Here is a 49,583-nt window from a genome sequence, read left to right on the forward strand (position 1 = left end):
GGTCCACAATCGAGGCGGGCCGAAACCGGAGTCCTAGCACCATCCTCGAAACGCATACCCAGAAATGCGGTGTGACTACCGACCGAATCGTTTCGGGTAGTGCGACCTCGTCGGCGTACCGATCGCTCGGCACACAACCCGCCCGAGCGAGCCGGTGGCGGCACCTCTGCCACTATTGGGCTATGGGTTCAGCTCACGGTGGTTCGACAGCACCGGAACGGGAACGTGGCACGGTGTTGCCCGAGCACGTCGAGGTGCTGGTGGTCGGCGCGGGACCGGCCGGGTCCGCGGCGGCGGCCTGGGCGGCGCGGGCGGGCCGCGAGGTGTTGCTCACCGATGCCGCGGTGTTTCCCCGGGACAAGACCTGCGGCGACGGATTGACTCCGCGCGCCACGGCGGAGCTGGAGGCGCTCGGGCTGGGCGAATGGCTGCGCGCGCATACCGTCAACCGGGGTCTGCGGATGGCCGGATTCGGCCGGGAGGCGTTGCTGCCCTGGCCGGGCGGGTCCTTCCCCACCTACGGAAGTGCCGTTCCCCGCACCGAACTCGACGACAAGCTGCGCGAGACGGCGGTCAAGTGGGGTGCGCGCATGGTCGACGGGGTGCGGGTGGTCGCGGTGGCGCGCGCGGACGATCGGGTCACCGGTGTCACCGTGCAGACCGAATCGGGTTCGCACGACATTCGCTGCGACATCCTCATCGTCGCCGACGGGGTGCGTTCGCCGGTCGGGAAGTTGCTGGGCCGCGTCTGGCATCGCCGCTTCGCCTACGGTGTGGCCGCCCGCGCCTACATCCGCTCCGCCCGCAGCGACGACGAATGGATCACGTCGCATCTGGAACTGCGCGATGCCGAGGGCGGTCTGGTCCCCGGCTACGGCTGGGTGTTCCCCCTGGGCAACGGCGAGGTCAACATCGGTGTGGGCTCCCTGGCCACCGAACGCCGCCCCTCGCATATCGCGCTGAAACCTCTTCTGCAGCATTATGTTTCGCTCCGCCGGCAGGAGTGGCAGTTCGAGGGCGAGGCGCGGGCCGTCGCCTCGGCGCTGCTGCCGATGGGCGGGGCGGTGTCGAATATCGCGGGCCGCAACTGGGTGCTGGTGGGCGATGCCGCCGGATGTGTGAATCCGCTCAACGGCGAGGGCATCGACTACGGGCTCGAGGGCGGTCACCTGCTGTCCGGACTGCTGGGGGAACCGGATCTGACCACGGTGTGGCCGGATCTGCTGCGGGCCCGCTACGGGCGCACCTTCTCGGTGGCCCGCCGGATCGCGGCACTGGCCACCCATCCGAAGATGGTCCCGACCGGCGGGCCGCCGGTGATGCGTTCGGCGCTGCTGCAGCGCACGGCCGTGCGAGTGATGGGCAATCTCGTCGACGAGGAGGATGCCGACCTCACCGCCCGGGCGTGGCGGACGGCGGGCCGGGCGTCGCTGCGTTTCGACGATCCGGCACCGTTCAGCTGAGCGATGCGCGGCGCCGAGGGCCGGACAGGAGGCAGCGTGGACAACCGCAGCGGGCCACGTCCGCGCCGCGATCGGACCCCCTCGGTGCCGGAGGATCTGCTTCCGCATCTGCGCCGGGCGCGGGATCTGGTCGATCGCGAATACGCCCGCCCGCTCGACGTGGACGAACTGGCCGCGACCGCGGGGGTCTCGAAATATCATTTCCTGCGCTGTTTCGCCGCCACCTACGGCCGCACCCCCGCGCTGTATCTGGCCGAGCGGCGCATCGAACGCGCGCAGGACCTGTTGCGCGCCACCAACATCACCGTGACCGAGGCGTGCATGCTGGTCGGATACACCAGCCTGGGCTCGTTCAGCCGCAAGTTCACCGAACTGGTCGGGATGACACCGTCGGCCTATCAGGCGAAATTCGCGGCGGACGGGGTTCCGCGCATTCCGGGGTGTTACGTGTTCATGCACGGCCTGTCCGACCGGAAACCGCTGGAGCCGGCGCCCGATCCCGGTGGCGCAATTTCGGAGAAGCCGGCGGACACCGAGGGCTCATAGCCTGAGCTCATGACGACGATCACCAACGTATCGCTGGTCACGGTGTATGTGACCGATCAGTCCGCCGCCAAGCAGTGGTACATCGACAAGCTGGGTTTCGTGGAAACCGCCGATATCTCGATGGGCGACAACGGTTTCCGCTGGGTCACCGTGGCCCAACCGGATCACCCCGAACTCGAGGTGACCCTGATGGTTCCGGGTCCGCCGCTCGACGAGACGATGGCCGAGGCGATCCGCCGCTCCCTCGGCAACGGCACCATGGGCGCGCTGGGCTTGCGCACGGAGGACTGCCAGAAGGCCTACGAGGAGCTCACCGCGAAGGGTGTCGAATTCGTGCAGCCGCCCGCGGAACGCCCGTACGGCGTGGAGGCGGTGATGCGCGACAACTCCGGCAATTGGCTCGTGCTGGTCGAACAACGCGAATTCGACGGTGGCGCTTTCGGTCCGGGGGCGCAGTAGGCCGAACGCGCGACGGGTGCGAGCCTGCGCTGCTCGCACCCACCGCTGTCGGCTATGCCCCGGATTCGGTGGCGAAGTACTTCTCGACGAACTTGCGTTCGCTGTTGACCACCCGGTGCTGCAACTGTTCGGCCAGCGGCTCGATGGCCCCGCCGACCAGCGGAACCTTCACCTTCACACTGCCGGTGACCTCGAGTTCGGAGCCCGTGCCCGCGGCCCGCAGCAGATACTTGCCGGTCATCTCGGAGGAGATGCCCGAGGAGGTGGCGGAGAACGTACCCGCGGCGGAATTCCCGTCCAGCGGGCCCCAGTCGTCGGTGCGTTCGAGTACCAGCTCGGCCTTGAGCACCTTGCGGACGATGGCCGGGATCTTGTCCTGGCGGGCCGTCTCGGTCATGCGCAGATGGATGGTGCCGGGCCCGTTCGGGTGGGCCAGTTCGATGGTGGCGGTCTCTGCGCCCTCGAAGCGGGCGTGCCAGAATTCGTCGCTCGTGAGCGCCCGGTGCAATTCCTCGACCGGGACGGTGTATGACACGGTGAAGCGGAAGTTTCGGGACATGAGCGCACACGCTATCGGAACCATGCAATAGCCTGGTGCGGTGTCGGAAACCACCGAGTCTGCTGCGCGCGAGCACCGAGCCGAGGCCGGTTCACCTCGCCTCCGCCGGACCCGGATCACCATCGCGGTGATCGCCACCGCGGTGAGCGTGCTGGCCGTGCTGCTGGTGCTGGCGGCCTGGCGCGACGATCTGCTGATCAGCTCCGACAAGGGCGTGACCAGCGCGGAAGTGTTGTCGGCGGGCCGGTTGCGGTCCGCGGTCACCTATGTGACGCCGGACGGTGTGACGCACAATCCGAAGGTGGGGGTGCTGTACCCCACCAAGCTCACCGCCGGCGAGCGGATCAATGTCGAATACAGCCGCAGCGATCCGGAATTGGTCCGGGTCGCCGGGCGCGACGCCCGGGTCGCGGTCATTCCGGCGCTCTCGGTGATCGTGGTGGTGTGGGTGGTGGCGCTGCCGGTGCTGTGGGTGGTGCGCCGCTTCGAGCGCCGTTCGGTGCGCACCTCCGGTTAGCTGTTCGCCCGAACTTCGCACATCCGTCACATGGGTGTGGTGTCCTGGCGTGCCGCGCATCGCACACTGCAGGTGTGCGTGTAGCGATCGTCTCCGAATCGTTTCTGCCGAATATGAACGGTGTCGTGAACTCCGTGCTGCAGGTCCTGGCCCACCTGGACCGCAACGGACACGATGCGCTCGTCATCGCCCCGGACACTCCTCGCGGGCAGGCCGCGGCGCCGCGCTCGTACGGCCGTTTTCCGGTGATCCGGGTGCCGGCGGTCATGGTGCCGCGGATCAGCTCGTTGCCGGTCGGCCTGCCGCAACCATTGCTGACCTCGGCGATCGAGGATTTCGACGCCGATGTGGTGCATCTGGCCTCACCGTTCCTGCTCGGCGCCGGCGGGGCGGCGGCGGCATTGCGCCTGGATCTGCCCGCCGTGGCGGTGTACCAGACCGACGTGGCCGGATTCGCGGCCAGTTACGGGCTGGGGGCCGCACAGCGTGCGGCGTGGGCCTGGACGCGGCGCATCCACAATCGCGCGGCGCGCACCCTGGCGCCGTCCTCGGCGGCGATGGCGGATCTCGAGCGCCACGGCATCACCCGGGTGCACCGCTGGGCGCGTGGCGTGGACGCGGTGCGGTTCACGCCCGGTGCGCGCGACGCCGGCCTCCACGCGCGGTGGGCGGACGGCGACCGGCTGGTGGTCGGATTCGTCGGCCGGCTGGCGCCGGAGAAACACGTCGAACGTCTCGCCGCGCTGGCCGGCGATCCCGATATCCGGCTGGTCGTGGTCGGTGACGGACCGGAACGGGCGCAGCTGCAGCGCCTGCTGCCGACGGCCGTCTTCACCGGCGAACTCGGCGGCGCCGAGCTGGCGCAGGCCTACGCGAGCCTGGATCTGATGGTCCACCCGGGCGAGCACGAGACCTTCTGCCAGGGCGTGCAGGAGGCGCTTGCCTGCGGTACTCCGGTGATCGGCCCCGACGCCGGCGGCCCCCGTGACCTGATCGCTCACTGCCGCAACGGCTATCTGCTGCCGGTCGACCGGTTCGCCGAACTCCTGCCGAGCGCGGTTGCGGCGCTGCGTGATCCGGATCTTCGAGCCCGATTCGCCGGCGCCGCACGCAAATCGGTGCTGCACCGCACCTGGCCCGCGATCTGCACCGAGTTGATGGGGCACTATCACGAGGTGATCGGCGGCCGGGAAGAACTGCACCGTAGCGCTTGAAAACCGCGGTATCGCAGATCCGAAGCGGCCCAGCGGTTTCGAGTGGCCCGGGACTTCAGGCGGCCTTCCCGACCAATCGGTCGATGACCCGCCGCGCCATGGCCACGCTGTCGTCGTCGCCGAGGCGCAGCGCCACGTTGACGGCATTCAAGACGGCCGCGACCTCGAAGCCGGCCGTCTCGGGATCCACGTCGGCGATCTCACCGGCATCGACCGCGCGGCGGAACTGTGTTGCCAGAACGGCCACCCAGTCGCGCTGCTGCTCGCGCAGTGCGTCACGAACCGGCCCCGGTCGGCTGTCGAAAATGGGCAGATTCGCGCCCAGGAAGCATCCGCCGGGAAATACCGGACGCTCGACGTAGTCGATCCACCGGTCGACGAGGGCGCGAAGCCGCGCGATGCCGGCCGGAGCATCTCGCGCCGGGCCGACGACGGTCTCCACGAACACGTCGCGCGCCGCGTCGACGGTCGCGAGTTGCAGCTTCTCCTTGGTCCGGAACAGGGTCTGGATGCCGGCCTTGCTGACCTCGAGATCCTCGGCCAACCGCCCGAAACTCAGCCCGTCGAGTCCGTCCACCGAGGCGATCTCGATGGCGCGGCGGGTCACCGCACGGCGCGATCGCGCACCGCGGCGTAGGCGCTGATCGGCGCTTTCCGCTGTCTCACGCTCCCCGGATACGACCATACGGTCGATCGTATGTCACCAATCACGGCGAATCGACTATTGCAGTAAGCATACGGTCGACCGTATTCTTTCGATCACATCGGCGCGCGACGGCACAGCCGGTGGCGACAAGAAGGGGTGCTCGATGGATGGCGTAACAGCCGAACAGTCCGTGACCGCGGACGAATCCACGCCGGTGCGGGACCGGTCGACGGCGATCGTATGGATCCTGTGCTCGGCCGCATTCGTGGCGATGCTCGACGTCTTCGTGGTGAACGTGGCCTTCACGAAGATCGGCGAGTCCTACCGGGGATCCTCGGCGGCCGATGTGAGCTGGGTGCTCAACGGCTACGCGATCGTCTACGCGGCCCTGTTGATTCCGGCGGGCCGATTCTCGGATCGGTTCGGCCGCAAGGCCGGATTCCTTTCCGGGCTCGGCCTTTTCACCGCGGCGAGCGTGGCCTGTGCCGCGGCTCCGACGCTGTGGGCGCTGGTGGCGTTCCGGCTGCTGCAGGCGGTGGGCGCCGCGGCCCTGACGCCGGCCGGCCTGGGGTTGCTGCTCACGGTGCTGCCGCAGGCGCGGGTGCCGGGCGCGGTGAAGATCTGGGCTACGACGAGTTCGTTCGCCGCGGCCTGCGGCCCGGTGGTCGGCGGCGCGCTGGTGGAGATCTCCTGGCGCTGGGTCTTCCTGATCAATCTGCCCGTGGGTGTGGTGACCGGACTCGCGGCCGTATGGCTGGTGCCGAATCTCGGGCAACGCACCTCCGCCCGCGTGCCCGATCTGCTCGGGGTGGTGGCGTTGATCGTGGCGCTCGGGGCGCTGTCGCTGGCGCTGGTCGAAAGCGATGCGTGGACCGGCGGCGCGACGTGGGCGGCATCGGCAGTGGCGGTGCTCGGCGCGGTCCTGTTCGTGGTGCGGATGCGCCGGCATCCGGATCCGGTGGTGCCGCCGGACCTGTTCCGGGTGCCGACGTTCGCCTGGGCCAACGCCACCGTGCTGGCCTTCTGCACGGCATTCGGCGCGTGGTTCCTGAGCATCACCCTGTGGCTCGAGAACGCGGCCCACTACGGCACGTTCGAAACCGGGCTCGCCATCGTCCCGGGCCCGATCATGGTGCCGATCTTCGCCGCCGTCAGCCAGCGACTGATCCGGCGAATACCGGCGGGTGTCGTTGTGGCCCTGGGCAATGCGCTGTTCGCGGCCGGTGTCCTGCTCGTGCTGTTCACGGCTACCACTCCGGTGCAGTACGCGAGCGCGGTTCTGCCGGGGTGGGCGATCTCCGGCATCGGCATCGGTCTCGCGCTGCCCACGATGATCGCCTCCGCCGCCGTCGATCTGCCGCCGGAGCGGTCGGCCACCGGCAGCGCCGTGGTGAACACCGCCCGCCAACTCGGCTACGTCCTGGGCGTCGCGGTGCTGATCGCGCTCCTCGGATCGCTGGACACGACCGACCGGATGGTGACCGCTTTCCGGCACGGCTGGCTGTTCATCGCGGTCGTAGCCGTCGTCGGCGCGGCAACGGCATTCGGTATCACGCCTCGTACCCGTCGATCGCGATGAGGCAGGTCATCATGTCGAATCCCTCGATCACCTCCGCGGCCACGCCCGAGGAGTCCGATCCGCTCTGCCTGTCCGAGACCACCGCGGCCGCATTGCTGTTCGACGCGCCGTGGCGACGATTCGCCGTGGCCGGCGACAGTTTGTCGGCCGGCGTCGGCGATCCCACGCCGGGCTACTCGAACGCGGGCTGGCCCGAGCGACTCGTGAAAACACTGCGGCGGGTACACCCGGACCTGCGCTATCTCTGCACCGCGAAGGTCGGGGCCACCACGGCGCAGACCTCGGCCCACCAACTCGACCGCATCCTGGACTTCCGTCCGGACCTGCTGCATCTGCCGTGCGGTCCGAACGACATCACGCGGCGCGATCCCGACTTCGACGAGATCGACACAGCGATGCGTCGAATGTACGACGCCGCGGCGGGCACCGGCGCCCTGCTGACGACCTTCACTCTCGCAAGCGCCTATGTCGTACCGGCGTTTCCGGACTGGCCCGAGCGAATTCGCGCCATGAACGACCTCACGCGCCGGATCGCCGCCGACTACGGAGCGGTCGTCGTCGACATGTGGGATCACCCGATCAACGCTCGCGACAACCTGCTCAGCGCGGATCGCATCCACTTCTCGACCTCCGGTCAGGCGGTGCTGGCGACCGAGATGGTCAAACATCTGGCCTACGCGTTGTCGAGCCGGCGGAGCGAATAGCGCAGGCGCCCAATCCAGCCCGTGATCGCGCACCGGCCCGCGTCCCCGCCCCGGGCGCCGGGCGCTAGGGTCACTTCCGTGGCGAAGACAGAGTCGTTTCGGGCCTCGTTGGACAAGCAACCGCATGAGGTCGCATCCATGTTCGACGGGGTCGCGAAGCGGTACGACCTGACCAACACGGTGCTTACCGGCGGACAGGACCGCTATTGGCGCTGGGCCACCCGCCGCGCGCTGGCCCTGCGGCCCGGGGAACGGTTGCTGGATCTGGCGGCCGGAACCGGCGTCTCCACCGCCGAATTCGCGAAGTCGGGCGCCTGGTGCCTGGCCCTGGACTTCTCCAAGGGCATGTTGGAGGCGGGGCGGTTCCGGAGGGTTCCGATGGTGAACGGTGACGCCACCGCCCTGCCGTTCGCCGACGACTCCTTCGACGCGGTCGCGATCTCCTACGGCCTGCGCAACGTCTCCGAACCGGACGCCGCCCTGCGCGAAATGCTGCGCGTCACCAAACCGGGCGGACGCCTGGTCGTGGCGGAGTTCTCCACCCCGGTCTTCGGGCCGTTCCGCACGATCTACATGGAATACCTGATGAAGGTGCTGCCGAAGGTCGCCGAGGCCGTCAGCAGCAATCCGGACGCCTACGTCTACCTGGCCGAATCGATCCGGGCCTGGCCCAACCAGCGACAGCTGGCGATGCGAATCTCCGACGCCGGCTGGTCGTCGGTGCAGTGGCGGAATCTGACCGGCGGCATCGTCGCCCTGCATCGCGGTTACAAACTGGGGTGAAGTAGCTCACCGCGCACGGCCGGACCGCCGGTGGAAACGGTGCCCGACCGGGCGCGAACCGGAAATCTCACCGCGGCCGCACCGCTCAGGTGAGAATTTTCGTCATCTGCCGATAACGTTCGGTAAATCCGTCGCAACGGCAGCTCGCCATCATCGGGGATGTGTCGAGCGCCGAGAACTCCACGAGCACCGTCCGGACCGCGTGCTCCTACTGCGGCGTGGGCTGCGGCATCACGGTGCGGACCGAGCGCGATGCGGCCGGCGCCCCGGTCATCGCGAAGGTGAGTGGGGACAAACTGCATCCGGTCAATGCCGGACGGCTGTGCACCAAGGGCGCCACCCACCTGGAATTGATGCGCGCCCCCGGACGTATGACCACGGCCCTGCACCGGCCCCGGCGCGGGCAGGAACCGGTCGAACTCGCGGTGGAGGAGGCTGTGAAGCAGGCGGCGCAGCGGTTGCGCGCGATCGTCGACGAATACGGGCCCGATGCCGTCGCGCTCTACGTCTCCGGGCAGATGACACTCGAAGCGCAGTATCTGGCGAACAAACTGGCCAAGGGCTATCTGCGCACGGTGAACATCGAGTCCAATTCGCGGCTGTGCATGGCCAGCGCCGGCACCGGATACAAACAATCGCTGGGCGCCGACGGCCCGCCGGGTTCCTACGACGACCTGGACCGCGCCGACCTGTTCTTCGTGATCGGGTCGAATATGGCCGACTGTCATCCGATTCTGTTCCTGCGCATGGCCGATCGGCTCAAGGCCGGCGCCAGACTGATCGTGGTGGATCCGCGGCGCACCGACACCGCCGCCCGGGCCGACCTCTTCCTGCAGATCAAGCCCGGCACGGATCTGGCATTGCTGAACGGATTGCTGCACCTGCTGGTCGACAACGGTGATATCGACGCCGAATTCATCGCCGCCCACACCGAGGGCTGGGAGGCGATGCCGCAATTCCTCGCCGACTATCCACCGGCCCGCGTCGCCGAGATCACCGGACTCGCCGAGGACGATATTCGCACCGCCGCCGCGTGGATCGGCGCGGCCGGTGAATGGATGACGCTGTGGACGATGGGACTCAATCAGTCCACGCACGGCACGTGGAACACCAATGCCGTCTGCAATCTGCATCTGGCCACCGGCGCCATCTGCCGGCCCGGCAGCGGCCCGTTCTCGCTGACCGGGCAGCCGAATGCCATGGGCGGGCGCGAAATGGGCTATATGGGCCCCGGTTTGCCCGGCCAGCGCAGCGCCCTCGTCGACGCCGACCGACGCTTCGTCGAAACCGCGTGGCAGTTGCCCGCCGGCACCATTCGCGCCGAAACCGGGCGCGGCACGATCGACATGTTCCGGGAATTGGCCGACGGCCGGATCAAGGCGTGCTGGATCATCTGCAGTAATCCGGTGGCGTCGGTGGCGAATCGCAAAACCGTCATCGCCGGTTTGGAGGCGGCGGAACTGGTGATCGCCCAGGACGCCTATCTCGATACCGCGACCAATGCCTATGCCGATCTGCTGCTGCCGGCGGCGCTGTGGGCCGAAGCCGACGGCGTGATGGTCAATTCCGAACGCAATGTCACATTGTTGCGGCATTCGGTGAAGCCGCTCGGCGCGGCGCTGCCGGATTGGGAGTGGATCGCGCGGATCGCGACGGCGATGGGATTCGAGGGATTCGAATACGCTTCCAGCGCCGAAATTTTCGACGAGATCCGCTGCTTCGCGAATCCTGCGACCGGATACGACCTGAGCGGAATGAGTTACGCCGCACTGCGTGAGGGCCCGATGCAGTGGCCCTGCGCCGATTCAGCGCAGCGGCGCAACCCGATTCGCTATCGCACCGGCGATACGGGCGCGCTGGTCTTCCCCACCGCGAGCGGCCGGGCCGTGTTCTGGTCCCGGCCGCATATGGCCGCCGCCGAAATGCCCGACGACGACTATCCCTTCGTCCTGAATACCGGTCGCGTTCAACATCAATGGCACACCATGACCAAAACCGGCCGGGTCGCGAAGCTGAACAGATTGAATCCGGCGCCGTTTCTCGACGTGCATCCCGACGATGCGCGCACGCTCGGTGTGCGCCCCGGCGATCAGATCGAAATCGCTTCTCGCCGTGGCCGAGCGGTGCTGCCCGTGCAGGTCACCGATCGGGTGCGACCGGGCGCGTGTTTCGCACCGTTCCACTGGAACGACGAACAGGGGGAATATCTGACCATCAATGCCGTGACCAACGACGCCGTCGATGCGGATTCGCTGCAACCGGAGTTCAAGGCGTGCGCGGTGACGCTGCGCCGCGTCGGGCCCGCTCAGGACACCCGCGACGACATCGATGAGGACAACCCCGGAGGCACCGAACCGAACCACCGTGTCGACGCCGCGGGCGGCAGCCGGTTCGTAGCCGGTGACGCACCCGTATCGCATCCGCTAGCCGCCATGCTGGGACTCGATTCGGCGCCCGCGCCCATGCTCAGCGAAGCGGAACGCATTTATCTGGGCGGGTATCTGGCCGCGCTGCAATCGCTTCCGGTCCAGGGGCAGCCCGTCCTCCCGGAATCGGCGCCGTTGTCCGACCGCAGCCGCTGGTGGATCGACGGGCTGCTGGCGGGGATGTACTCGCGGGCCGCGGACTCCCCGCCCGGCGCCACAACGGCAGCCCTCTCGTCGCCTCCGTCCGCCCCGCAACGACGGCCGGTGACCGTGCTGTGGGCTTCCCAGACCGGTACCGCCGAAGAATTGGCGGCGGAGGTGGCGGCGGCCCTCGCCGAGCACGGGCACGCGCCCCGGCTGGTCGAGATGAACGCGTGTGAACTGCCGGAACTGACCGGTGACGTCCTGCTCGTCACCAGCACCTTCGGTGACGGCGGTCCACCGGACAACGCCGCCGACTTCTGGGAACGGCTGCAGGACAGCGGTACTCGCTTCCACGGCCTGCGGTACGGGATCTTCGCCCTCGGCGACTCCTCCTACGACGATTTCTGTGGCTACGGCCGCAAGGTGGATCGGCTGCTGTCCGAACGGGGCGGTGTCCGGCTGCTGGATCGCGTCGACAGCGAACCGGACCACGAGGATTCGTCGCAGCAGTGGATCACCGCGGTCCTGGCTGCTCTGGGCGACGGTCCCGGGAATGCGCCCACCGACGACCACGGTGCGGGCACACCCAGCGGTAGTGGTGGGTCCGCCACGCCCCGCGGCGGCGAGGATGTGGGTACGTCCGCCGACGCCGGTCGTGCCGGCGCGCCCGCGGGGCTCGGCGTCCGGGTACTCGATCGCGTCGAGGCCCGCACCGCCGCACCCGCGGGCACCACGCGATCGGTCCCCGCGCCGTTCACGCGCAACGCCCCGGTGCTGGCTCCACTGATTCGCAACGAACTGCTGTCGCGCCCCGGCTCCGGTAAGGAGGTACGGCAGTTCGGATTCGACCTGAGCGGTCAGGAGGCCGGCTACGAGGTCGGCGACAGTCTCGGGGTGTGGCCCGCGAACCACACTGCCGCCGTGCGGAATTGGCTGGCGGCGACCGGACTCGACGGTGCCCGGCCGGTCGAGATCGACGGGCGCGACGTGCCGCTGGAATCGGCACTGCGCACACATTTCGACATCACCAAGATCAGTGGCGATCTGTTGTCCTTCGTCGCCACCCACAATCCCAGTCAGCAGTTGGCGAAGCTGCTGCGCCGCGACAACCGCAACGAACTGGACCGCTATCTGTGGGATCGCCACGCGGTCGACGTTCTGCGCGACTTTCCCGTACGGGCCGATCTGGTGGAATGGCTCGCGGTGCTGAAAAAGCTGCAGCCGCGGCAGTATTCGATTTCGTCGAGCCCGCTGGTGAGTCCGCGCGAGGTGCAGCTCACCGTCGGCGTCGTGCGCTACGGCGCCGCCGACGACCCGCGCGGCGGGGTGTGTTCCACCTTCCTCGCCGATCGTGACGAGACCGGCGGTGTACCCGTATTCCTGCAGCGCGCACCGCATTTCCGGCCGCCGCTGGACCCGAACGCGCCGATGATCATGGTCGGCCCGGGCACCGGCATCGCGCCGTTCCGCGGCTTCCTGCACGAACGCCGCGCGCTCGGATGCCGCGGGCGCAACTGGTTGTTCTTCGGCGATCAACACGCCCAGGACCACTTCTACTACCGCACCGAACTCGAGGACATGTTCCGCTCGGGCTTCCTCACCCGGCTCGACCTCGCCTTCTCGCGAGATCAGCGCGAGCGGATCTACGTGCAGCACCGCATGATCGAACACGGCGCCGAGCTGTGGGCGTGGCTGCGCGACGGCGCTCACCTGTACGTCTGCGGTGACGCCGCCCGCATGGCCCGCGACGTCGACGACGCCCTGCTGAAGATCGCCCGCATCCACGGCAATCTCGATGAGGATGCGGCGCTGGCGTTCAAGAAGCAGCTGACCGCGCAGAAACGGTATGTGCGCGACGTGTACTGAGGTGCGCTACGCGGGTGCGGCGGCAGAGGCGGGTCGGCCCGTTCCGCTCAGCACCGCCGCCCGCCGGGCACGCCTGTTCCCATCATTGGGAAGTCGGGTGCGGATCGCTTCGAGTCCGACCGCCACAATTTCACATCGGACAGTGAGTGAGGTCTGATGAGAGAGATACATCCCGATGTGCGCGTCGCCCTCGCCATGATGCGCGAGCTACGCCACCGCGTGGCAACCGTGCGTGAGCGCTCGGAGGCGATAGTGGCACGTCGCCCCTCACCCAGCGGCCTGGTCATCCCCGAGGTCGATGTAATGGGCCGCTTGACCGATCTGTACCTGGCGCCGGGAACGTGTGATCGGTTCGACAGCGACGAGCTGGTCACAGACATCATGGCCGCAATCACAGAAAGCACCGAGGATGCGAAGAGGCAGTACCGAATCGCCATGAATGATCGTGCGAACCTCCCCCGGCCACTCGAGGAGGCAGTACGCGAATGGCGGGCCTCGTCCGATCGGGAGGCGCTTCCCAACTTTGAGAAGCCAGGAGAATGAACACGAGATGTCTGGCGGGAGGAATGGCGGAGGATGCCCGACTATCTGGATATCGAGCCGGACCAACTCCGCAAAATGGCGGCCCAACACCAGCAGCGTGCCGACGAACTCCGTAGATGGGGGAAGATTCCGAAAGAATGGCTCGAGGAGTTTCCTTCGGGCTACGGAAGCATAGCCGACCAGCTACACGGTGCGCTCCACGACTACTACCAGCGCCGCCACGACAACGCCGAGCGCCACGCGAAGGCTCATGAAAACACTCGCGACCAATTGCTCGCGGCCGCAGCGGCGCTGGAGAATGGTGATGGGGCCGGGGGCAGGCAGATAACGCACGCCGGGGAGAATCCGGCGCCGGGCGGTACGGACCCTGCCGGACCTGTCGGTCCCGGAGAATCGAGGGCGCGAGGTCACACCCGTCCGGACATGCCGACCACTCACGAAACAGTCCCCGGTTCGGGAGCCCATCGTGCGCCGGTCACTCATCCTGCTTCGGCCGCGCCCAGCGGAGTCGGTTCGTCCGATCCAGGAGCGTCGTCCGCGGTAGCCCACGCGGCGCCGCACACTACCTATGCGATCCCTCCCGGCGCCGGGTCGGCGACGGTAGCGACATCCGAGGCGACACCGCTGTCTCGGGCTGATTCCGAAGCCCTCACCGGCGACCCGGCCGCCGCGCTTCCTGCGGCGTCCGGCGCATCGCCGGAAAGCGCACCCGGTGTGGAAGGTACCCCGCCGAGCGTCGGGGTACCGGAGTCCCCCGTCGCGGGCTCGGCGACGACGCCTATGGTGGGAGCCGGCATTTCCGCTGCGGTGCCCACGGCCTTACGGATCGGCCCGCTGACGGCCGCGCTCGGCAATGTCGACGTGGCGCGGGGACGCCCTCCACTGGTGGTCGGCGCGACAGTCGACGACGACTTGTCGCTCGCGCGCACCGTACTCGCCGGGGTTCTCGCGGCCGTTGGGCCGTCACAGCAGGGCCTCGGCTGGGCGGTGGGAATACTGCGAAGGCCCGACGGTCCGATGATTCTGCTGACCTCCAGCGAGGGACGAGGATGGTTGCCGCCAGGGTTGTTCATCCCGTCGGAGATAGTCGTTCCATGGCGGTGGGATTCGGTTCTCGGTACAGCGGGAATGGAAGCGATTTCGACCTACGAAGGTATCGCTGATCCTGCCCGGATCCTGGCAGAATTCGGTCTGCGAGCAGGTCGTCGGCGTCGATCTGTGATCACCGCATTGGCAGCATCCGGACGGATCTCGGACGAACTCCGTATCGCGTTGCGGGCAGAGGTGGCGTTCGAAGAAAACGTAACGGCCGCGGAGGCCGAGGTGGATTTCTCCAGGCCAAGAGAAGGGCTGGTCGATCGGCTCGGATCAGCCGGTTCCGATCGCGCCCAACATCAAGCCGAAGCCGTTGCGCAACAGGACATATGGACGGTTTGTCTTCAATTGGCGCGAGCAGCCGACGAATTGCTCGCCCGAAGCGGCGGCCGAGGCGGTGTCTTCGGTGATGGGCAACATGCGATGCGGCGGCAGATCATCGCAGCATTGCAGTCGAACAGCTCGATCCCGGAAGGTTGGTGGGATCAGCTGCGCGCCGAGTACGACAAAGCCGCGTATCCGCTGCGTTCGGTGTCGGTCGACACATCTACGATCACACTCGGTCGCGGGCGGCTCGATCTGCCCGGAGCAGAAGCCTTACGACGAACGGTCTTTCAACGTCGTGCCGACGAAATCCTTCTGTTGATCGGCTGCAATGCTGCGAACAAGCAGATGTTGCGGGATGTGTTGTATGCCCATGGTCAGATAGTCGATCATCCGCGGTTGTCCTCGGCTGTCGGGATCGATGCGGATGTCTCGGCGCCCGGCGGCAGGGCACTACCTCGTATCGAGGCTGACACCCGCCGTCCCGCCGGTTCTGTACTTGCGGATCCGTTGCGTGCGACCACCGAGGGGGTTCCGGTCCCCTCTACAGCGTGGGAAGTATCGACGGGCCGGCCGGTCGCGAATGAGCGGAGGTAACTCTGGTGGGCGATACTGTAGATGACGCTTACAACAAGATCAAAAAACATGACGAGCGTGGCTGGGTTTTCGATCCACACTTCACCGATAGCGAAGCGGAAGACTCTCTGAAGATTCTCGACCAGCTGAGCTCGTCTGATTTTACAAAAGTCTGGGACAAAATGCCCCAGTGGCTGAAGGATGACCTCCACGAGGATACGAGCTCTAGCCTTCAGACCAAGTACAAGGACCTATACATTGCACTTGGGAACGGTAAGACGGATACCGTCGTCGATGGGAAAAAGCAACGCGAAAAGGATGCCGACAAGCCGACATTCGGAACCCAAAAATGGGGCGCGCCACCCGAAGGCGATCACTTCATCCCGGTTGAACTACACCCCCCGCACGGTGCCTCCGCCCAGCTGATCCAGCTGGTTTCCGACATGCGATCGACCATGCAATGGGGTTTCGACACCCTCGGCAGTCGAAAACCGCAGGACTCGCCCGGCACAGCCAATGTCCTCGACACCGAGCTCGTGGGTGCCGACGGTTGGGGACACGTCAGAAATGACCACATCGATCTGAAGACCGAACTGGACAAGCGGCAGCAGGTCTTCGAAACCAAAGAAGGCGACGTCAAAGCGAGCACATTCGACGCGAAGGTGAAGAACTTGGACGTCTATAAAAACCTCGACACCGTTTATCAGACGCTGAAGAGCGCCCTCGCGGTCGATCTTACCCAGGGTGCAACGACGCGAGACGGGGACACAGTCACCGTTATGTATGGCCCCGGGGGGCCGTCGAAACAAGAGCCCATCAAGTTCGTCAAAGCCGCTGCGGACGTCAAAGACGACAAGACCGGCCAAGTCTACGAAAAAGCCGGAGATTTCTATCTGTCTCCCGAAGCGGAACAGAAATACTACGTCAAGGCGATTGACGATGCCGGGGCGGAGTGGGACAAGCACTACCAGGAAGCGGTGGATTACTTCCAGAAGAAGGCCAAGGATGTAGACGGCGACGACGGCGACGGCGGTAAACCCAAGCCGAAGCCGAAGCCTGCTCCCACGCCGACTCCCACACCCACCCCCACGCCAACTCCCACACCGACGCCGACGCCCGCAGCGGCTGATGCCAACCCCACCCCGCAAGACTTCAAGGACCTGTTCCCGCAGGATATTGGGGGCGCGGGGGATCCAACCGCGGGTACCGATTCGACGTCGACCGATCCCACCCAGACCGACCTCACCGGTGGCGACCAGCAATCGACCGACACCGGCGGAAAGACTGACCCCGCATCGGCTATTCAGCAGGCTATCGCCGATATCACCAATAGCGACGCAGCCAGTGGTGCCACCCCCGCGGCACAGTCGTCGAATCCGTTGACTCAGGCATTGAATCCGATGACGAATCCGCTGGGCAACGCCATGACGAATCCGATGCTGAACCCCATGACGAACCCGATGATGAATCCGGCATCGGCGAACCAGACCAATCCTTTCACACAGATGGACGGTCGGTCCGCTTCAGGTGACAGCGGTTCCGCGCGACAGGCGGCACCCGCGGTGGCGAGCTCCAACCCCATGCTCAATTTCCCTGGCACGGCCCAGCAGACGGCGGCTAATCCGGGTCATGTGTCGCCCATATCCGCGACACCGGCCGCCGGACCCGTGCCTACGCACTCGAATGTCGATATGAAGCTGCCGGACGGAAGCAACCAGGTGGTCCCGTCGGCGGTCGCGGACGTTGTGAACAAAGAACTGAACAACCCGAATGGCAGCAACGCCGACGCCGCCTATGGGACATTGCGCGGTCAAGAGACGCAAATCGATCCGTCTGCGGCGCACACCGGTGACATCGTCCGCTGGAATGGCGGCAGCGCGGTTATCGTCCGGGAGGGCCCGGACAATGCCTACATGATTGTCGACGGTCAGTTGAGGCCGCTGAACGTCAAGGACCCGAATCAGGACTTCACATTCTTCCATCCCGATGGGGCGGGATCGAACAACGGGCAACAGGCGCAAGGGAATTCGAATGCGCAGGCCGCGGCCTTCTCGGCACCCGCAGCGCCGCCGAGTGGCGCCACGTCGACTACCGAAACGTGACCGAGGCGACTGCTGCGGCCGCCGGGAATTATCTCGTCGACGTGGCTGAGCGCCTGAACCTCGGATGTGATCCGGCGACCATCCGCGCCGTCTTCGCGCGGGCGTGCGGAGGACGGCTGGCGACGCGGATGCCGGACGGCCGTCGGGCAAGCGGGCTGACTATCACCGGAACCCCGTTCGAGGTGAGCGTGGCAGGTGGTCGGGGACGGTACACGCCCGCGATTCGATACCTCACGGAAGCCGGGACGGACGAGGCGGTGTTCACCTCCCGGATCGACGTCCAACTGGCCGCGATCCGAGATCTTGTGGACTGGCTACCGAACGGCGGGCGGAAAGCCGCGGACGTGCTGTGCTCCTTCGTGACGACGTTGTACCCGGATCCAGCGCACGTCTCGCGGCGGCAACGTTCCGCCACCTGGACGGGTATCGTCCACCATTCGGCGGCGCCCAGTCAGCTCAATCGGCTCAAGGTGTACGGCACGCCCCCGATGGTGCCCAAGACTTTGGAAAGGCTCTACAGCGTCTTGCCGGGCTTCCACGAACTGGTATCGGTCCCCGCGAACGACGAGCATTTCCGTTACGGCATCGCTGCGATCGAAGTTGATGAGGGCGGAGGTATCAGCCACAAGTTCTACCTGTCGTCCCGCTCCCAAGACACCGCCGTGCCGATGAAGCTGGTCCGGTACTTCGGCGAGCCGGCCTGGGAGGTGTTGTCCGAACTGGTCCGGTGCGGCGTCGATCCGGCCGGTCTGCACAATCATGACTTTTTCGTCTGCTGTTCGCGGGACAGCAGTGGAACCGAGTCGCTCACTCTTTCCGTCACCGCCGGGCGAGATGACGATCTCGCCCCGCTCGTGTATGAATTGGCGTCCCGGCACCACGGCAGCACGTGTGCCGTCGATGCGCTTTCCCACGTCGCGAAATCCCAGGGAGCGAATTGGCGTTACACGGCTTTCGGTCTCGGCTTTTCGGCCGCTGACGGCATCGATAAGCTCAATGTGTACGGAACCCCGACCTGGGATGCCGACAATCCCGGCCGGTGAAGAGGCTTTCGGCGAGTGCCGATCTGTTACCTTCGCTCCGCGCTTCGTGAATCGGCGACTGCGTCTTGACGCTCCGCAGCCACCCGGGCAAGCGGAACGTGAGCGTTGACGTGGTGCAGCCGGTGAGACGAACGCAAGTGGCCCAACCGATCCACATCGTCCCCGTAGAGCCGCTCCGCCGTCGCTGCGTCGAGCTCGGTGACGCCGTAAAGGTAAGGCCGCCCGCCTGATTCGCAACAATGCTGGAAGCACTCCCGCAGCGCCGAACGCGTCGCGTCGATGGCGGCAGGCGTCCGTTCCACCGATGTGTACAGGCCCACGCCGATCGATACGGGCGCGGCGCCGACGGGACCGAACGCGAACGGGGGCGCATCGATCGGACGCCGGATGATCAGGACGTACATCATCGTCAGCGGGTCGTCGAGCAGCGATCGGTGGCCGATGCCCTCGACGGCCGCAAGCATCGAACTGAACTGGCCGGCAGGCACGACATAGTCGGCCCACAGTCGGACCCGGTCGGCCGGCGGCATTTTGGCGCTCACCGGATGGCCGGCGAAGGTGAGATCAGAGGTGATCTCGCAGTTGCCGGCGGCGCAATCGGTGCGCTCGCTATGCCATCCCACCGTGGCGGAAATCCTGCCTCGCCGCATCGCTGCCCAGTAGACGTCGACGTCATCGCGCTGCGCGACTCGCTCGGCGTGATCAGCAAGTTCCGCCAGGGAGGCGTGCTCGACGCGATGCAGGTGGGTACGACTGCGATGCCCGACCGTGCGCAGGACCACCCGCTCGATCAATCCCACGGTGCCCAGCCCGCCGAGGGCGAAACGAAACAGCTCCGGATTATCGGTTCGCGAGCACCAGCGACTGATGCCCATCCCATCGATCAGCTGAATCCGCTCGACATGATCGATCTGCATGCCGTGACGCACCGAGTCGACCCCGACCCCGCCCACCGACAGCGTGCCGCCCACCGACATGTGTAAGTAGTTGGGCAGGACCGGGATCGCCCTCCCCCGGCCATTGAGGTGCCGCTCCAGCCCGTACCAGCTCATTCCGGCCGGGACCTCGAACAATCCGTCCCCGAGATCGCGAAGTTGCCGCGCTGCGGTGTCGGGCTCGTAGGTGACCAGGAGTTCGGCCTCGGAGACGGTTTGCCCATCGCACGAGTGTCCGGAACCTCGCAGCGTCAGTGGGCGCTCCGAGCCGAGCAGGGCAGCGGGAAACGCGGCGGGCATTCGATGAACCGCGCGGGGCGCGGCGTGCCGCAAGCCGCCGAAGTCGGTGGTGAAATCGCCGATGAAAACCTCGCTGTGTGCGTCGTGCTGATCGTTGCATGCGCCGGAATTCAGTATGGGCGTTCCCACCGGCGGGAAGAATTCCGCCGATCGTCGAGGACCTACACCGCCGGCGGGTTGAGGCGGGTGAAATCCGGGAGTCGGTAGTACGGGTAGTACGGGTACGGCGGGGTGACAGCGCTGACCTTGTCCAGACGCGCCAGTTGTTCGGGTTCGAGGTGCCAGCCGACCGCGCCCAGGTTCTGGCGCAACTGTTCCTCGTTGCGGGCGCCGACGATGACCGTCGCGACGGTCGGGCGGGAGAGCAGCCAATTCAGGGCGATCTGCGGGACGGATTTCCCGGTTTCGGCGGCGAGTTCGTCGAGGACGTCCACGACGTCGTAGAGCAGTTCGTCGTTCACCGGCGGTCCGGCCTCGGCGGTGCGATGCAGCCGGCTGCCCGCCGGAAGTGGTTGTCCGCGCCGGATCTTGCCGGTCAGCCGGCCCCAACCCAGCGGGCTCCACACCATCGCGCCGACGCCTTGGTCGCGGCCGAGCGGCATCAGCTCCCATTCGTAGTCGCGGCCGACCAACGAGTAGTAGACCTGATGCGCGACATACCGCGGATGCCCGCCGCGGTCGGCCGCGGCGAGGGATTTCATGAGCTGCCAGCCCGCGAAGTTGGAGGCGCCCAGATAGCGAATCTTCCCGGCGCGCACCAGATCCGTGAGCGTGTCCAGCACCTCCTCGACCGGGGTCGCGGCGTCGAAGGCGTGCAGCTGGAACAGATCGATGTAGTCGGTGTCGAGCCGGCGCAGCGCGGCGTCGACGGCCGTGATCAGGCGGGAACGTCCCGATCCGGCCTCGGCGGCTCCGGGCCCGGTCGGCAGGCCCGCCTTGGTGGACAGCAGAACTCGATCCCGGCGGCCGCGGATCGCGCGGCCCAGAATCTCTTCCGAGGCGCCGTCGGAGTAGACGTCCGCGGTGTCGAACATCGTGACGCCGGCCTCGAGCGCCACATCGACCATTCGGCGCGCCTGCTGGGCGTCGGTATCGCCCCAGGCACCGAACAGTTCGCCCCGGCCACCGAAGGTGCCCGCTCCGAAGCTGAGAGCCGGGACGAGCAGGCCCGACGCACCCAGTCGACGATGGTCCATGATCAACTCCTAACGGAACTGAAGTTTCATTAACACGAGGGACGATACACTCGATTCGACGCTAATGAAACTGGAGGACCGTTATGAGCTCGGACACTGCCGCGCCCGGTTCGGTACGCCCGGGCGGTCGCACGGCCCGCGTCCGCGAATCCGTCCTGCGCGCGGCCGGGGATCTGCTGGCCGAACGCGGCTTCGCCGAACTCGACCTCGCCGAGGTGGCGGCCCGCGCGGAGGTCGGCAAGACGACCGTCTACCGCCGCTGGCGCACCCCGGCCGGCCTGGTGGCGGACATGCTCACCGATATGGCCGAAACCTCACTGCCGCATGCCGATACCGGATCGCTGCGCGGCGACCTCACCGCCAACGCCCGCCTCGTCGCCCGCACCCTGACCGACCCACGCCAGGGTCCGCTGTTCAAAGCCCTTGTCGCCGCGGCCATCTGCGATCCGGAGACCACCGCGGCCCTGCACCGGTTCTACGATGTGCGGCTCACCGAATGGGAGCCGTGCGTCACAGCCGCGATCGAACGTGGCGAAGTCGGACCCGAAACCGATGCACGCACGGTCGTTTCCGCTGTTTCCGCCCCGCTGTACTACCGCTTCCTGGCCTCCGGCGACCCGATCGACGATGCCGTGGCGGTGACCGCCGCCGTGGCCGCGGCGACAGCGGCCACCGCGGGCCTGTTCACCCGGTGAGACCGGCGCCGGGCGGACCTCGCCGCCACGGGTCCGGAGGTGCGGCCCGCTCGGCGGCGGATCAGGAGTCGATCGGAGAGCTCAGACCTGCCGGTACGGGTCGCGCCCGGTCAAGCCGAGCAGCCGCTCCCACGGCGAGGCATCGGCGGGTACCTCGATCACCGGCCCGAACAGCCCCGGAACACCTTCGCGCGGCGTCTCGCGGAACTGCCCGAGCAGCACCGCCACATCCTTGTCGGCAGGTTCGAAGCGGCGGCCGACGGCACACGCCAAATCCCAGCTGTGCATCACCACCTCGTTCAGGGCGAATCCGGCCATTGCGGGCGCGGGGGCGGTGACGCCGCCGACCTCGGTATCGCCCTCCCAGGCGGCCGGATCGCGCCACGCCTCGGTGAGAGCCTTCAACTGGGTGGTGATCAACTCACCCCACCCCTCGGGCAGATCCGCATCCGGCGCCTGCTGCGGCGGAGCGGAGCGGCCGACGCCTTCCTTGGTGGCACCTTGGCGGAATCCTTCGGTGAATCCGAGGGTGTGGAACAGCAGATCCCGCACGCTGACCCCCGGGCTCGGGGTCGCGGCGCTCAGATCGTCCGCGCCGATGCCGCTGACGATCTCGGCCATCGCATCGGTGGCGCTCTCCAGATCGAAGTGGGGTGTCGCCATGTGTCCTCCTCCGAATACGGCCTGTACCGGCACAGGCACTCACAGACAGGACGAGGCGGGCCGCCCGAATTCATCGGCCCCCGGGCACGAGTGGGTTGCCAGCCGCACGCGGTGAGGGCATCCTCGACAGTGCCGGATCGCGGTATCCGGCAAGTCGGACCCCTAGCGGAAGGGAGCAACCGATGACCGATCGCACCACCGACATCACCTCCGTCGATATGGTTCCGGAGGCCGACCAGCTGGATCAGCATCTCGAGGTGGCGCCGGACGAACCCGAAGTCGACGCACCGGCCGTCGACCGCGAAGCCGCCGAGGCCGACCTCATCGAGCAGTCGATTCCCGTGCCGCTCGACGACGAATACGACGGGCCCGGGGCCGAATACTGACCTACTCGATGCCGGCGCGCACCGCGGCATGCAACTCGCGCAGGCTGGATCGCTCGGTCGCGACCTCCAGCACGCGAATGCCGTGGGCGTGCCCGGTCAGTTCCACCGCCAGCTCGGCCGGGTCGACCTGCCGATGCGGAATCCGGTAGGCAGCGCACAGCGCGGCCAGATCCATCCCGTGCGGGGTGCCGAAGATGCGCTCGAAGACACCGGCGTACTGCGGATCGCCCTGTTCGAGCAGTTCGAAGATGCCGCCGCCGTCGTCGTTGGCGACCACGATGGTCAGATCCGCCGGGCGCGGCTCCCCCGGTCCGATCAGCAGGCCGGAGGCGTCGTGCAGGAAGGTCAAGTCGCCGATCAGCGCGAAGGTCCGGCCGGGATGGCTCAGGGCCGCGCCCACCGCGGTGGACACCGTGCCGTCGATACCGGCCACGCCGCGGTTGGACAGCACCTTCACGCCGGGACGCGGATGCGACACCAGCGCCGCGTCCCGCACCGGATTCGAAGCGCCGAGCAGTAGCTGGTCGCCCTCACGCAGGGCGTCCATCACCACCGAGGCCACATGCAGGCCGGTCGGCTTGGGATGACGGGCGAGTTCGGTGCGGATCGCGCGGCAGGCCATCGCGTCGAGTTCGCGGCACCGCTCGAGCCATTCCGGGCGCGGGGCGCCCGAGGTGACCGCGCGGGTGCCGGTGCCGACGACATTGCCGGACACATCGGGCCAGCGCGGCCCGGTGGTCAGCGCGAAGACGGTGACATCCGGATCGGCCAGCACCTTCGACACCTGCCGATGCAGCGTCGGCCGGCCGGTGATGATGGCTTGGCGCGGCTTCAACAGGGGCAGCGCCAGCGGATGCAGGGCGGGGCCGGGCATCGCGGCGGTGGGTTCGGCGACCGTGGGCAGCTGCGCCAGCTCGGCGCGATAGCCCGCGCCGTGCCCCGAGATGACGACGGTATCGAGCGTCAGGTCGATATCCAGCGGCACGTCCAGGGTCGCGTACTGGGTCTCGGTCCACGGCGCGTCACCGGCGCGCCCGGCCGGAATCGGCTCGCCGGCAACGGCATCGGGGACCAGCGGCTCGCGCAGCGGAATGTCGAAGTGCACGGGCCCGGCATTGCCGGACCGGGTGCCGCGCGCGGCGGCCAGGACCCGGCAGACCGCGGCCCGCCACACACTGTTCTGGCTGCGGTAATCCGGTTCCGCTTCGGCCAGGCCCAAACTGATCGCCGCCCGCACCTGACTGCCGAACAGGCCGAACTGCTCGACGGTCTGGTTGGCGCCGCTGCCCAGCATCTCGTAGGGCCGGTTGGCGCTGAGCACGATCAGCGGCTGCCGGGCGTAGTTGGCCTCCAACACCGCCGGTCCGAGGTTGGCCACAGCGGTTCCCGAGGTCATCACCACCGGCACCGGCGCCCCGGTGGACACCGCCATGCCGACCGCGAGGAATCCGGCGGTCCGCTCGTCGATGCGCATATGCAGTCGCAGCCGCCCCGCCGCATCGGCCGCCTGCAGCGCGAAGGCCAGCGGCGCGTTGCGCGAGCCCGGGCACAGCACGACATCGCGCACACCCCCGCGCACCAGCTCGTCCACCACGACCTGGGCCTGTGCTGTCGATGGATTCACATCCCCAGACTGTCAGACCTTCCGGCCGTAGGGGACGTCGACCCGCTCACATCCTGTTCATCGAGTTAGGTTTTGCTAACCTAATATCCATGGCCAAGCGGACCAAGTACGTCAAGCCGGAGGAGCGGCGGATCCTCACCGCCGAGGTGCTGGCGACCAAGCGGATCAGTCGAAGTTTCGTGCGGGTGACGCTCGGCGGCGCCGGTCTCGCCGAGTTCACCCCGATGGGATTCGACCAGTGGTTCCGGCTCTTCCTGCCGCGCGATGGTGAACTGCGGCTGCCCTCCGCCGCGAGCAATCTCTGGTACGCGCAGTGGCTGATGATGAGCAAGGAGCACCGCCCGGTGGTGCGCAACTACACCGTGCGCGAGTTCCGCCCGGCCGGCCAGGGAGAATTCGGCGAAACCGCCGAGCTGGACATCGATTTCGCCATGCACGGCGACCACACCCCCGCCTGCGGGTGGGCGGCGAACACCACTGCGGGCACCGCGGTGGGACTGCTCGACGAGGGCATCATGTACCAACCGCCGCAACACAGTTCATGGTCACTGCTGGTGGGCGACGAGAGCGCCCTGCCGGCGATCGCCGGAATTCTGCGGTCGGCGCCGCGGGATCTGCGCGGTGCGGCGTATCTGGAGATCACCCATCCCGACGATGCGCAGGATCTGAGCGAACCCGAAGGGGTCGTGGTGAATTGGCTGGTCCGCAGCGATCCGGCGGCCGAGATCGGCAGCCTCGCGCTGGCCGCCGCACGAGCCGGAGACATCGCGGCGAGCGGGGTCTACGCCTTCGTGGCGGGAGAGCAGAAACTGGCCTCCGGCCTGCGACGACATCTCGCGAACGAGCGCGGAATCGCCAAGGCGGACATCACTTTCACAGGCTACTGGCGGTTCGGGAAGTCGGCGCCGGGCTGATCGGCACCGCGCGGCCGCCCCGGGCCCCCCGCCGTTCGGCATCCGGGGATCACACTCCATCCGGATGCCGAACGACGAGGTCGCGGAACCGCAACTCAGCCGGCGTGCCGCTGGACCAGGTCGCCGACGCGCGGGAGCGCCTCGACCACATGCTTTTTCGCCGACGAACGCAGCGACGAGTACGCCTTCTTCAGCGCCGGCCGCGACGAAGCCTCGGCACGCGCGTCGGTCACCGCGAGCAGCGACTCGGCAACCTCGTCGGAGTTGGCGACCAGCAGATCGGCAAACGAGCCGCTACCCGCCGCCTGGTACTGAGCCCAGTACGGTTCCAGCCGCTCGACGAACTTGGGTGCGAACGACTCCAGCGCGTCCGAGACGATGGTCGGGCTGACCTTCTTCACCGCGGCGTAGCCGCCCTTCACGGCCAGGCCCGATGCACCCCCCTTATCCGACACCTCCGCATCCAGAACCTCCTGGGCGTCGGCCAGGAAGGCCGGGCGTTTGGCGTCATCGAGCAGGGATTCAGACAGTGCTGCAACCACTTTCAGGTTCCTCCGGATAGTTTTTCGATGAGCGAGCGCGGGTAACTATACGCATCGGACGCACCGGACACACCGTCCTCTCGCCGACTACGGCTGCCAGGGCAGCAACTGCACCATGAGCCCTTCACAATCGGCGAGCAACGTTTCGGATTCGTCGCGCAGTCGCGCGGAGACGAAAGTCTTGCGTCCGTCGACCCGATCGACGGTTCCCTCGACCGTCAGCGGCGTCTCCAGCGGTGTCACGTTGCGGTAGTTGACGTGCAGAAACGCGGTGCGGCTGATCGGCCGTCCGGCGTAGTGCACCAGCGAGCCGAACAGATCGTCGAACAGCAGCGGCAGCACGCCGCCGTGCACGGCGTTGTTGCCGCCGAGGTGATACCGGCGGAATTCGCCGCGCATCCGGACACCCGTGGGACCGGCCTCGGTCATCACCCACGGCGGCAGCAGCAGGCTGCCGCGCCCCGGCAGCGCCGGCACTCGTCCCGACGGGCCCTGCAGTTCCGGTGCGCGGTAGGGCTCGAGCAGTTCGGCCAACGCGTTCACCTGGGCGAGGGCCTGCCCGAACACCTCGTCGGGGCAATCGACGGAGACGGCGAGGTCCTGGAGCGTGCGCATCGCCTCCAGGAACGGCGCGTAGTTCGCGCCGAGTTCGGCCTCCTCCACCTTGGGAAATCCGCCGTGCTTCTCGTACTGATCGGCATCGACCGCACTGGTATCGATCGCCGGTTCCGCGCGCTCACTCATACCTGCACGGTAACGCCAGTTCTTACACCGTCCAACCCGACCCGTCGGTAGCTCGCCAGTTCTGGGACGTACCGGACGAACATCACATTTTCGGCGGCCTGCCCCGGCACGGGCGCACAGCCGGTGACAGGTGGGGTGCATGATGGCTCGGGTGACGTTCAATCCGAAACTCTGGGAGCCCGTCGCGGGTTTCGAGGACCTGACCGACATCACCTATCACCGGCACATCGAGCAGGGCACCGTCCGCGTGGCCTTCGATCGCCCTGAGGTGCGCAATGCCTTCCGGCCGCACACCGTCGACGAGCTGTATCGCGCGCTCGACCACGCGCGGATGACGCCGGATGTGGGTGCGGTCCTGCTCACCGGGAACGGCCCCAGCCCCAAGGACGGCGGATGGGCGTTCTGCTCCGGCGGCGATCAGCGCATCCGCGGGCGCAGCGGATATCAGTACGCCGACGGCGAGACCGCCGACACCGTCGACAAGGCCCGCGCCGGACGCCTGCACATCCTCGAGGTGCAGCGGCTGATCCGGTTCATGCCGAAGGTAGTCATCGCGCTGGTCAACGGCTGGGCGGCCGGGGGCGGGCACAGCCTGCACGTGGTCTGCGACCTGACCCTGGCCAGCCGCGAGCACGCCCGGTTCAAGCAGACCGACGCCGACGTGGGCAGCTTCGACGGCGGCTACGGCAGCGCCTACCTGGCGAAGATGGTCGGGCAGAAATTCGCCCGGGAGATCTTCTTCCTGGGCCGCCCCTACACCGCCGAGCAGATGCACCACATGGGTGCGGTGAACGCGGTCGTCGACCACGACCGGCTCGAGGACGAGGCGCTGGAGTGGACCGCCGACATCCTCGCGAAATCGCCGCAGGCCCAGCGCATGCTCAAATACGCGTTCAACCTGACCGACGACGGCCTGGTGGGCCAGCAGCTCTTCGCCGGGGAAGCGACCCGCCTCGCCTACATGACCGACGAGGCGGTCGAGGGCCGCGACGCGTTCCTGGAGAAGCGCGAGCCGGACTGGAGTCCCTACCCGTACCACTTCTGAGCAGGGCTTCCCGCCGGACCTCGCGAAGCGGCCACTCGGCCCGAGCCCGTCCCTCTAGGCTCGATTCGTGGACATCCTCAGCAGTCGAATCATCCTGCGGCCGAGCGATTACGAACGCACGCTGGCGTTCTACCGGGACGGGCTCGAGTTGGCGATCGCGCGGGAGTATCCCGGCGGCACGGTGTTCTTCGCCGGGCAATCGCTGATCGAGGTGGCCGCGCACGGCCGCGACGAGGCGGCCCCGGCCGGTTTCGCGGGCGCTGTGTGGTTACAGGTGCGCAACGCGAGTATCGCGGCCACGGAATTGGCGACCCGGGGTGTCCCGATCGATCGCCCGCCGGTGCGGGAACCGTGGGGTCTGATCGAGATGTGGCTGCGCGATCCGGACGGCGTCGCGATCGTGCTGGTGGAGGTGCCCGCCGACCATCCGATCCGGCGTGACACCCGCAAGCCCCCGGAATGACCCCGCCTTACCATCCCGGTTCGTCCGACATGTCGGGAACCTGGCCAACGCGTTAACGGATCGATAACGCACACTGGAGGCGTGACCGCCGAACTGTTCGTTCTGCTCATCGTCGTCGTCACGGCTCTCGTTTTCGACTTCACCAACGGCTTCCACGACACCGCCAACGCCATGGCGACCTCGATCGCCACCGGCGCCCTGCGCCCGCGCGCCGCGGTGCTGCTGTCGGGCGGGCTGAATCTGATCGGCGCCTTCCTCAGCGTCGAGGTCGCCGCCACCGTCGCCGAAGGCATCGTGCGCCTGGACGAGGTGGGCGGCGCCGATCTGCTCGCCATCGTCTTCGCCGGACTGGTCGGCGGGATTCTGTGGAATCTGCTCACCTGGCTGTTCGGGCTGCCGTCGAGTTCCTCCCACGCCCTGTTCGGCGGGCTCATCGGGGCCACCATCGCCGCGCTCGGCTGGAGCGGGGTGATCTGGTCGGCCGGGCAGAAGGGCGTGCTCACCAAGATCATCGTGCCCGCGGTGCTGGCGCCCGTGGTCGCGGCGCTGGTCGCCTCGATCGGCACCTGGCTGGTGTACCGGATCACCCGCAGCAGCGATCAGCGAGTGGTGAACCGGAGTTTCCGATGGGGCCAGATCGGTTCGGCCTCACTGGTGTCGCTGGCCCACGGCACCAACGACGCGCAGAAGACCATGGGCATCATCTTCCTGGCGCTCATCGCCTACGGATCCAAACAACCCAGCGACCCGTTGCCGCTGTGGGTGATCGTGGCCTGTGCGGTGGCCATCGCCGCGGGCACCTCGCTGGGCGGCTGGCGCATCATCCGGACCCTCGGTAAGGGTCTGGTCGACATCACCCCGCCGCAGGGGCTGGCGGCCGAATCCACCAGCGCCGCGATCATTCTCACCTCGGCGCATTTCGGCTTGCCGCTGTCGACCACGCAGACGGTGACGGGCGCCATCCTGGGCACGGGCATGGGCCGTCCGGGCGCCGAGGTGCGCTGGTCGGTGCTCGGGCGCATGGTGGTGGCCTGGGTCTTCACCCTTCCGCTGGCCGGGCTGGCCGGCGCGATCTGCTGGGCGCTGGCGCATCTGATCGGCGGACTGCCCGGGGTGCTGGTGGTCTTCGCCATCCTCGTCGCGATGGCCGGCCTGATCTATCTGCGCTCGCGCCGGACGCCCGTGCACGCCGCGAACGTCAACGAGCAGTGGACGAGCCTGCCGGGCACCGACGGCACCGGACCAGCCGAATCACCGTCGGCGGGTCCCGAATTCGGCCCGGCTACCGGGTCCGAGCCCGGCGCTTCGGCGCCCGCTGGATCCGGTCGCGCCGACTCTGCGCCCACCGACACCGGACGCACGAACGCCGGGCCCGCCGACACCCGGTCCGCGGGTGCCGAGGACAACACCGCGACGTCCGCGCCCGCTGGATCCGGTCGCGCCGACTCCCCCGCCGGCTCCGGGTCGAATACACCGGCCACCGCTCCGGGTGATCCCGCCCACCCGGGCCGCCGGCCGTCCGATACCCCGAAGCCCGCACGGACCGACGATTCACGCGCCTCCCATCGCGCCGCAAGGAATTTCTGATGCAGACCCTGATCGACGATCTGACCGAACTGTGGCGAGTCACCGCCGCCGCCTTGATCTTCGGGGCGGGCCTGCCGGCGATCTTCGCGCTCGGGGTGCGGCTGCATTCGATCGCCGGGGCTGCGCCCCAACCGGATTCCACCCGCCGGCGTGCGGCTGCGGCCTGCGCGGGGTTGTGCTATTCGGTGGTAACGCTGACCGTCATCGCCGGAGTGCTGTTCGTTGCCAGAGGTTTTCTGGCCGCGCGGCTCGGCATCCATCTGTTCGGTCAAGGCTGAGCGGCCGCACGGCGCCGCCCTGATCGTCGAAAGGACATTCGTGACCACCGAATCCGCATCGCCCCAGCAACCCGAACCGAACGAGACGACGCCGTCGGTCCTGCAGAAGGTGCTGGGCTGGCTGCGCGCCGGATATCCGCAGGGTGTGCCCCAATCCGACTATGTCGCGCTGCTGGCCGTCCTGCATCGCCGGCTCACCGACTACGAGGTGCATCTGGTGGTCGAGGAGCTGGTGCGCGAACGCGCCGGCGACGACGAGATCGCCCAGCACGAGATCGAGGCGGCGATCGCCCGAGTTGCCAAGGAGCTGCCGGGCGAGGACGATATCGCTCGAGTGGCATCGCATCTGGCAGCGGGTGGTTGGCCGCTGGCGACACCGACGTCGGACTGACCTCCTCCCCGATTCAGCGAAGGAAGTGCGGACCCGTTCACGGGTCATCGACCTCGACATGACACGATCGCGAACGTGAGCACCCTGCGGACCCTCCCCATGCCCACCGGAGCCGCGGTGGGTGACGTCTTGCCGCATCTGCGGGAAGCCTTGGAGGGCAACGGTCCGGCGTGGCTGCCGATCCCCACCGGCGATCGCCGGGAATCCCATCGACTCTCCAGCGCACTGCGCCCGGGTGAGGAGATCGAGGACGACGTGGCCCTGGTGGTCACCACCTCCGGCACCACCGGCGTGCCCAAGGGCGCGATGCTCACCTCGGCCGCCCTGCGCGCCAGCGGCGATGCCACCCACGAGCGGCTCGGCGGACCGGGCCAGTGGCTGCTGGCGCTGCCGACCCATCACATCGCCGGGGTTCAGGTGTTGTTGCGCAGTATTCAGGCGGGCACCGAACCGGTGGTGCTGGACGTCTCGGGTGGTTTCCTGCCCGGCGGGCTGGCGACGGCGGTGTCCGGTATGACCGGACCACGGCGCTACACCTCGCTGGTGCCGACGCAACTCATCAAGGCACTCGACGATCCGGTCGGCGCGCAGGCGCTCGCGGCACTGGACGCGGTCCTGGTCGGCGGCGCGGCGACACCGAAGCCGGTGCTCGATCGGGCCCGCGCGGCCGGCATCAACGTGGTCCGCACCTACGGCATGAGCGAGACCTGCGGCGGCTGCGTCTACGAGGGTGTGCCGCTGGCGGGTGCGAAGGTGCGCATCGAGGACGGGCGAGTGCTGCTGGGCGGGCCCATGCTGGCCAAGGGCTATCGCGGCATCCCCGATCATCCGGCGTTCGCCGAGCCCGGCTGGTTCCGCACCGAGGACGCCGGCACCTTCGACGACGGCGTACTGACCATCACCGGCCGCCTGGACGAGGCGATCATGACCGGCGGCCTGCTGGTGATCCCGCAGGTCGTCGAGGCCGTGCTCGCCACCCACCCGGCGATCAACGAGGCCGTGGTACTGGGCCTGCCCGATCCGCGGCTGGGCCAGCGGGTGGCGGTGGCGGTGGTCCCCAATCCGGGCGCGACCCCCACGCTGGACGAATTGCGCGCGCATGTGGTGGCCGAACTGGACCCGATCGCGGCCCCGCGGGAACTGGCGATCCTCGACGAGATCCCGATGCGCGGCCCGGGCAAGCCGAATCGCGTGAAGCTGCGCGAGCACCTGCTCGAGCAGGCGACGCCCTGATCGCGCCGGAGTGACGCGGCACACACCCGCACACTTCGCATAACCCCTTCGACCTGCGACGATGCCGCCGCTTGCGTCGCCCGAGCGGCGTGCAAGCGGCCCGCGGCCACGCTTGCGCGACCGTGCAACAGCGGCGCAAGCCGGGTGCAAGACGCCCCCCGCACAGTTGTGGCATGACTTCTTACGCACCTGCTGATGCACTCGCCATCGAGGCGGACGGGCTGGTCAAGGTCTTCGGGGAGCAGCGGGCCGTCGACGGCGTGAGCCTGGCGGTGCCGCAGGGCGCCGTCTACGGCGTGCTCGGCCCGAACGGGGCCGGCAAGACCACCACCATCCGCATGCTCGCCACCCTGCTGCGCCCCGACGGCGGCCGGGCCCGGATCTTCGGTCACGATGTCGTGGCCGAACCCACCGCGGTCCGCTCGCTGATCGGCGTCACCGGGCAGTACGCCTCGGTCGACGAAAAGCTCAGCGCCACCGAGAATCTGATCATCTTCTCCCGCCTGCTCGGGCTGAGCCGATCCGAGGCCAAGCGCCGCGCGGCCGACCTGCTCGAGGAATTCGGGCTCACCGAGGCGGCGACCAAGGCCCTGGAAAACTTCTCCGGCGGTATGCGCCGGCGCCTGGATCTGGCCGCCAGCCTGATCGCGACACCGCCGCTGCTGTTCCTCGACGAGCCGACCACCGGCCTGGATCCGCGCACTCGCGCGCAGATGTGGGAGACCATCCGCCGGCTCGTGCGCGAGGGCGCCACGGTGCTGCTCACCACGCAGTACCTGGACGAGGCCGATCAGCTCGCCGACCGCATCGCGGTGATCGACCACGGCAAGGTGATCGCCGACGGCACCTCCGACGAACTCAAGGGTTCGGTCGGGCAGTCGGCGCTGCAGATCACCGTCGCCGACCGCGACACCATCGAACAAGCTCGCACCCTGATCGGCGAATTCCTCTCCCGCGCCGACGGCAAGCTGGTCGAGGCGAGCATCTCCCCCGAGGCCGGTCGCGTCACCGCCCCGCTCGGCGATCCGAGCGTGACCGCGGATCTGCTGATCCGGTTGCGCGACAACGATATCCGCGTCGACGAAATCACCGTCAGCAAGCCGAGCCTGGACGAGGTGTTCTTCGCCCTCACCGGCCATGCCGCCGAATCCGAGGACGCCGGCACCGATTCCGAGGGCACCGCGGCATGAGACCGGCCCCCGCCACGTTCCCCACTCCCCCGAAGGACATATCGTGACCACCACTCTTCCCGCTCCCGCAACCGGCCGGCACGCCGCGCGCGCCGCGATTCCCGTTGCCAGCAATCGCATTTCACTGCGCCAGACCGTCGCGAACTCGCTCACCATGGCGTATCGCGGCATCCTCAAGATCAAGCACAATCCGGAACAGCTGTTCGACGTCACCGTGCAGCCGATCCTGTTCACCGCCCTGTTCGCCTACATCTTCGGCGGCGCGATCGGTGGCAGCGTGCAGGCCTATCTACCGGTGCTGATTCCGGGCATCCTGGTCCAGACGGTCGTGCTCACCTCGGTCGTCACCGGCACCCAGTTGCGTGAAGATATGGACAAGGGCGTCTTCGACCGCTTCAAATCCCTTCCCATCGCCCGGGTTTCAGCCCTGGCCGGCGCACTGATCGCCGATATGGTGCGCTACGGCATCGCAACGGTGCTCACCATCGTGGTCGGCCTGATCCTGGGCTACCGGCCCGAGGGCGGCGTGGTCGGCGTGGTCGTCGCCGGTCTGGTCGTGGTGTTCTGCTCGTTCGCGGTCAGCTGGATCTGGGCTCTGGTCGGTGTCACCGGTAAGAGCGCCGCCTCGGTGCAGGGCATCTCCATGATGATCATGTTCCCGCTGACCTTCATGTCCGGTGCGTTCGCTCTCGTCAGCACCATGCCCGGCTGGATGCAGGGCATCAACAAGGCCAATCCCGTGTACTACATGGTGAATTCGTGCCGCGAGCTGATGAACGGCAACATCTACAGCAGCAACCTGGCGTGGTGCCTGATCGGCTCGGCGATCGTGATCGCGATCTTCGCACCGCTGGCCATCCGGGCCTACATGCGCCGGGCGTGATGTCCCGCACCACCACCCTGTCCGCCGGTCGCGAGAGCGACCGGCGGACACCGCTTTTCGCGGATGTCGCCGCATCGCCCGGCATGCGGCCCGGCGACCGCTCGACTGCCGCCTCAGGCGCCGAGCAGGATCTCGAGTTCCGGCAGCATCGCGAGGACGCGCTGCGCGGCCGACCGACGGTTGACACTCGAGACCGCGTCCTGCCCGGCGGCGATCAGCTCCGCGCCGACGGTGGCCCGAGCCAGCGCCAGGTGACGATTCCAGCGCATCGAGGAATAGTCCTGGCGGCCCACCACTTTCATCGCCAGCGCCAGCAGCGTCGCGCCGGTTTCCGGATCGACTCGGGATCGCACGAGATGGGAACCCAGCGCGCAGGCGGCACCACCGATCTGCGGGAGATCGACGAACTGGGTGAGCCGTTCCCGCGCGACCCGGGCCACCTGACCGGGCAACTCCGGCACCTCGTGCACGGCGTCATGGAGAACATGGGCGTCGAGCACGGCGGCGGCGACGATCACATCGCCCGGTCCGGGCCCGGGACCGCCATTCGGCCAATCGAACAGCTGCAGACTGCGCCGGAACGTGCGCAGACCACGCTCGATATCACCCTCCGCCAGTTCGAGTTCCGCCATTCCGGCGACGACCGCACCCTTGCGATGGTTCGGCTGCGTCACCGGTTCGTCCAGTCCGACGCCGTCGTCGATGACACCCAGCGCGTACTCGAGTTCCCGGCGCGCATCGACCAACTGTCCGGCGCCGACCATGGAGACGGCGAGGAAGCTACGCACTTCCACACTCTCCTCGAAGCAGCGCAACTCCTGCATCAGCTCGGCCGCGCGACGGTAGTAGCCCACCGCCTCCTCGTATCGCGCCGCCTGCGAGGCCATCTGCCCGAGATGCTGGGAGCACATCGCGGTGGCCCAGACATCGCGGCCCTCGACCAATGCGAGAGCGGCCCGCGCATCGCGGATCGACCCGGCGGTATAGCTCGCGTTCTCACGCATATTGGCGCGCAGCAGCAGGGCGAGCGACCGGACGAGCTCGTCGTCGGAACGGGTGCCCGCCGCCATCAAACGCACGCCGTGGGCGACATTTATTCGCGCGCAGAGCATTTCGCCGAGATATCGGATCCCGGGCGTGAGGTCGGCCGTGGCGAGCACACGGCGGGCGCGGGCCCGGATCACCGCGAGGGGCCGCAGGCCGGGCTCGCCGAAGGCCAGATGCATGGCCAGGAAGACATAGCTCTGCAGTTCCAGATCCAACTCGATCCGGGTGCGCGGGCCCTCGGGCGGCGGCACCGGCACGACCCGGGGCGCCCAGCTCATCAGCTCCATATGCGCGCCACGCATGACCCACAGCATGGCGACGGGCGCGAAGACCGAGAACACCGTGCGGGAATCGGCGGTCTCCACGGCATGGCGCAGCACCGCCAGCAGGTTGTCGAGTTCGGCGGCGAGCGACAGCACCGTGCGGACCTGATCCGGTCCGGCATAGTTCAGTGCCGTATCGCGCGCGAATTCCCTTGCCCAGCCGCACATCCGATCCATCACCAGATCGGCTTCACCGGCCGCGATCAGCTGTTCCTCACCGAATTCGCGCACCGTCTCCAGCATGCGATAGCGGGTGGCGACCATCTCGTCGTCGGCCAGCACGGTCAGCAGCGACTGGCTCACCAATCCGTCCACCGCGGCCACCGCGTCGATCGAATCCGTCCCCGCCACCACGGATTCCGCTGCGTCCAAGGAGAATCCGGCGGGGAACCGGCACAGCCGCCGCAGGGCCACCCGCTGTTCGGGTTCGAGCAGATTCCAGCTCCACTCGATCACCGCGTGCAGGGTGCGGTGGCGTTCGGGTGAGCTGCGATCGCCCGAACGCAACAGCGCGAAGCGATGTTCGAGCCGGCTTTCGATCTCCTCCACGCTCATGGTCCGCACGCGGGCCGCGGCGAGTTCGATGGCCAGCGGCAGCCCGTCCAGGGTGCGGCACAGCCGGGCGACGACCGCCGGATCCAGCCGGGCCGAGGGCCGCACCGCCCGCGCCCGGCTGACGAACAACTCCGTGGCGGGGGAGCCCTGCGCGTCGATCGCCAAGGGCGGCAACGGATAGACCGTCTCCGCCGTAATGGCCAGCGGCGCCCGGCTGGTGGTCACCACCGTGAGATGTTCACAACTGCCGACCAGGTCGGCGACCACCTCGGCCGCCGCGTCGATGAGATGTTCGCAGTTGTCCAGGATCAGCAGGATGGGACGCAGCGACAACGCCTCCCGCAATCGGCGCCGGCCATCGACGGTCTGATTGCGGCGCAACACATTCGCTTCGCGGGAGTATTCGTTGACGCCGAGGACCGCCCCGATGGCCGCCTCGATCTCGGCGCACGTCGCGACCTGGCGCTCGTCGGCGTCACCGTCGGAAGCGGCACGCAGCGAAGCCAATTCGACCAGCGCCACCGCCTGTCTGCCCGCGATCCGGGCACCCAGCTCGTGGGCGATGCGGGTCTTGCCGGTACCGCCCGGACCGAGCACGGTCGTCACCCGGAATTCCTGGACGAGTTTGTCCAGCGCCACCAGATCGCCGTCGCGGCCGAGCAGCGGATTGGGCGCCGCGCGCAGGCCCAGGGCCGTATTGGGCGGCGTGACAGTGGTTTCCGGGGGGCCGTACGGCGGTTCCGAGGTCAGCGCGTGCTGGGCCGTGGACACTCGCTGTGTCGCGGAGGTGACCGGCACGGGGTGCGACTGCACCGGGACTATCGCGGAATGGTCGCCGCGCAGAATCGCGGTGTTCAACGCGACCAGCGCCGGGCCGGGGTCCGCCCCCAATTCCTCGCCCAGCCGCGTCCGCAGTCCGGCGAAGACCTCCAGGGCCTCGTTCGCCCGCCCGTCGCCGGCGAGTAAGCGCATCAGGGTGGCGTGCGCGGGCTCGTCGAGCGGCTCGGCCGCGGCCGCCCGCCGCGCCACTCGCAGCGCACCGCCGAGATCCCCGGCGGCCTCCCGCGCCGCCAGTTCCAGGGTGTCCAGGGCCGACCAGCGCGTGGCGGCGAATTCGTGGAGTTCGTCGGCGACGGGGCCGGGCGGCAGATCCGCACCGGGTTCGCCCCGCCACAGCGCGCGCGCCCGCTGCACCAGGCCGAGGCATCCGGCGGTGTCGCCGCGCTCGAACCGCAGCTGCGCCTCCCGTTCCAGGCCGCGGGCCAGGCTCAGATCGACCTGCTCCTCGGTCAGCAGCAGCCGATACCCCGCCGGGCCGATTTCCAGCGCACCCTCCGGCAAGGCCGACCGCAACCGGGAGACCTGCGTATGCAGGGCGTTCATCGGCGCGCGCGGCGGCTGCTCGCCCCAGATGTCGTCGATCAGCGCCTGGGCACTGCGGCTGCGCCCGGGGTGAACCGCGAGCGCGGCGACCAGCAACCGCGCCCGGGCGCCGGGCACCGCGACGAGATCCGCGTCGCGGCGCAGCGCGATCTCCCCCAGAAGCGCCACGCGAACATCCATCTCGGGCAGCCTTTCGTCCCGGCCGCTGTTGTCCGGCCGGGTATGCGTCGTCCCGGCGTTCGCACGGGCGGAGCGCGATGCCGGCCCGGAGCCGCTGTGATCAGGAAACATGCCGTCGCAATCGTATGTGACCGGTCGAATGAATATCGGGCGCTGCGCCGGGACCGACCGCTCCCCGGGCCACGCATCTCGTAGAGTTTACTCCGATATATCGTAGTAATGTTGTCGACAAGAGGCGCATGGTGAGCTGCGCTGCCGCCTCCGGTGACACTGCGCTGCCGCCTCCGGGCCACCACCATTAGGCAGTGTCGATTGTGCCTAATGGTGAAGCCCTCCGTGGTGACACTGAGCTGCCGCCTCCGGGCCACCCCCACTAGGCAGTGTCGGTTTGCCTAATGGTGAAGCCCTCCGCGGTGACGCTGCGCTGCCGCCTCCGGGCCACCACCATTAGGCTGCCGGATATGGCTAGTGCAGCACAATGGCTCGAAGGCGCCCGCCCGCGGACGCTGCCCAATGCGATCGCCCCGGTCCTCGTCGGCACCGGCGCGGCCGCGTCGCTGGATGCCGCGGTGTGGTGGAAGGCCCTGCTGAGCCTGCTGGTTTCGCTGGCTCTCATCATCGGTGTCAACTACGCCAACGACTATTCCGACGGCATTCGCGGCACCGACGACGAGCGTGTCGGCCCACTGCGACTGGTCGGTTCGGGTCTGGCGAGTCCGGCCGCGGTGCGCGGCGCGGCCATCGCCTGCCTGAGCGTGGGCGCGATCTTCGGATTGATCCTGGTGATCACCACCGCGTGGTGGTTGCTGCTGATCGGCGCGGCCTGCCTGGCCGGCGCCTGGTTCTACACCGGCGGTAGTAAACCCTACGGCTACAGCGGTTTCGGTGAGATCGCCGTCTTCATCTTCTTCGGCCTGGTCGCGGTGCTGGGCACCGAATTCGTGCAGGCCGAACGGCTGGACTGGGCCGGACTGGTCGGCGCGATCGCGGTCGGCGCGTTCTCCAGCGCGGTGCTGGTCACCAACAATCTGCGCGACATCCCCACCGATTCGGTGACCGGGAAGACCACCCTCGCCGTCAAACTGGGTGACACGCGCACCCGCACACTGCATCTGGTGCTGATGGTGGTGCCGTTCGTGGCCTCGCTGCTGCTGGTGATGCGCACGCCGTGGGCTCTGACGGGCCTGCTGGCGATACCGCTCGCCGTGCGATCCAACGCCCCCGTGCGCGGTGGGCAGCAGGGACCGGGATTGATTCCCTCGCTGCGCGATACCGGTTTGGCGATGCTGGGCTGGTCCCTGCTCACCGCGCTGGCGCTCGGCCTCGGCTGACGAACGGCGACGCGACAGCGTCAGTCCCGGCCGCCCTCCGGGACCAAGACGCCGAGCACCCAGTTGACGAGGGTCACGATGACGGCACCGAAGATTGCCGCCCAGAACCCGTCGACCCGCAGGCCGTAATCGGTGGTTTCGGTGATCTTCGCCGTCAGCCACAGCATGAGGGCATTGATCACCAGCAGGAACAGCCCCAGCGTGACGATCACCAGTGGGAGCGAGAGCAATTTCACGATCGGTTTGATCAGCGCGTTGACCAGCCCGAAGACGATCGCGACGCAGACCACCACGAGAATCTTGCCGCCGGTGCCCGCATCGGGCGGATCCTTCAATTCGATACCGCCGACCCAGGCCGCCGCGAGCCAGATCGCGAGGGCGTTGATCGCCAAACGGAGCAGAAGTGCCATGCGGCAATGCTAACGGCGGACGGGGCGGGATACCGGGCACGCACTGCTCCCCTTCCCCCGCCCCGTGGTGACGTTGCGCTCGCCCGTCACGCCGCGCGGTCGAGCAGTTCCTGGACCGCGCCGCGCACTCGTTCCATCCCTTCGTTCCCGCCCAGAAGTTCTCGCGTGGTGGCGTTGGGCGCCCGCAGGATGCCGAGCAGCACGTGACCGGCCTCGATGCGGTCGTCACCGCGGGAGATCGCTTCCCGCAGTGACAGTTCCAGGGTCTTCTTGGCCTCGCGGGTGAAGGGGATGTGGCCGAAGCTCATGCCACCGCCGAAGCGGAACCGCCCGCGGCCCTTGTCGGAAACCGGCACCGCCTCGTCGAAGGCCCCCTCGCCGAAGGTGGCCTGCACACTGTCTCGCACCGCGTCCAGATCGATGCCGATCGACTTCAGCGCGGCCGCGTCCTCCTCGCCCAGCGGTTCCTCGGTCCGCGGCCGGCCGGGTAGTGCCCGCCGAATCACCTCGGCGCTGATGCCGTTGTCCTCCAGCACCTTTCGCAGCGGCGGATCGGAACAGGTGGCGAGTCCCAGCAGCAGGTGCTCGACATCGATACTGGGCGAACGCAATTCACGCGCTTCCTCCTGCGCGTCCACGACCGCGGAGCGCGCCGCCTTGGCAAATCTCTCGAACATCAGTGGATTCCGCCTTTCCGGTTGTACTTCTGATGGACCGCCTGCCGACTGACCTCGAGCGCCTCGGCGATGGCTTGCCAGGACCAGCCCTGCTTACGGGCGTTAGCCACCTGGATCGCCTCGAGCCGCTCGAGCAATCGCCGCAGCGCGAGCACCGCCCGCAGCCCGACCTGGGGGTCGGGACTGCCGGCGGCGGCCGCCAGCGTTGTCGCTTCACTCATGTACGTCAATTTACGTTGACATCGCGGGCGCGTCAATCAAAATTGACACCAGGCGTGTTCACCTGCGGCGAACGGTGATAGAGAGATTCCGCGACTCAGGCGGTCCAGATACCGGTGGCGGTGAATTCGTCGAGAATCGCGTGCGACTCGGCCAGGTCCAGCCCCTGCCCCGCGACCCACGCGTCGTTGAAATACGTTCCGGCATAACGGTCCCCGCCGTCGCACAGCAGCGTCACCACACTACCCTCGCGGCCCGCGGCGATCATCTCGGCGATGAGGGCGAACGCGCCCCACAGATTGGTTCCGGTGGATCCGCCCACTCGCCGGCCGAGCACCGCACTGGCATGACGGCACGCGGCGATGGAGGCGGCATCGGGTACCTCGATCATCCGGTCGACGACATCGCCGATGAAGGAAGGCTCCACCCGCGGCCGGCCGATGCCCTCGATCCGCGACGGCATACCGGTCTGATATCCCGGATCCCCGACCTCGTACCCGCCGTAGAACGCCGAATTCTCCGGATCGACCACGGCCAACCGGGTGGCGTGGCGGCGATAGCGGATGTACCGGCCGATGGTCGCGCTCGTCCCGCCGGTGCCGGCGCCGACGACCACCCAGTCCGGAACCGGATGGGTCTCCAAAATCATTTGCTGATAGATGGATTCGGCGATGTTGTTGTTACCGCGCCAGTCGGTGGCCCGCTCGGCGTAGGTGAACTGGTCCATGTAGTGGCCGTCGCATTCGGCGGCCAGCCGCACGGCCTCGGTGTAGATATCGGGCGCGCGGTCGACGAAGTGGCATCGCCCGCCCTGCGCCTCGATCAGCGCGATCTTCTCGGGCGAGGTCTTCGTGGGCACCACCGAGACGAAGTCCAGGCCGAGCAGTTTCGCGAAATAGGCCTCGCTGATCGCGGTCGACCCCGAGGACGCCTCGACAATGGTCGTCCCCTCGCAGACCCAGCCGTTGCAGATCGCGTAGAGGAACAGCGAACGCGCCAGCCGATGTTTCAAGCTGCCGGTCGGATGCGTGGACTCGTCCTTGAGATACAGCCGCACACCCCATTCGGGCGGCAGCGGATATCGCAGCAGATGGGTGTCGGCGCTGCGTTGCGCATCGGCCTCGATCAGCCGCACCGCATTGTCGACCCACTCCCGCGAAGTACTGCGATCGCAGTACTTCACCGCAGCCGCCCGCGCACTGCGCTCACCGCGCCTCCCGTGCCATGCGGGACACCCGCACCCGGTCGGCGCAGCGAGCCGCTGCGCGATTGTCGCTCACTGCGCCTCCTCGCCGCGCAGGCGAGCGCGCAGGTTCGCTTTGTCGTTGCGGCGCTTCTCGTCGACGGCCGCGATGTCCTCGTTCACGCGCGCCCGCAGCCGCTTGAACAGGACCAGCGACAGCGGCATCGCCACGATCAGCGCAAACAGCAGCGCGACGATCAGCGGGATGTCGACGTTCACCACGTGCGCCACCACCAGGATGATCGCGGCGATCACGGCGACCAGAGCCAGCCGGGCCAGGGTGTACAGCGCCATGTTGCGCGCGAGCCGCCGACCCGCCGAGGCCGGGGCCCGATCGCTCGCGGCGTCGTCGGATCGGGATGCTTCACTCACACGACCAGGGTAAGCGACGCCGCCGGACCCGTTCCGACCTGCCCGGGTCCCGCCGAATTCGATCGCCGGATGTTCGCCGGCGCGACGTACTCAGCCGTACGTATATCCGTTTTGTCTATTACTTCCCCTTTACCAACGTTAGATCGTTCGAACACCTGGGGGTCCGGGTGCAACGATGTCGCTATCTGATGAGGGATCTGTCGATTACGGAAAGGTTTGCGAATGACTGCGATCACCGCGGCGAGCCGCACGTTGGGTTCCGTCAACGGCCAGGAGGCCCTCCTGACCCCGGGCCAGGTGGCGGCGCTGTTCCACGTCGATCCGAAAACGGTCACTCGGTGGGCACATGCCGGACGGCTGGGCTCGCTACGCACTCCGGGCGGACATCGCCGCTTCCGTGAGTCGGAGGTCATGCAGCTGCTGAAGTCGCTGACCACCGAGGCGACCCGCCCCTGAACTCGAGGGCTCATTCTTCCGGTCACAGTGCGACAGGTACGTACACGGGATTACCCTCGATGTCAGGAGGTGAGCGACGTGGCGTACCTGTTGGCACTCATCGCGGTCGTGGCTGTCGCGGTGCTGTGCTGGAAAGCGTTCGGACCGGAGCATGCGCCCCGGATCGGCATCGGACGGGGGCCCGAGAAGCGACGTCGAGTCGTGGGTCCCGATGACGACCCCGAGTTCCTGTGGCGGATCTCCCGCCAACATCGCGACGGTGACCCGGGCACGGATCACTGACGCGCATATCCTCACCCCGGGTGACCGGCTCAGCCGATAGGCCCTGCCGCGGGCTCAGCCGATAGGCCCTGCCGCGGCCAGTGCCGCCGAGACCGAATCGGCACACGCGGGCAGTAGCGGCAGGCGTACGTGCGCGCTCGGTATCCGGCCCTGCGCGGCGAGGACCCCTTTCACCACGGTCGGGTTGGCCTCGGCGAACAATGCCCGGGCCAGCTCGACCAACCGGTTGCCGATTTTGCGTGCCGACTCGACCCGTCCGTCCCGCCAGGCCGCGATCAACTCCGCATAGGCCGCGGGCGCCACATTCGAGCAGGTCAGAATGGCTCCCTGCGCGCCCATCGCCAGCAGCGGCGCCGCGTACAGGTCGTCGCCGCACAGCACCGTCGTCCGGTCGCCGACCGCCGCCAGCCACGCGACCGTGGTCTCGTCGACGACGCCCACGGCATGTTTGAATCCCGCGACATTCGGCAGTTCGGCCAGTTCGGCCAACGTTTCCGGATCGAGCGGCCGACCCGTGCGATGCGGAACGTTGTAGATCAGCAGCGGCACCGGGCTCCGCTGCGCGAGCCGCCGGAAATGCTCCACCACGCCGCGCTGCGAGGGTTTCGTGTAATACGGGACCACGGTGAGCGCCGCCGCGACTCGCTCGTCCAGCGCGGCCAGCGCGTGCTCGGAATCGGCCGTCGAATTGGAGCCGGTGCCCACGATCAGCGGCGCGTCACGCTCGGCGCACACCCGGGCGCAGATGTCGACGACCCGGCGCTTCTCGTCCGGCGTCAGGGTGGCCGGCTCGCCGGTGGTGCCCAGGGCGACGATGCCCGAGGCACCCGCGTCGAGGACGTCGTGCGCGAGCCGGCCCAGAGCGTCACAGGCCAGCTCGCCGTCCGCCGTGAACGGCGTGACGAGTGGAACGAAGAGACCGCTGAACGTCATGCCACCTACCCTCGTCTAGGGGTTGATTCAGGTCCAGTTCACAAATCTTCCGTCGAGATTAAGCTGAACTTATGCTCGATGTACGCCGCCTACGGTTGTTGCGGGAATTGGCCCATCGCCGAACGATTGCTGCGGTCGCCGAGGCCGTGTCCTACACCCCGTCGGCGGTATCCCAGCAGCTCACCGCGCTGGAACGCGAGGCAGGGGTCACGCTACTGGAACGCAGCGGCCGCCGCGTCACCCTCACCGCGGCGGCGCGCCGCCTGGTGGAGCACACCGAATCGGTCCTCGCGATCCTGGAGCAGGCGGAGGCCGAACTGGCCACCGCCGAACTCACCGGCGCTGTGCACATCGGCGCCTTCCCCACCGCCGTGCAGCGGATACTGCCACATGCGCTGGTCTCGCTCAGCCGTGCTCATCCGCGCTTGGAACTGCATGTGACGGAACTGGACCCGGCGGCCGTGCCCGCGGCACTACGCACCGGCACGCTGGATATCGCACTCATCCAGGAGTACGACTACGTGCCCGCAGAACCGGAGGCCGGCCTGGAAACCGAACCGTTCCTGGAGGAACCGGTGTACCTGGCCGCCCGCACCACCCAGCCGCTGGCCGCCTACCGCGAGGCGGCCTGGATCTCCGGAACACCCGGCACCCTCTGCCACACCATGACCGTAAGAGCTTGCGAGGCAGCGGGTTTCGTTCCTCGCATCCGCCACCGCTCCGACGATTTCGGCACCGTACTCGCTCTGGTCGCCGCCGGCCAGGGCGTCGCGTTCATTCCGCAGCTCGCGATTCCCCTCCATCCCGAAACCGACACCACCCCGGTCGAATTGACCCCGCTCCCCATCCGCCGCCGCACCCGGATCGCCTACCGCGCCGGCACCCGCACCCACCCCACGATCTCCGCCGCCCGCACCGCCCTGCACGCCACCACCGGAACCATCCCGCCGGTGGACGAACCGACCTGAACTGCGGGCATACCACCTTGCCCGGCCGAGCCGGTGTGCCGCTGCCGTCACGCCAGAGGTTCCTGCTGCTCAGCGGCTCGGGCCATTCGACGGCTGCGGCCGCTCGAAGGTTGCAGCCGCTCAAAACTGCGGCCGCTCGAAACTGCGGCCGCTCAAAGGCTGCGGCCGTTCAAAGATTGCGGCCGCTCCAACGTTGCGGCTGTTCAAAGGTTGCGGCCGTTCAAAGGCTGCGGCCGCTCCAACGTTGCGGCCGTTCAAAGGCTGCGGCCCCTCCAACGTTGCGGCCGTTCAAAGGCTGCGGCCCCTCCAATGCTGCGGCCCCTCCAATGCTGCGGCCCCTCCAATGCTGCGGCCGCTCCAACGCTGCAGCCACTCCAACGCTGCGGCCACTCCAACGCTGCGGCCGCTCAAAGGCTGCAGCCTCCAACGTTGCGGGCGTTCGAAGGCTGCGGCCGGTCAGGGCTCTGGCGGTCAGAGGCTCCGGCCGTCGACCACCGTTCGGAGTTCTTCGGGATCCCAGAAGTCTCGGACCCCCGGGAGGTCGGACAGGTAGTGCAGTATGCGGTCCGGAGGCCAGCCGTGGGATTCGCCGAGTCCGCCGGCCAGCATGCTGAGGTACCGTGCGGACGGTTTGGTCAGATCGACGGTCAGCGGGCTGTCCGGGGCGGTGAAGGTCAGGACCGGGATGCCGTCGACGTCGCCCACGTGCCAGAGTGTTTCGTAGTGGCCGTCGCCGAGTTGGAGCGAGCCGCGGCGAACCACCTCCTCGGGGTCGAAGACCGGCCCGTGTCCCGGTTGCCGGTGCATCTCCTGGGCCATCAGGTCACTGAACTGACCGACGGTCAGCAGGTAACCCCGCGCCGCCGCGCCGACCGGCCAGTCCGTCGGCGGACGGTGGGCATAGAACGCCACACCACCGCTCCACACCGGGCTCTGCCCGGCGAAATAGACGCATCCGGGAAGTGACAGCGGACAATTCCGCGCGGGCGGCGTGGGATCGCGGAAACCCCCGTAGAGACGCGGGGTGCCCGGCGGATTGCCGCCCGCCCGGTAGTAGGTGAACCGCTTCTCGAACAGGTTCGATCCGTAAGCGGCGTACCACACGCGCTCCGCGGTCATCGGAGCTCGGTTCCTTCCGGAATGGCCACATCCCGACCATACGGGAGGACACCGCGAGAACTTCGGCACCTGTGATCCGGCGGCCTCATTTCCGCAGGTCCTCGATGCGCCGGCGCAGGTGGTCGAGTAATTTCTCCGGATCGTCGAACTCCGCCGGATCGATGGGTGTGCCGAAATGGATGTGCACCTGCTGGCGGCGGTCGAATGCGGGGCCGTCGCCTCGATTGCGGCGCATCGGCAGCACTCGGTCGGTGCCCGTGGTGCCCACCGGAACGATCGGAACACCGGTCGCCAGAGCCAGTTTCGCCACGCCCGGCTTGTACGGCTCGGTGTCGCCAAATGCGACCAGCCGCCCTTCCGGATAGATGATCAGCACCCCGCCGTACCGCAGAATCTGTTCCGCCTGCGCCATCGCCGACTGCCCGGACCCACTGTCGCGCCGCACCACCGGAATATGTCCCAGTCGCCGCACCAGCCACCCGACCACCGGCCACGACCACAACTCGGCCATCGCGATGGCAATTGCCCTGCGCCGCAACGCACCCCAGAGGAACACCGCGTCCAGCATCGAGATGTGATTGCTCGCCACGATCACCGGCCCCGCCTTCGGCACCAGCTCCCGCCCCACCACGGTGACGTGCACGAAGTTCGACCACGCCAGCGTGCGCAGAATTCGTCGCACGAACTGCGTGGTGAGCCATGCCCGCTTACCCAACCCCTTGGGCCGACGCCCGGATCGTTCGCGCCGACGCCCCGATTGTTCGCTCATTTCGACCCCCCGATTCCAACCGAACGAACTCGATTCTCCCACGGGGCACCGACATGTCCGGGCCCCATTGCCGTGTGCTGACGGGGGCCGGGTACCGGTGGCGTGTGCAGGATCGCGCACCCTGAACTTTCCGTGCAAACCTCCACGAAAATGCGCGAAAATCGCAAAAGACGACGAGGTTTGCACGATTAATTCGGGGCTCACGCCCTCAGCACCGCGGCCGCCTCACTATCGTGAACGAGTGAGTACCAGCGCGAGCGATGATCCGCGCGGCGCGAGCGCGCGAGATCGGCGGCGGGCAGAGCTGCGCGAATATCTGCGCAGCCGCCGTGAACGGCTCACGCCCGCCGAGGTAGGACTGCCGGAGGCCGGGCGGCGGCGCACTCCCGGGTTGCGGCGTGAAGAGGTCGCCGTGCTGGCCGGGGTCGGTGTGTCCTGGTACACGTGGCTCGAGCAAGGGCGCGATATCAAGGTTTCGGGCGAGGTGCTCGATGCCGTGGCCCGCGCGCTGCTGCTCGACGAGGCCGAGCGCGCACATCTGTATCGCCTCTCCGGCCTCAATCCGCCGCAGCGCGAGGCCGCGCCGTCTGTCCCGGCGTCACCGCAGATGCAGGCCCTGCTGGACGCATGGGCTCCGCGCCCGGGATACATCAGGGACCGGCATTGGAATTTCACCGCCGTCAACGACGCCGCGCGGCGCGTGTTCGGTTACGGCGACACCGACCACAACTGCCTGGTGTCCTACTTCACCAATGCCCGCTATCGCGTCCTGCATCAGCAGTGGGCGGAGAATGCGCCGGGCGTGGCGGCCGGGTTCCGCGCCGACTCCGCCCGTTATCCCCACGATCCCGAATTCGACCGCATCGCAACCGATCTCGCGCAGGTCAGCCCGGAGTTCGCCGAGCTCTGGGCCAGGCACGACGCCGCCGACCACAGTGTTGCGGTGAAGGCGGTCGAACATCCCGACGTGGGCTTGCTGATCTTCGATGCCACGCTGTTCCCGGTGCCCGACCACCCCGGCCACCACCTGATCCTGCACAATCCGCGCCCCGGCACCGACACCGCCGAACGCCTGGAACGGCTGTTGCAGCCTGGTGGTCTCACACCCAGGATGAGCTGACACTGCCTTCTCGCTTTTCGCGCGCCGAGGATCGTCGTCATGAGCAATGCACAGATGCAGGCGATCACCATCCCCGAATTCGGTCCCGCGGAGGTGCTGCGGCCGGCCACCGTCGACATCCCGGAACCCGGCCCGGGCCAGGTCTCCATCGACGTCGCCTACGCGGGAGCCAACTTCGCCGAGGTGCTGTACCGGCAGGGCGTGGTCGGTGTGCCGTTGCCGTTCGTGCCGGGTATCGAGGTCTCGGGCCGGATCCGTGCCGTCGGACCGGACGTGACGGGCCTGACGGTCGGCCAGCCGGTCGCGGCGCTGACCATCGTCGACAGTGGCGGTTATGCCGAGGTCGTGGTCACCTCCGCCGCCTTGGTCGCACCGCTCGACGGCCTCGACCTGAGCCTCGATGTCGCGGCGGCGTTACCGTCCAACAGCACCACCGCCTTTCTCGTTCTCGATCGCGTGGCGCGGATCGAACCCGGCGAAAGTGTGCTGGTACATGCGGCGGCCGGCGGTGTCGGCAGCCAACTCGGCCAGGCCGCACGATTGCTCGGTGCGGGCCGGGTGGTCGGCACGGTCGGCAGCGCCGAGAAGATCGACGTGGCTCGATCTTTCGGCTACGACGAGGTGATTCTTCGCGAGAACATCTCCAGCGCAGGTGAGTTCGACATCGTGGTCGATATGGTCGGCGGCCCGGCCCGTCGTGCGAGCCTGGACCGGCTCCGTCCGCTGGGCCGAATGATCGTTATGGGCAACGCTTCCGGCGCCGAGGACGTCGGAGTTTCCGCGAACGAGCTCTGGTTCACCAACAAAACGGTCTCGGGATTCAATCTCGCCGCCTTCGCCGCCGCCTACCCCGCCGAAGCGGGAGCAGCGCTACGCCGGGCCGTCGACGCCGCCGCGCGCGGGGTGCTTCGAGTCCAGGCCGAGTCCCTACCGTTCGACCAGGTTGTCGAGGCCCACCGTCGCATCGAATCGGGTTCCAGCACAGGCAAATTGGTGTTGGCGACGGCGCGTGAATGACAACCCGGACAGCGTGTGGACCTCACGCCGGTCCCGTCGGTGCGCGGCTCGCTAGTCGCGGTGGCTGGTGTGTGGGTCTCGGGTCGCCGGTGGCAGATCACCCGCCGCCAATCACCGGTGGCGGACCACCGCCGCCGGTGGCGGATCACCGGTCACCAGTCGCCAGTCACCAGCCGACAGTCACCGGTCACCGGTCGCCAGTCACCGGTCACCGTCACCGGTCGCCAGCCGCGAGCCGCCAGTCATCGGTCGCCAGCCGCCAGTCAGCGGTTGCCAGCCGCCGGTCGCGCGGCCCCGGTCACCGGTCACCGGTCGCCAGCCGCCAGTCGCGGGTCGCCCGTCACCGGTCGCCACTCGCGGGTCGCCGGTCACCGGTCGCCGGTCACCGGTCGCCGGTCGCGAGTCACCGGTCACGGGTCGCCGGCCACCGCTCGCGAGTCACCGGTCACGGATCGCCGGCCACCGCTCGCAGGTCACGGGTCGGGGGTTGGATTGCGGTAGGTGGATTCGCTTCCGTTGCGGCGCGTTCAGTGGGCTTGTGAGTCTGTCGATTGCAAGCGGAGCGCCGCCGTTTGCGGCCCAGGCGGGCGGGTACTGCTGAGACGCCGTGCGCCGGAAGATATTTCGTCCGGGAGGTTGCGGCACAGGAGGAGTGATCATGAACTTGTTGCTGGCTGCCGCCCACACCGATCCGGAAGCGGCCGGATTCATCCTGCGCGGCGTCAAAGGAATCTTCGTCGCCATCGGCAGCATCATCGCCGCGTTCATCTGCGCCGCCATCGCCGCCGCCAAGGGCCGCAACCCGTTCGACTGGGGGCTACTGGGACTGTTCTTCAGCATCCTGACCCTCATCGTCGTCATCGTCATCCCGAGCAAGAAGTCCTGAAAGTTCTTCGCGCGCAATTCGCCCCGGACATCCGCTCATCCGGGGGGGGTGTGGTGCATGCGTTTCGTGACCGTCTCCCCTGGTCGATGGCGGTGCGATTCGCATGACGTCGGAGGTAATGGACTTGCGGGCCCCGCGCGGGCAGGGTCGACAGAGTGAACGATTCCGCCGCCACCCGCACCGTCATCGAAGATCTGCTGACCCGCATGGCGGGCGGCGATCCGGAAACTATTGCCGCGCTGTACGCCCCGACGAGCGACTGGAAACTTAACTGGCCCGAGGATGAGCACGGCCGCGTCGCCACCCCGTGGATCACATACCGCTCCACCCGCGCCGACGCGGCCGCACATTTCCGCGAGATCGCTGAGCACCATGTTCCCGAAGAGGTGGGCACGGTGGTCGAACGCATTCTCGTCGACGGCCCGGATGCGGTGGTACTCGGCGAGATTCGCCAAACCGCACGCGCAACCGGACGCCCCTACCGCGCCCGCTTCGCCCTTCACCTCACGGTGGAGAACGGCCTGATCACCCGCCACCACGTCTACGAGGACAGCCTTGCCGTCGCCCGGGCGTTCGACCCGGACACCACGACCGTCGCCACGCCGTGAGGTATCGCCCACCCGCAGGCCGAGATG

The 49,583-nt window shown here is 67.9% G+C and carries 48 protein-coding genes and 1 pseudogene; 32 read left to right on the forward strand and 17 right to left on the reverse strand.

Going from position 1 to position 49,583, the window contains the following annotated elements:
* Positions 1 to 182 precede the first annotated feature (182 nt).
* The 3 genes from IRT45_RS28195 (at position 183) to IRT45_RS28205 (ending at position 2,468) form a co-directional block, all read left to right on the forward strand.
* A complete protein-coding gene (locus tag IRT45_RS28195) occupies positions 183 to 1,463 on the forward strand; it encodes a geranylgeranyl reductase family protein (protein ID WP_194808877.1) in 1,281 nt (426 codons plus the stop codon).
* An 84-nt stretch (positions 1,464 to 1,547) separates the two neighbouring features.
* Positions 1,548 to 2,009, forward strand: coding sequence for a helix-turn-helix transcriptional regulator (locus tag IRT45_RS28200; protein ID WP_194808912.1), 462 nt, complete (start codon positions 1,548 to 1,550; stop codon positions 2,007 to 2,009).
* Positions 2,010 to 2,018: 9 nt separating this feature from the next.
* Positions 2,019 to 2,468 carry a VOC family protein gene (locus tag IRT45_RS28205; protein WP_036505891.1) on the forward strand — a complete coding sequence of 150 codons (450 nt, stop codon included), beginning with the start codon at positions 2,019 to 2,021 and terminating at the stop codon, positions 2,466 to 2,468.
* A gap of 52 nt (positions 2,469 to 2,520) precedes the next feature.
* Here the strand turns inward: IRT45_RS28205 and IRT45_RS28210 are convergent, their stop codons facing one another.
* Positions 2,521 to 3,027 (reverse strand): DUF2505 domain-containing protein, encoded by a 507-nt coding sequence (locus tag IRT45_RS28210; RefSeq protein ID WP_194808878.1) that lies wholly within the window; start codon positions 3,025 to 3,027, stop codon positions 2,521 to 2,523.
* A 40-nt stretch (positions 3,028 to 3,067) separates the two neighbouring features.
* Between IRT45_RS28210 and IRT45_RS28215 the strand changes: the two genes are divergently transcribed.
* Both IRT45_RS28215 and IRT45_RS28220 read left to right on the forward strand, forming a co-directional pair.
* Positions 3,068 to 3,544 carry a DUF3592 domain-containing protein gene (locus IRT45_RS28215; RefSeq protein WP_245660798.1) on the forward strand — a complete coding sequence of 159 codons (477 nt, stop codon included), beginning with the start codon at positions 3,068 to 3,070 and terminating at the stop codon, positions 3,542 to 3,544.
* Positions 3,545 to 3,618: 74 nt separating this feature from the next.
* The gene (locus IRT45_RS28220; RefSeq protein ID WP_309241184.1) at positions 3,619 to 4,758 is read left to right on the forward strand and encodes a glycosyltransferase family 1 protein; all 1,140 of its coding nucleotides are present in this window, start codon (positions 3,619 to 3,621) and stop codon (positions 4,756 to 4,758) included.
* 55 nt (positions 4,759 to 4,813) lie between these two features.
* On the opposite strand, the gene IRT45_RS28225 is transcribed toward IRT45_RS28220, so the two are convergent.
* Positions 4,814 to 5,443, reverse strand: a complete 630-nt coding sequence (locus IRT45_RS28225) for a TetR/AcrR family transcriptional regulator (RefSeq protein ID WP_194808879.1) — start codon at positions 5,441 to 5,443, stop codon at positions 4,814 to 4,816.
* A gap of 124 nt (positions 5,444 to 5,567) precedes the next feature.
* Here IRT45_RS28225 and IRT45_RS28230 point away from each other — a divergent pair, with 124 nt between their 5' ends.
* From IRT45_RS28230 to IRT45_RS28265, 8 genes are all read left to right on the forward strand, one after another.
* Positions 5,568 to 6,983, forward strand: a complete 1,416-nt coding sequence (locus IRT45_RS28230) for an MFS transporter (protein WP_194808880.1) — start codon at positions 5,568 to 5,570, stop codon at positions 6,981 to 6,983.
* A gap of 11 nt (positions 6,984 to 6,994) precedes the next feature.
* The gene (locus IRT45_RS28235; RefSeq protein WP_194808881.1) at positions 6,995 to 7,687 is read left to right on the forward strand and encodes an SGNH/GDSL hydrolase family protein; all 693 of its coding nucleotides are present in this window, start codon (positions 6,995 to 6,997) and stop codon (positions 7,685 to 7,687) included.
* A gap of 78 nt (positions 7,688 to 7,765) precedes the next feature.
* Positions 7,766 to 8,470, forward strand: coding sequence for a demethylmenaquinone methyltransferase (locus IRT45_RS28240; protein ID WP_194808882.1), 705 nt, complete (start codon positions 7,766 to 7,768; stop codon positions 8,468 to 8,470).
* A 149-nt stretch (positions 8,471 to 8,619) separates the two neighbouring features.
* Positions 8,620 to 12,906 (forward strand): bifunctional nitrate reductase/sulfite reductase flavoprotein subunit alpha, encoded by a 4,287-nt coding sequence (locus tag IRT45_RS28245; protein ID WP_194808914.1) that lies wholly within the window; start codon positions 8,620 to 8,622, stop codon positions 12,904 to 12,906.
* A gap of 156 nt (positions 12,907 to 13,062) precedes the next feature.
* The gene (locus tag IRT45_RS28250) at positions 13,063 to 13,449 is read left to right on the forward strand and encodes a hypothetical protein (RefSeq protein ID WP_194808883.1); all 387 of its coding nucleotides are present in this window, start codon (positions 13,063 to 13,065) and stop codon (positions 13,447 to 13,449) included.
* A gap of 33 nt (positions 13,450 to 13,482) precedes the next feature.
* Positions 13,483 to 15,465, forward strand: a complete 1,983-nt coding sequence (locus tag IRT45_RS28255; RefSeq protein WP_194808884.1) for a type VII secretion target — start codon at positions 13,483 to 13,485, stop codon at positions 15,463 to 15,465.
* A gap of 5 nt (positions 15,466 to 15,470) precedes the next feature.
* Complete coding sequence (locus IRT45_RS28260) at positions 15,471 to 17,546, forward strand: hypothetical protein (RefSeq protein WP_194808885.1); 2,076 nt, start codon at positions 15,471 to 15,473, stop codon at positions 17,544 to 17,546.
* Positions 17,543 to 18,589 (forward strand): hypothetical protein, encoded by a 1,047-nt coding sequence (locus IRT45_RS28265; protein WP_194808886.1) that lies wholly within the window; start codon positions 17,543 to 17,545, stop codon positions 18,587 to 18,589. Before IRT45_RS28260 ends, IRT45_RS28265 begins: the two co-directional genes overlap by 4 nt.
* 26 nt (positions 18,590 to 18,615) lie before the next feature.
* On the opposite strand, the gene IRT45_RS28270 is transcribed toward IRT45_RS28265, so the two are convergent.
* Together IRT45_RS28270 and IRT45_RS28275 are read right to left on the reverse strand one after the other, a co-directional pair.
* Positions 18,616 to 19,824 carry an FAD-binding protein gene (locus IRT45_RS28270; RefSeq protein ID WP_228535331.1) on the reverse strand — a complete coding sequence of 403 codons (1,209 nt, stop codon included), beginning with the start codon at positions 19,822 to 19,824 and terminating at the stop codon, positions 18,616 to 18,618.
* A gap of 161 nt (positions 19,825 to 19,985) precedes the next feature.
* Positions 19,986 to 21,020, reverse strand: coding sequence for an aldo/keto reductase (locus IRT45_RS28275; protein ID WP_194808888.1), 1,035 nt, complete (start codon positions 21,018 to 21,020; stop codon positions 19,986 to 19,988).
* Positions 21,021 to 21,103: 83 nt separating this feature from the next.
* Between IRT45_RS28275 and IRT45_RS28280 the strand changes: the two genes are divergently transcribed.
* Positions 21,104 to 21,715 carry a TetR/AcrR family transcriptional regulator gene (locus tag IRT45_RS28280; RefSeq protein WP_194808889.1) on the forward strand — a complete coding sequence of 204 codons (612 nt, stop codon included), beginning with the start codon at positions 21,104 to 21,106 and terminating at the stop codon, positions 21,713 to 21,715.
* An 81-nt stretch (positions 21,716 to 21,796) separates the two neighbouring features.
* Here the strand turns inward: IRT45_RS28280 and IRT45_RS28285 are convergent, their stop codons facing one another.
* A complete protein-coding gene (locus tag IRT45_RS28285; protein ID WP_194808890.1) occupies positions 21,797 to 22,378 on the reverse strand; it encodes a TIGR03086 family metal-binding protein in 582 nt (193 codons plus the stop codon).
* 182 nt (positions 22,379 to 22,560) lie between these two features.
* Between IRT45_RS28285 and IRT45_RS28290 the strand changes: the two genes are divergently transcribed.
* Positions 22,561 to 22,764, forward strand: coding sequence for a hypothetical protein (locus tag IRT45_RS28290; RefSeq protein ID WP_194808891.1), 204 nt, complete (start codon positions 22,561 to 22,563; stop codon positions 22,762 to 22,764).
* Between the two features lies 1 nt (position 22,765).
* Here the strand turns inward: IRT45_RS28290 and menD are convergent, their stop codons facing one another.
* Positions 22,766 to 24,388 carry a 2-succinyl-5-enolpyruvyl-6-hydroxy-3-cyclohexene-1-carboxylic-acid synthase gene (gene menD / locus IRT45_RS28295; RefSeq protein ID WP_194808892.1) on the reverse strand — a complete coding sequence of 541 codons (1,623 nt, stop codon included), beginning with the start codon at positions 24,386 to 24,388 and terminating at the stop codon, positions 22,766 to 22,768.
* An 89-nt stretch (positions 24,389 to 24,477) separates the two neighbouring features.
* On the opposite strand from menD, the gene IRT45_RS28300 reads away from it, so the two are divergent.
* Complete coding sequence (locus tag IRT45_RS28300; protein ID WP_194808893.1) at positions 24,478 to 25,302, forward strand: siderophore-interacting protein; 825 nt, start codon at positions 24,478 to 24,480, stop codon at positions 25,300 to 25,302.
* 95 nt (positions 25,303 to 25,397) lie between these two features.
* On the opposite strand, the gene IRT45_RS28305 is transcribed toward IRT45_RS28300, so the two are convergent.
* Both IRT45_RS28305 and IRT45_RS28310 read right to left on the reverse strand, forming a co-directional pair.
* Complete coding sequence (locus tag IRT45_RS28305; RefSeq protein WP_030516248.1) at positions 25,398 to 25,844, reverse strand: DUF6918 family protein; 447 nt, start codon at positions 25,842 to 25,844, stop codon at positions 25,398 to 25,400.
* Between the two features lie 87 nt (positions 25,845 to 25,931).
* Positions 25,932 to 26,588: a PaaI family thioesterase gene (locus IRT45_RS28310; protein WP_194808894.1), complete on the reverse strand. Its 657-nt coding sequence runs from the start codon at positions 26,586 to 26,588 to the stop codon at positions 25,932 to 25,934.
* A 142-nt stretch (positions 26,589 to 26,730) separates the two neighbouring features.
* Between IRT45_RS28310 and IRT45_RS28315 the strand changes: the two genes are divergently transcribed.
* The 8 genes and pseudogenes from IRT45_RS28315 to IRT45_RS28350 all read left to right on the forward strand — a co-directional run bounded on the left by IRT45_RS28315 (position 26,731) and on the right by IRT45_RS28350 (position 33,658).
* A complete protein-coding gene (locus tag IRT45_RS28315; protein ID WP_194808915.1) occupies positions 26,731 to 27,633 on the forward strand; it encodes a 1,4-dihydroxy-2-naphthoyl-CoA synthase in 903 nt (300 codons plus the stop codon).
* A gap of 67 nt (positions 27,634 to 27,700) precedes the next feature.
* Entirely contained in the window at positions 27,701 to 28,096 is a 396-nt protein-coding gene (locus IRT45_RS28320; protein WP_194808895.1) for a VOC family protein, read from the forward strand.
* 81 nt (positions 28,097 to 28,177) lie between these two features.
* A pseudogene (locus IRT45_RS28325) lies at positions 28,178 to 29,383 on the forward strand (anion permease); the annotation flags it as partial.
* 299 nt (positions 29,384 to 29,682) lie between these two features.
* On the forward strand, positions 29,683 to 29,961 hold the full coding sequence (locus tag IRT45_RS28330; RefSeq protein ID WP_039781149.1) for a hypothetical protein: 279 nt from the start codon (positions 29,683 to 29,685) through the stop codon (positions 29,959 to 29,961).
* Between the two features lie 40 nt (positions 29,962 to 30,001).
* Positions 30,002 to 30,352, forward strand: a complete 351-nt coding sequence (locus IRT45_RS28335) for a DUF3349 domain-containing protein (protein ID WP_194808897.1) — start codon at positions 30,002 to 30,004, stop codon at positions 30,350 to 30,352.
* A gap of 75 nt (positions 30,353 to 30,427) precedes the next feature.
* The gene (menE, locus tag IRT45_RS28340; RefSeq protein WP_194808898.1) at positions 30,428 to 31,585 is read left to right on the forward strand and encodes an o-succinylbenzoate--CoA ligase; all 1,158 of its coding nucleotides are present in this window, start codon (positions 30,428 to 30,430) and stop codon (positions 31,583 to 31,585) included.
* Between the two features lie 173 nt (positions 31,586 to 31,758).
* Complete coding sequence (locus tag IRT45_RS28345; RefSeq protein WP_194808899.1) at positions 31,759 to 32,775, forward strand: ATP-binding cassette domain-containing protein; 1,017 nt, start codon at positions 31,759 to 31,761, stop codon at positions 32,773 to 32,775.
* 43 nt (positions 32,776 to 32,818) lie between these two features.
* Positions 32,819 to 33,658 carry an ABC transporter permease gene (locus IRT45_RS28350; protein ID WP_194808900.1) on the forward strand — a complete coding sequence of 280 codons (840 nt, stop codon included), beginning with the start codon at positions 32,819 to 32,821 and terminating at the stop codon, positions 33,656 to 33,658.
* Positions 33,659 to 33,771: 113 nt separating this feature from the next.
* Here IRT45_RS28350 and IRT45_RS28355 read toward each other — a convergent pair whose 3' ends face one another.
* On the reverse strand, positions 33,772 to 37,134 hold the full coding sequence (locus IRT45_RS28355) for a BTAD domain-containing putative transcriptional regulator (protein ID WP_309241186.1): 3,363 nt from the start codon (positions 37,132 to 37,134) through the stop codon (positions 33,772 to 33,774).
* Between the two features lie 473 nt (positions 37,135 to 37,607).
* On the opposite strand from IRT45_RS28355, the gene IRT45_RS28360 reads away from it, so the two are divergent.
* Positions 37,608 to 38,477, forward strand: a complete 870-nt coding sequence (locus IRT45_RS28360) for a 1,4-dihydroxy-2-naphthoate polyprenyltransferase (RefSeq protein WP_194808902.1) — start codon at positions 37,608 to 37,610, stop codon at positions 38,475 to 38,477.
* A 20-nt stretch (positions 38,478 to 38,497) separates the two neighbouring features.
* Here the strand turns inward: IRT45_RS28360 and IRT45_RS28365 are convergent, their stop codons facing one another.
* The 5 genes from IRT45_RS28365 to IRT45_RS28385 all read right to left on the reverse strand — a co-directional run bounded on the left by IRT45_RS28365 (position 38,498) and on the right by IRT45_RS28385 (position 41,398).
* A complete protein-coding gene (locus tag IRT45_RS28365; protein WP_039781154.1) occupies positions 38,498 to 38,887 on the reverse strand; it encodes a phage holin family protein in 390 nt (129 codons plus the stop codon).
* Between the two features lie 86 nt (positions 38,888 to 38,973).
* The gene (locus IRT45_RS28370) at positions 38,974 to 39,564 is read right to left on the reverse strand and encodes a Clp protease N-terminal domain-containing protein (protein WP_194808903.1); all 591 of its coding nucleotides are present in this window, start codon (positions 39,562 to 39,564) and stop codon (positions 38,974 to 38,976) included.
* Positions 39,564 to 39,785 (reverse strand): helix-turn-helix domain-containing protein, encoded by a 222-nt coding sequence (locus tag IRT45_RS28375; RefSeq protein WP_036505955.1) that lies wholly within the window; start codon positions 39,783 to 39,785, stop codon positions 39,564 to 39,566. Before IRT45_RS28375 ends, IRT45_RS28370 begins: the two co-directional genes overlap by 1 nt.
* A gap of 95 nt (positions 39,786 to 39,880) precedes the next feature.
* Positions 39,881 to 40,966: a PLP-dependent cysteine synthase family protein gene (locus IRT45_RS28380; RefSeq protein WP_194808904.1), complete on the reverse strand. Its 1,086-nt coding sequence runs from the start codon at positions 40,964 to 40,966 to the stop codon at positions 39,881 to 39,883.
* A 93-nt stretch (positions 40,967 to 41,059) separates the two neighbouring features.
* A complete protein-coding gene (locus tag IRT45_RS28385) occupies positions 41,060 to 41,398 on the reverse strand; it encodes a DUF4229 domain-containing protein (RefSeq protein WP_309241187.1) in 339 nt (112 codons plus the stop codon).
* Between the two features lie 222 nt (positions 41,399 to 41,620).
* On the opposite strand from IRT45_RS28385, the gene IRT45_RS28390 reads away from it, so the two are divergent.
* Positions 41,621 to 41,854: a BldC family transcriptional regulator gene (locus IRT45_RS28390; protein ID WP_051025198.1), complete on the forward strand. Its 234-nt coding sequence runs from the start codon at positions 41,621 to 41,623 to the stop codon at positions 41,852 to 41,854.
* Positions 41,855 to 41,932: 78 nt separating this feature from the next.
* Positions 41,933 to 42,136, forward strand: coding sequence for a hypothetical protein (locus tag IRT45_RS28395; protein WP_036506051.1), 204 nt, complete (start codon positions 41,933 to 41,935; stop codon positions 42,134 to 42,136).
* A gap of 54 nt (positions 42,137 to 42,190) precedes the next feature.
* Here IRT45_RS28395 and dapA read toward each other — a convergent pair whose 3' ends face one another.
* Complete coding sequence (dapA, locus tag IRT45_RS28400) at positions 42,191 to 43,069, reverse strand: 4-hydroxy-tetrahydrodipicolinate synthase (protein WP_194808905.1); 879 nt, start codon at positions 43,067 to 43,069, stop codon at positions 42,191 to 42,193.
* 71 nt (positions 43,070 to 43,140) lie between these two features.
* On the opposite strand from dapA, the gene IRT45_RS28405 reads away from it, so the two are divergent.
* A complete protein-coding gene (locus IRT45_RS28405) occupies positions 43,141 to 44,037 on the forward strand; it encodes a LysR family transcriptional regulator (RefSeq protein ID WP_194808906.1) in 897 nt (298 codons plus the stop codon).
* 471 nt (positions 44,038 to 44,508) lie between these two features.
* Here IRT45_RS28405 and IRT45_RS28410 read toward each other — a convergent pair whose 3' ends face one another.
* Together IRT45_RS28410 and IRT45_RS28415 are read right to left on the reverse strand one after the other, a co-directional pair.
* Entirely contained in the window at positions 44,509 to 45,156 is a 648-nt protein-coding gene (locus IRT45_RS28410; RefSeq protein ID WP_194808907.1) for a histone deacetylase, read from the reverse strand.
* An 85-nt stretch (positions 45,157 to 45,241) separates the two neighbouring features.
* Complete coding sequence (locus IRT45_RS28415) at positions 45,242 to 45,925, reverse strand: 1-acyl-sn-glycerol-3-phosphate acyltransferase (RefSeq protein ID WP_194808908.1); 684 nt, start codon at positions 45,923 to 45,925, stop codon at positions 45,242 to 45,244.
* A 241-nt stretch (positions 45,926 to 46,166) separates the two neighbouring features.
* On the opposite strand from IRT45_RS28415, the gene IRT45_RS28420 reads away from it, so the two are divergent.
* From IRT45_RS28420 to IRT45_RS28435, 4 genes are all read left to right on the forward strand, one after another.
* Positions 46,167 to 47,045, forward strand: a complete 879-nt coding sequence (locus IRT45_RS28420) for a helix-turn-helix transcriptional regulator (protein ID WP_194808909.1) — start codon at positions 46,167 to 46,169, stop codon at positions 47,043 to 47,045.
* Positions 47,046 to 47,084: 39 nt separating this feature from the next.
* Positions 47,085 to 48,062 (forward strand): zinc-binding dehydrogenase, encoded by a 978-nt coding sequence (locus tag IRT45_RS28425; RefSeq protein ID WP_228535322.1) that lies wholly within the window; start codon positions 47,085 to 47,087, stop codon positions 48,060 to 48,062.
* Between the two features lie 658 nt (positions 48,063 to 48,720).
* On the forward strand, positions 48,721 to 48,948 hold the full coding sequence (locus tag IRT45_RS28430) for a deoxyribodipyrimidine photolyase (RefSeq protein WP_228535324.1): 228 nt from the start codon (positions 48,721 to 48,723) through the stop codon (positions 48,946 to 48,948).
* Between the two features lie 155 nt (positions 48,949 to 49,103).
* The gene (locus tag IRT45_RS28435) at positions 49,104 to 49,556 is read left to right on the forward strand and encodes a nuclear transport factor 2 family protein (RefSeq protein WP_194808911.1); all 453 of its coding nucleotides are present in this window, start codon (positions 49,104 to 49,106) and stop codon (positions 49,554 to 49,556) included.
* Positions 49,557 to 49,583: the final 27 nt, after the last annotated feature.

This window comes from Nocardia sp. BSTN01 (assembly GCF_015354405.1).
In the GTDB taxonomy this organism is placed as follows: Bacteria; Actinomycetota; Actinomycetes; order Mycobacteriales; family Mycobacteriaceae; genus Nocardia.

What these genes read in the sequence shown, in the direction of transcription:
- IRT45_RS28195 (WP_194808877.1), top strand. Translation starts at nt 183, where the DNA reads ATGGGTTCAGCTCACGGTGGTTCGACAGCACCGGAACGGGAACGTGGC.
- IRT45_RS28205 (WP_036505891.1), top strand. Translation starts at nt 2,019, where the DNA reads ATGACGACGATCACCAACGTATCGCTGGTCACGGTGTATGTGACCGAT.
- IRT45_RS28210 (WP_194808878.1), bottom strand. Translation starts at nt 3,027, where the DNA reads ATGTCCCGAAACTTCCGCTTCACCGTGTCATACACCGTCCCGGTCGAG.
- IRT45_RS28225 (WP_194808879.1), bottom strand. Translation starts at nt 5,443, where the DNA reads ATGGTCGTATCCGGGGAGCGTGAGACAGCGGAAAGCGCCGATCAGCGC.
- IRT45_RS28230 (WP_194808880.1), top strand. Translation starts at nt 5,568, where the DNA reads ATGGATGGCGTAACAGCCGAACAGTCCGTGACCGCGGACGAATCCACG.
- IRT45_RS28235 (WP_194808881.1), top strand. Translation starts at nt 6,995, where the DNA reads ATGTCGAATCCCTCGATCACCTCCGCGGCCACGCCCGAGGAGTCCGAT.
- IRT45_RS28250 (WP_194808883.1), top strand. Translation starts at nt 13,063, where the DNA reads ATGAGAGAGATACATCCCGATGTGCGCGTCGCCCTCGCCATGATGCGC.
- IRT45_RS28255 (WP_194808884.1), top strand. Translation starts at nt 13,483, where the DNA reads ATGCCCGACTATCTGGATATCGAGCCGGACCAACTCCGCAAAATGGCG.
- IRT45_RS28270 (WP_228535331.1), bottom strand. Translation starts at nt 19,824, where the DNA reads ATGCCCGCCGCGTTTCCCGCTGCCCTGCTCGGCTCGGAGCGCCCACTG.
- IRT45_RS28275 (WP_194808888.1), bottom strand. Translation starts at nt 21,020, where the DNA reads ATGGACCATCGTCGACTGGGTGCGTCGGGCCTGCTCGTCCCGGCTCTC.
- IRT45_RS28280 (WP_194808889.1), top strand. Translation starts at nt 21,104, where the DNA reads ATGAGCTCGGACACTGCCGCGCCCGGTTCGGTACGCCCGGGCGGTCGC.
- IRT45_RS28285 (WP_194808890.1), bottom strand. Translation starts at nt 22,378, where the DNA reads ATGGCGACACCCCACTTCGATCTGGAGAGCGCCACCGATGCGATGGCC.
- IRT45_RS28290 (WP_194808891.1), top strand. Translation starts at nt 22,561, where the DNA reads ATGACCGATCGCACCACCGACATCACCTCCGTCGATATGGTTCCGGAG.
- IRT45_RS28300 (WP_194808893.1), top strand. Translation starts at nt 24,478, where the DNA reads ATGGCCAAGCGGACCAAGTACGTCAAGCCGGAGGAGCGGCGGATCCTC.
- IRT45_RS28310 (WP_194808894.1), bottom strand. Translation starts at nt 26,588, where the DNA reads ATGAGTGAGCGCGCGGAACCGGCGATCGATACCAGTGCGGTCGATGCC.
- IRT45_RS28315 (WP_194808915.1), top strand. Translation starts at nt 26,731, where the DNA reads ATGGCTCGGGTGACGTTCAATCCGAAACTCTGGGAGCCCGTCGCGGGT.
- IRT45_RS28330 (WP_039781149.1), top strand. Translation starts at nt 29,683, where the DNA reads ATGCAGACCCTGATCGACGATCTGACCGAACTGTGGCGAGTCACCGCC.
- IRT45_RS28345 (WP_194808899.1), top strand. Translation starts at nt 31,759, where the DNA reads ATGACTTCTTACGCACCTGCTGATGCACTCGCCATCGAGGCGGACGGG.
- IRT45_RS28360 (WP_194808902.1), top strand. Translation starts at nt 37,608, where the DNA reads ATGGCTAGTGCAGCACAATGGCTCGAAGGCGCCCGCCCGCGGACGCTG.
- IRT45_RS28365 (WP_039781154.1), bottom strand. Translation starts at nt 38,887, where the DNA reads ATGGCACTTCTGCTCCGTTTGGCGATCAACGCCCTCGCGATCTGGCTC.
- IRT45_RS28370 (WP_194808903.1), bottom strand. Translation starts at nt 39,564, where the DNA reads ATGTTCGAGAGATTTGCCAAGGCGGCGCGCTCCGCGGTCGTGGACGCG.
- IRT45_RS28375 (WP_036505955.1), bottom strand. Translation starts at nt 39,785, where the DNA reads ATGAGTGAAGCGACAACGCTGGCGGCCGCCGCCGGCAGTCCCGACCCC.
- IRT45_RS28390 (WP_051025198.1), top strand. Translation starts at nt 41,621, where the DNA reads ATGACTGCGATCACCGCGGCGAGCCGCACGTTGGGTTCCGTCAACGGC.
- dapA (WP_194808905.1), bottom strand. Translation starts at nt 43,069, where the DNA reads ATGACGTTCAGCGGTCTCTTCGTTCCACTCGTCACGCCGTTCACGGCG.
- IRT45_RS28405 (WP_194808906.1), top strand. Translation starts at nt 43,141, where the DNA reads ATGCTCGATGTACGCCGCCTACGGTTGTTGCGGGAATTGGCCCATCGC.
- IRT45_RS28410 (WP_194808907.1), bottom strand. Translation starts at nt 45,156, where the DNA reads ATGACCGCGGAGCGCGTGTGGTACGCCGCTTACGGATCGAACCTGTTC.
- IRT45_RS28415 (WP_194808908.1), bottom strand. Translation starts at nt 45,925, where the DNA reads ATGAGCGAACAATCGGGGCGTCGGCGCGAACGATCCGGGCGTCGGCCC.
- IRT45_RS28425 (WP_228535322.1), top strand. Translation starts at nt 47,085, where the DNA reads ATGAGCAATGCACAGATGCAGGCGATCACCATCCCCGAATTCGGTCCC.
- IRT45_RS28430 (WP_228535324.1), top strand. Translation starts at nt 48,721, where the DNA reads ATGAACTTGTTGCTGGCTGCCGCCCACACCGATCCGGAAGCGGCCGGA.